The organism is Pseudorhodobacter turbinis (assembly GCF_005234135.1).
Lineage (GTDB): Bacteria > Pseudomonadota > Alphaproteobacteria > Rhodobacterales > Rhodobacteraceae > Pseudorhodobacter > Pseudorhodobacter turbinis.
Genome location: NZ_CP039964.1, coordinates 2,100,001 through 2,157,671, shown reverse-complemented (window position 1 = coordinate 2,157,671; position 57,671 = coordinate 2,100,001). Strand labels below are relative to the sequence as shown.

At 56.9% G+C, this 57,671-nt stretch carries 47 protein-coding genes, 3 tRNA genes, 2 rRNA genes and 7 pseudogenes (1 of these 59 running past the window's edge); 30 read left to right on the top strand and 29 right to left on the bottom strand.

Annotation, left to right across the window (positions count from 1 at the left end):
• The 5 genes from EOK75_RS10390 to EOK75_RS10370 form a co-directional block, all read left to right on the top strand.
• Positions 1 to 1,218: the 3' portion of a M16 family metallopeptidase gene (locus EOK75_RS10390; protein ID WP_137193886.1), read on the top strand. 135 nt of this gene lie to the left of the window's left edge; only the last 1,218 of its 1,353 coding nucleotides appear in the window; its start codon lies off the left edge, out of view; the stop codon is at positions 1,216 to 1,218.
• A complete protein-coding gene (locus tag EOK75_RS10385; protein WP_420821930.1) occupies positions 1,218 to 2,516 on the top strand; it encodes a M16 family metallopeptidase in 1,299 nt (432 codons plus the stop codon). Before EOK75_RS10390 ends, EOK75_RS10385 begins: the two co-directional genes overlap by 1 nt.
• A 63-nt stretch (positions 2,517 to 2,579) precedes the next feature.
• Complete coding sequence (mutL, locus tag EOK75_RS10380; protein WP_137193884.1) at positions 2,580 to 4,409, top strand: DNA mismatch repair endonuclease MutL; 1,830 nt, start codon at positions 2,580 to 2,582, stop codon at positions 4,407 to 4,409.
• Positions 4,406 to 5,572: a DNA recombination protein RmuC gene (locus tag EOK75_RS10375; protein ID WP_137193883.1), complete on the top strand. Its 1,167-nt coding sequence runs from the start codon at positions 4,406 to 4,408 to the stop codon at positions 5,570 to 5,572. The genes mutL and EOK75_RS10375 overlap by 4 nt, the downstream gene beginning before the upstream one ends.
• Before the next feature lie 6 nt (positions 5,573 to 5,578).
• Entirely contained in the window at positions 5,579 to 6,109 is a 531-nt protein-coding gene (locus EOK75_RS10370; protein ID WP_137193882.1) for a HutD/Ves family protein, read from the top strand.
• 2 nt (positions 6,110 to 6,111) lie between these two features.
• On the opposite strand, the gene EOK75_RS10365 is transcribed toward EOK75_RS10370, so the two are convergent.
• Positions 6,112 to 7,041: an ABC transporter permease gene (locus tag EOK75_RS10365; RefSeq protein WP_420821909.1), complete on the bottom strand. Its 930-nt coding sequence runs from the start codon at positions 7,039 to 7,041 to the stop codon at positions 6,112 to 6,114.
• A 29-nt stretch (positions 7,042 to 7,070) separates the two neighbouring features.
• On the opposite strand from EOK75_RS10365, the gene cysQ reads away from it, so the two are divergent.
• From cysQ to EOK75_RS10330, 7 genes are all read left to right on the top strand, one after another.
• The gene (gene cysQ / locus EOK75_RS10360) at positions 7,071 to 7,865 is read left to right on the top strand and encodes a 3'(2'),5'-bisphosphate nucleotidase CysQ (protein ID WP_137193881.1); all 795 of its coding nucleotides are present in this window, start codon (positions 7,071 to 7,073) and stop codon (positions 7,863 to 7,865) included.
• On the top strand, positions 7,862 to 9,067 hold the full coding sequence (locus tag EOK75_RS10355; protein ID WP_137193880.1) for a glycosyltransferase family 2 protein: 1,206 nt from the start codon (positions 7,862 to 7,864) through the stop codon (positions 9,065 to 9,067). Before cysQ ends, EOK75_RS10355 begins: the two co-directional genes overlap by 4 nt.
• 158 nt (positions 9,068 to 9,225) lie before the next feature.
• Positions 9,226 to 10,122, top strand: a complete 897-nt coding sequence (gene galU, locus EOK75_RS10350; protein ID WP_137193879.1) for a UTP--glucose-1-phosphate uridylyltransferase GalU — start codon at positions 9,226 to 9,228, stop codon at positions 10,120 to 10,122.
• Between the two features lie 3 nt (positions 10,123 to 10,125).
• Positions 10,126 to 11,358 carry a glycosyltransferase gene (locus EOK75_RS10345; RefSeq protein WP_137193878.1) on the top strand — a complete coding sequence of 411 codons (1,233 nt, stop codon included), beginning with the start codon at positions 10,126 to 10,128 and terminating at the stop codon, positions 11,356 to 11,358.
• A 63-nt stretch (positions 11,359 to 11,421) separates the two neighbouring features.
• A complete protein-coding gene (locus EOK75_RS10340; RefSeq protein WP_137193877.1) occupies positions 11,422 to 12,432 on the top strand; it encodes a glycosyltransferase family 2 protein in 1,011 nt (336 codons plus the stop codon).
• Positions 12,429 to 14,126, top strand: a complete 1,698-nt coding sequence (locus EOK75_RS10335; RefSeq protein ID WP_137193876.1) for a DUF5927 domain-containing protein — start codon at positions 12,429 to 12,431, stop codon at positions 14,124 to 14,126. Before EOK75_RS10340 ends, EOK75_RS10335 begins: the two co-directional genes overlap by 4 nt.
• A 4-nt stretch (positions 14,127 to 14,130) precedes the next feature.
• On the top strand, positions 14,131 to 15,519 hold the full coding sequence (locus EOK75_RS10330; protein ID WP_137193875.1) for a sulfotransferase: 1,389 nt from the start codon (positions 14,131 to 14,133) through the stop codon (positions 15,517 to 15,519).
• Here EOK75_RS10330 and fzlA read toward each other — a convergent pair.
• The 8 genes from fzlA to EOK75_RS10290 all read right to left on the bottom strand — a co-directional run bounded on the left by fzlA (position 15,516) and on the right by EOK75_RS10290 (position 26,137).
• The gene (gene fzlA, locus EOK75_RS10325) at positions 15,516 to 16,181 is read right to left on the bottom strand and encodes an FtsZ-binding protein FzlA (RefSeq protein ID WP_137193874.1); all 666 of its coding nucleotides are present in this window, start codon (positions 16,179 to 16,181) and stop codon (positions 15,516 to 15,518) included. The genes EOK75_RS10330 and fzlA overlap by 4 nt on opposite strands.
• Positions 16,182 to 16,256: 75 nt before the next feature.
• Positions 16,257 to 16,910: a monofunctional biosynthetic peptidoglycan transglycosylase gene (mtgA, locus tag EOK75_RS10320; protein WP_240794050.1), complete on the bottom strand. Its 654-nt coding sequence runs from the start codon at positions 16,908 to 16,910 to the stop codon at positions 16,257 to 16,259.
• Between the two features lie 140 nt (positions 16,911 to 17,050).
• Positions 17,051 to 21,592 carry a glutamate synthase large subunit gene (gene gltB / locus EOK75_RS10315; RefSeq protein ID WP_137193872.1) on the bottom strand — a complete coding sequence of 1,514 codons (4,542 nt, stop codon included), beginning with the start codon at positions 21,590 to 21,592 and terminating at the stop codon, positions 17,051 to 17,053.
• Positions 21,593 to 21,628: 36 nt separating this feature from the next.
• Complete coding sequence (locus EOK75_RS10310; protein ID WP_137193871.1) at positions 21,629 to 22,003, bottom strand: hypothetical protein; 375 nt, start codon at positions 22,001 to 22,003, stop codon at positions 21,629 to 21,631.
• Complete coding sequence (locus EOK75_RS10305; protein ID WP_137193870.1) at positions 21,993 to 22,691, bottom strand: hypothetical protein; 699 nt, start codon at positions 22,689 to 22,691, stop codon at positions 21,993 to 21,995. Before EOK75_RS10305 ends, EOK75_RS10310 begins: the two co-directional genes overlap by 11 nt.
• 39 nt (positions 22,692 to 22,730) lie before the next feature.
• Positions 22,731 to 24,167: an NAD(P)-dependent oxidoreductase gene (locus EOK75_RS10300; protein ID WP_137193869.1), complete on the bottom strand. Its 1,437-nt coding sequence runs from the start codon at positions 24,165 to 24,167 to the stop codon at positions 22,731 to 22,733.
• 161 nt (positions 24,168 to 24,328) lie between these two features.
• Positions 24,329 to 25,132, bottom strand: coding sequence for an undecaprenyl-diphosphate phosphatase (locus EOK75_RS10295; RefSeq protein ID WP_137193868.1), 804 nt, complete (start codon positions 25,130 to 25,132; stop codon positions 24,329 to 24,331).
• A gap of 18 nt (positions 25,133 to 25,150) precedes the next feature.
• Positions 25,151 to 26,137 (bottom strand): complex I NDUFA9 subunit family protein, encoded by a 987-nt coding sequence (locus tag EOK75_RS10290; RefSeq protein ID WP_137193867.1) that lies wholly within the window; start codon positions 26,135 to 26,137, stop codon positions 25,151 to 25,153.
• A 149-nt stretch (positions 26,138 to 26,286) separates the two neighbouring features.
• On the opposite strand from EOK75_RS10290, the gene EOK75_RS10285 reads away from it, so the two are divergent.
• From EOK75_RS10285 to EOK75_RS10275, 3 genes and pseudogenes are all read left to right on the top strand, one after another.
• Positions 26,287 to 26,371 (top strand) — tRNA-Leu (locus EOK75_RS10285).
• 312 nt (positions 26,372 to 26,683) lie between these two features.
• Positions 26,684 to 27,382, top strand: a pseudogene (locus EOK75_RS10280) (IS3 family transposase); the annotation flags it as partial.
• Positions 27,383 to 27,465: 83 nt separating this feature from the next.
• The gene (locus tag EOK75_RS10275; protein ID WP_137192924.1) at positions 27,466 to 28,491 is read left to right on the top strand and encodes an IS110 family RNA-guided transposase; all 1,026 of its coding nucleotides are present in this window, start codon (positions 27,466 to 27,468) and stop codon (positions 28,489 to 28,491) included.
• A 947-nt stretch (positions 28,492 to 29,438) separates the two neighbouring features.
• On the opposite strand, the gene EOK75_RS10270 is transcribed toward EOK75_RS10275, so the two are convergent.
• Positions 29,439 to 29,969: a DUF4336 domain-containing protein gene (locus tag EOK75_RS10270; protein WP_137193866.1), complete on the bottom strand. Its 531-nt coding sequence runs from the start codon at positions 29,967 to 29,969 to the stop codon at positions 29,439 to 29,441.
• 676 nt (positions 29,970 to 30,645) lie between these two features.
• Positions 30,646 to 30,807: pseudogene (locus tag EOK75_RS10265) on the bottom strand (ATP-binding protein); the annotation flags it as partial.
• A gap of 53 nt (positions 30,808 to 30,860) precedes the next feature.
• Between EOK75_RS10265 and EOK75_RS21400 the strand changes: the two are divergent.
• The 5 genes and pseudogenes from EOK75_RS21400 to EOK75_RS10240 form a co-directional block, all read left to right on the top strand.
• A pseudogene (locus EOK75_RS21400) lies at positions 30,861 to 31,145 on the top strand (UvrD-helicase domain-containing protein); the annotation flags it as partial.
• 73 nt (positions 31,146 to 31,218) lie between these two features.
• Positions 31,219 to 31,503, top strand: a complete 285-nt coding sequence (gene tnpB / locus EOK75_RS10255) for an IS66 family insertion sequence element accessory protein TnpB (protein WP_476705432.1) — start codon at positions 31,219 to 31,221, stop codon at positions 31,501 to 31,503.
• Positions 31,504 to 31,562: 59 nt separating this feature from the next.
• Positions 31,563 to 32,031, top strand: a pseudogene (locus tag EOK75_RS10250) (transposase domain-containing protein); the annotation flags it as partial.
• A 55-nt stretch (positions 32,032 to 32,086) separates the two neighbouring features.
• Positions 32,087 to 32,875 carry a hypothetical protein gene (locus EOK75_RS10245; protein ID WP_168199208.1) on the top strand — a complete coding sequence of 263 codons (789 nt, stop codon included), beginning with the start codon at positions 32,087 to 32,089 and terminating at the stop codon, positions 32,873 to 32,875.
• Positions 32,868 to 33,572 carry a hypothetical protein gene (locus EOK75_RS10240; protein ID WP_137193864.1) on the top strand — a complete coding sequence of 235 codons (705 nt, stop codon included), beginning with the start codon at positions 32,868 to 32,870 and terminating at the stop codon, positions 33,570 to 33,572. The genes EOK75_RS10245 and EOK75_RS10240 overlap by 8 nt, the downstream gene beginning before the upstream one ends.
• Positions 33,573 to 33,778: 206 nt before the next feature.
• On the opposite strand, the gene EOK75_RS10235 is transcribed toward EOK75_RS10240, so the two are convergent.
• The 9 genes and pseudogenes from EOK75_RS10235 to EOK75_RS10195 all read right to left on the bottom strand — a co-directional run bounded on the left by EOK75_RS10235 (position 33,779) and on the right by EOK75_RS10195 (position 41,533).
• A tRNA-Arg gene (locus EOK75_RS10235) sits at positions 33,779 to 33,855 on the bottom strand.
• A 161-nt stretch (positions 33,856 to 34,016) separates the two neighbouring features.
• A complete protein-coding gene (locus tag EOK75_RS21575; protein WP_276612512.1) occupies positions 34,017 to 34,391 on the bottom strand; it encodes a serine O-acetyltransferase in 375 nt (124 codons plus the stop codon).
• Between the two features lie 446 nt (positions 34,392 to 34,837).
• Positions 34,838 to 35,380, bottom strand: a complete 543-nt coding sequence (locus tag EOK75_RS10225) for a peptidoglycan-binding domain-containing protein (protein ID WP_168199207.1) — start codon at positions 35,378 to 35,380, stop codon at positions 34,838 to 34,840.
• A 698-nt stretch (positions 35,381 to 36,078) separates the two neighbouring features.
• A pseudogene (locus EOK75_RS21850) lies at positions 36,079 to 36,855 on the bottom strand (choice-of-anchor L domain-containing protein); the annotation flags it as partial.
• A 351-nt stretch (positions 36,856 to 37,206) separates the two neighbouring features.
• Positions 37,207 to 37,605, bottom strand: a complete 399-nt coding sequence (locus EOK75_RS10215) for a DUF2177 family protein (protein WP_137193860.1) — start codon at positions 37,603 to 37,605, stop codon at positions 37,207 to 37,209.
• A gap of 14 nt (positions 37,606 to 37,619) precedes the next feature.
• Entirely contained in the window at positions 37,620 to 38,351 is a 732-nt protein-coding gene (locus tag EOK75_RS10210; RefSeq protein ID WP_137193859.1) for an SDR family NAD(P)-dependent oxidoreductase, read from the bottom strand.
• Entirely contained in the window at positions 38,344 to 39,501 is a 1,158-nt protein-coding gene (locus tag EOK75_RS10205; protein WP_137193858.1) for an SAM-dependent methyltransferase, read from the bottom strand. Before EOK75_RS10205 ends, EOK75_RS10210 begins: the two co-directional genes overlap by 8 nt.
• Complete coding sequence (locus EOK75_RS10200) at positions 39,501 to 40,256, bottom strand: DUF1365 domain-containing protein (RefSeq protein ID WP_137193857.1); 756 nt, start codon at positions 40,254 to 40,256, stop codon at positions 39,501 to 39,503. Before EOK75_RS10200 ends, EOK75_RS10205 begins: the two co-directional genes overlap by 1 nt.
• Complete coding sequence (locus EOK75_RS10195) at positions 40,253 to 41,533, bottom strand: NAD(P)/FAD-dependent oxidoreductase (RefSeq protein ID WP_137193856.1); 1,281 nt, start codon at positions 41,531 to 41,533, stop codon at positions 40,253 to 40,255. The genes EOK75_RS10200 and EOK75_RS10195 overlap by 4 nt, the downstream gene beginning before the upstream one ends.
• Positions 41,534 to 41,703: 170 nt before the next feature.
• Here EOK75_RS10195 and EOK75_RS10190 point away from each other — a divergent pair, with 170 nt between their 5' ends.
• Positions 41,704 to 42,426, top strand: a complete 723-nt coding sequence (locus EOK75_RS10190) for an SDR family NAD(P)-dependent oxidoreductase (RefSeq protein ID WP_137193855.1) — start codon at positions 41,704 to 41,706, stop codon at positions 42,424 to 42,426.
• Positions 42,427 to 42,453: 27 nt separating this feature from the next.
• On the opposite strand, the gene EOK75_RS10185 is transcribed toward EOK75_RS10190, so the two are convergent.
• A complete protein-coding gene (locus EOK75_RS10185; protein ID WP_137193854.1) occupies positions 42,454 to 43,929 on the bottom strand; it encodes an MFS transporter in 1,476 nt (491 codons plus the stop codon).
• 87 nt (positions 43,930 to 44,016) lie between these two features.
• Here EOK75_RS10185 and EOK75_RS10180 point away from each other — a divergent pair, with 87 nt between their 5' ends.
• A complete protein-coding gene (locus tag EOK75_RS10180; RefSeq protein WP_137193853.1) occupies positions 44,017 to 44,565 on the top strand; it encodes a TetR/AcrR family transcriptional regulator in 549 nt (182 codons plus the stop codon).
• Positions 44,566 to 44,578: 13 nt separating this feature from the next.
• On the opposite strand, the gene EOK75_RS10175 is transcribed toward EOK75_RS10180, so the two are convergent.
• The 4 genes from EOK75_RS10175 to zigA all read right to left on the bottom strand — a co-directional run bounded on the left by EOK75_RS10175 (position 44,579) and on the right by zigA (position 47,688).
• Positions 44,579 to 45,469, bottom strand: coding sequence for a nickel/cobalt transporter (locus EOK75_RS10175; RefSeq protein WP_137193852.1), 891 nt, complete (start codon positions 45,467 to 45,469; stop codon positions 44,579 to 44,581).
• Positions 45,460 to 46,101 (bottom strand): DUF1007 family protein, encoded by a 642-nt coding sequence (locus EOK75_RS10170; protein ID WP_168199206.1) that lies wholly within the window; start codon positions 46,099 to 46,101, stop codon positions 45,460 to 45,462. Before EOK75_RS10170 ends, EOK75_RS10175 begins: the two co-directional genes overlap by 10 nt.
• A 70-nt stretch (positions 46,102 to 46,171) precedes the next feature.
• Positions 46,172 to 46,468 (bottom strand): DUF6525 family protein, encoded by a 297-nt coding sequence (locus EOK75_RS10165; RefSeq protein WP_137193850.1) that lies wholly within the window; start codon positions 46,466 to 46,468, stop codon positions 46,172 to 46,174.
• Positions 46,468 to 47,688: a zinc metallochaperone GTPase ZigA gene (zigA, locus tag EOK75_RS10160; RefSeq protein ID WP_137194366.1), complete on the bottom strand. Its 1,221-nt coding sequence runs from the start codon at positions 47,686 to 47,688 to the stop codon at positions 46,468 to 46,470. Before zigA ends, EOK75_RS10165 begins: the two co-directional genes overlap by 1 nt.
• Before the next feature lie 282 nt (positions 47,689 to 47,970).
• Between zigA and EOK75_RS10155 the strand changes: the two genes are divergently transcribed.
• On the top strand, positions 47,971 to 48,714 hold the full coding sequence (locus tag EOK75_RS10155; protein WP_137193849.1) for a sulfite exporter TauE/SafE family protein: 744 nt from the start codon (positions 47,971 to 47,973) through the stop codon (positions 48,712 to 48,714).
• A 474-nt stretch (positions 48,715 to 49,188) separates the two neighbouring features.
• Positions 49,189 to 50,094 carry an AEC family transporter gene (locus EOK75_RS10150; protein ID WP_137194365.1) on the top strand — a complete coding sequence of 302 codons (906 nt, stop codon included), beginning with the start codon at positions 49,189 to 49,191 and terminating at the stop codon, positions 50,092 to 50,094.
• Between the two features lie 125 nt (positions 50,095 to 50,219).
• Here the strand turns inward: EOK75_RS10150 and EOK75_RS10145 are convergent, their stop codons facing one another.
• Entirely contained in the window at positions 50,220 to 50,477 is a 258-nt protein-coding gene (locus EOK75_RS10145) for a site-specific integrase (protein ID WP_137193848.1), read from the bottom strand.
• On the opposite strand from EOK75_RS10145, the gene EOK75_RS20825 reads away from it, so the two are divergent.
• The 6 genes and pseudogenes from EOK75_RS20825 (at position 50,463) to EOK75_RS10125 (ending at position 54,372) form a co-directional block, all read left to right on the top strand.
• Positions 50,463 to 50,669, top strand: a complete 207-nt coding sequence (locus EOK75_RS20825; protein WP_168199205.1) for a hypothetical protein — start codon at positions 50,463 to 50,465, stop codon at positions 50,667 to 50,669. The two genes, EOK75_RS10145 and EOK75_RS20825, sit on opposite strands and share 15 nt — an antisense overlap.
• A gap of 134 nt (positions 50,670 to 50,803) precedes the next feature.
• Positions 50,804 to 51,415, top strand: a pseudogene (locus tag EOK75_RS21070) (sulfurtransferase); the annotation flags it as partial.
• Positions 51,416 to 51,424: 9 nt separating this feature from the next.
• Positions 51,425 to 51,595 (top strand): annotated as a pseudogene (locus EOK75_RS21065) (transposase); the annotation flags it as partial.
• Positions 51,559 to 52,248 carry a hypothetical protein gene (locus tag EOK75_RS10135; RefSeq protein ID WP_137193847.1) on the top strand — a complete coding sequence of 230 codons (690 nt, stop codon included), beginning with the start codon at positions 51,559 to 51,561 and terminating at the stop codon, positions 52,246 to 52,248. The pseudogene EOK75_RS21065 and the gene EOK75_RS10135, both read left to right, overlap by 37 nt.
• A gap of 88 nt (positions 52,249 to 52,336) precedes the next feature.
• A protein-coding gene (locus EOK75_RS10130; RefSeq protein ID WP_137192138.1) for an IS3 family transposase occupies positions 52,337 to 53,424 on the top strand; the annotation gives its coding sequence in 2 pieces (ribosomal slippage) (positions 52,337 to 52,598 and positions 52,598 to 53,424; 1,089 coding nt in all).
• A 9-nt stretch (positions 53,425 to 53,433) separates the two neighbouring features.
• Complete coding sequence (locus EOK75_RS10125; protein WP_137194364.1) at positions 53,434 to 54,372, top strand: recombinase zinc beta ribbon domain-containing protein; 939 nt, start codon at positions 53,434 to 53,436, stop codon at positions 54,370 to 54,372.
• On the opposite strand, the gene EOK75_RS10120 is transcribed toward EOK75_RS10125, so the two are convergent.
• The 3 genes from EOK75_RS10120 to EOK75_RS10110 all read right to left on the bottom strand — a co-directional run bounded on the left by EOK75_RS10120 (position 54,329) and on the right by EOK75_RS10110 (position 57,620).
• Positions 54,329 to 54,405 (bottom strand) — tRNA-Met (locus EOK75_RS10120). The genes EOK75_RS10125 and EOK75_RS10120 overlap by 44 nt on opposite strands.
• A gap of 91 nt (positions 54,406 to 54,496) precedes the next feature.
• A 5S ribosomal RNA gene (gene rrf, locus EOK75_RS10115) occupies positions 54,497 to 54,611 on the bottom strand.
• A gap of 175 nt (positions 54,612 to 54,786) precedes the next feature.
• Positions 54,787 to 57,620: ribosomal RNA gene (locus EOK75_RS10110) — 23S ribosomal RNA — on the bottom strand.
• Positions 57,621 to 57,671 lie beyond the last annotated feature (51 nt).

Below are 57,671 nucleotides of genomic sequence, written 5' to 3'. Positions count from 1 at the left end.
GTCACCCATATGCTGTGGTACAAAATCGGCTCTGCCGACGAAGCGCCCGGCAAATCCGGCATTGCGCATTTTCTGGAACACCTGATGTTCAAGGGCACCGACACCGTTGCCCCCGGTGAATTTTCCGCCACGGTCGAGGCACAGGGCGGCAATGACAACGCCTTCACCTCTTATGATTATACCGCCTATTATCAACGTGTTGCAGCCGACCGCCTGGACCTGATGATGAAGATGGAGGCCGACCGCATGCGCGGTTTGGTTCTGTCCGAACAGGATGTCAAAACCGAGCGCGCCGTAATCATCGAGGAACGCGCACAGCGCACCGACAGCGACCCCGGATCTCTTTTTGGCGAGCAACGCCGCGCGGCACAATACCTCAACCACCCCTACGGCACGCCGGTTATCGGCTGGAAACATGAGGCAGAGGCCCTGACCCGCGAAGATGCGCTGGCATTTTACCGCACCTATTATGCGCCGAATAACGCCGTTCTGATCGTCGCCGGTGACGTAACCCCCGAAGAGGTCAAGGCGATGGCCGAAACCCATTACGGCCCGTTGCCCCCCACCCCCGATCTTGCACCGCGCCTGCGCCCGACAGAGCCGCCGCAACTGGCGGAACGCAGGCTTGCCATGTCGGACGATCGCGTGGCCCAACCCTATATGATCCGCACCTATCTGGCCCCCGAACGCGACAGCGGCGCACAGCAGGACGCCGCCGCCCTTAGCGTGCTGGCCGAGCTTTTGGGCGGCAGCGGCACCACCTCCGTCATGGCGCAGGCCTTGCAGTTCGGTGAGGCGCCCAAAGCCGTTTACAGCAGTGCGTTTTATTCCGGCCTCTCGCTGGATGTGACCAATTTCGGCGTTGTGGCCGTGCCAACGCCCGGCACTTCGTTGACCGAACTGGAAAGTGCCGTTGACGATGTGATCGCGCAGTTTCTAGAGGACGGCGTGGACCCCGACGCCTTTGCCCGCATCAAACGCCAGCTTCGCGCGGATGAGATTTACGCCCGCGACAACGTCGAAGGCTTGGCGCGCAACTACGGCACCGCCTTGACCAGCGGCCTGACTGTGGCGGATGTGCAGGCTTGGCCCGATATTTTGCAAGCCGTCACGCCAGAGCAGGTGATGGAGGCCGCGCAAAAGGTTTTCGACCGCAAAAACGCGGTGACAGGCTGGCTGGAACGCAGCGATGATCCCCAGACAGAGGTGGCACAATGATGATGCGCTTTTTCTTTGCGGCCTTTCTGGCCCTGTCTTTGCCCGCCCATGCAGAGCTGCCGATCCAAAAAGTCACCTCCCCCGGTGGCATCACTGCATGGCTGATCGAGGATCATGAGATCCCCTTCACCGCGCTGGAGATCAGGATGCGCGGCGGCACCTCGCTTGATCCGGTGGAACAACGCGGCGTGGTCAACCTTATGACAGCCTTGCTTGAGGAAGGTGCCGGCGATCTGGATGCCCAAGGCTTTGCCAATGCCCGCGATTCGCTGGCCGCCTCGTTCAGCTTTCAGGCGTGGGATGATAGCGTCAGCATCTCTGCCCAATTCCTGACCGAGAACCAGGAAAAGGCCATCGACCTGCTGCACCTTGCCCTGACCCAACCCCGTTTTGACGCCGATGCCGTCGAACGGGTGCGCGGGCAGGTGCTTTCCAACATCCGCTCCGACGTGAAGAACCCCGATAGCATCGCCTCAAAACGGTTCAACATGCTTGCTTACGGCGACCATGCCTATGGCCGTTCCGGCGGCGGCACCGAGCAAAGCGTGGCCGGCCTAAGCCGCGCCGATCTCCAAGCTGCATTTGAGGCCGCAATCACCAAAGAGCATCTTTATGTTGCCGCCACGGGCGACATCTCTGCGGCTGATCTTGGTGCGCTTTTGGACAAGCTTTTGGGTGATTTGCCTGCCAAAGGCGCGCCACTGCCCGAACGTGCCGACTGGGCCTTGCAAGGCGGCGAAACCGTCGTGGAATTTCCCGGCCCGCAATCGGTCATCCATTTTGGCCAACAGGGCATCAAACGCGACGATCCTGATTTTTTCGCAGCCTATATCCTGAATGAGGTTCTGGGTGGCGGTCGGTTTAGCGCCCGCCTGATGACAGAGGTGCGCGACAAACGCGGGCTAACCTATGGCATCAGCACCCATCTCGCCGATAAAGACTACGCCGAGGTGCTTGCAGGCCGTTTCTCCAGCGCCAATGCCACAGCGCTTGAGGCGGTCGAGATCGTGCGCGCCGAATGGGCCCGCGCCGCAAATGAAGGTATCACCGCGGAGGAATTGGCGAAAACCAAGACCTATCTGACCGGCTCTTATCCGCTGCGGTTCAGCGGCAATTCCCAGATCGCAGGGATTTTGGTTGGCATGCAAATGGACGGTATGCCCATTGATTATGCCACCACGCGCAACGCCAGGATTGAGGCCGTCACGCTGGAAGATGTCGCAAAGGTCGCAAAGCGGCTTCTGCGCCCCGAGGATCTGCATTTCGTGATCGTCGGGCAGCCGGAAACCACGCCCTAAAAACGGTGGATAACCCATGGCAAGCAGTGGCCTCAACCCTTGGGTCATGCTAAAACTGGTGTCATGAATGAACCATACCGCAACATAAGCGCACCACCGCGCGCCATCATTCGTCAGTTGGACGAATCGGCCATCAACCGTATCGCTGCGGGGGAGGTGGTTGAGCGCCCCGCCTCGGCCGTGAAAGAGCTGGTAGAAAACGCGCTGGATGCGGGCGCACGGCGCATCGCGATCGACTATGCCGATGGCGGCAAAACCCTGATCCGCATCACCGATGATGGCTGCGGTATGACGGGGGCGGACTTGCCTTTGGCCCTGTCACGCCATGCCACATCCAAGATTGACGGCAGTGATCTGCTCAACATCCACTCCTTCGGGTTTCGCGGTGAGGCATTGCCATCTTTGGGGGCTGTCGGGCGGTTGACCATCACCTCACGTACCGCTGACGGCGACGGGATGATGATCGCAGTTTCCGGTGGCCGGATGGAGACGCCCCGCCCTGCCCCCATCACCATCGGCACCGTGGTAGAGCTGCGCGATCTGTTTTACGCCACGCCTGCCCGCCTGAAATTCATGCGCTCGGACCGTGCCGAGGCGATGGCCATTGCCGATGTTATCAAACGGCTGGCCTTGGCTGAACCCGAGGTCGGCTTCACCCTGCGCGATGTGTCAAACGGCGATGCACGGATGATGTTTCGCGCCGATCCTGTCTCGGGCGACTTCTTTGATGCGCTTCACGGGCGGGTTGCATCGGTTCTGGGCCGCGATTTTGCCGATAACGCGATGCGCGTTGATGCCCCGCGTGAGGACTTGCGGCTAATCGGTTATGCCGCACTGCCCACCTATTCACGCGGCTCCTCGGCGGCGCAATATCTGTTTGTGAACGGCCGTCCTGTACAGGATCGCATGCTCTATGGGGCTCTGCGCGCCGCCTATATGGATGTGCTCAGTCGTGATCGTCATCCCGCCGCCGTGCTGAATATCGAATGCGATTCGCATCTGGTTGATGTGAACGTGCATCCCGCAAAATCCGAGGTCCGCTTTCGCGATCCGGCGCTTGCGCGTGGGCTTATCGTGTCGTCGCTTCGTCATGCGCTGGCCGAGGCCGGGCATCGCGCCTCCTCAACCGTGGGGGCCGAAACGCTTGCCGCATTTCAGCCGGAACCGAACGCAACCGCACGGGTTTATCAGATGGAGCGTCCATCGGCTGGGGCGATCCGTCATTCGCTGGCCTATCAGGCCCCCGAACAGGATATGGGCTTTGCCGAAAGCCCCTCTGCCCGTTTTGAGGAGCCCGCACCCCAAGAAATAGCGCGTCCCTTGGGCGCCGCCCGCGCGCAGGTCCATGAAAACTACATCATCGCGCAGACCGAAAATGGTATGGTCATCGTCGACCAGCACGCCGCCCATGAACGGCTGGTTTATGAGCGCCTGAAAGCGCAGCGGGATGATAATGGTATCGCCACCCAAGCGTTGCTTATCCCTGAAATCATTGACCTTTCGGCCAGTGATTGCGCAAGGCTGATGGAGGCCGCACCTGCACTGGCCCAGCTTGGCCTTACGATTGAGGCCTTTGGCGGCAGCGCGATTGCGGTACGCGAAACGCCAGCGATCCTTGGCCGTGTTGATGCCAGCGCCCTGCTGCGCGATATTCTGGATGATCTGGCGGACATCGGAAGCTCTGACCGCTTGCAAGCGCGGATGGATGCGGTTTTGTCCAGCATGGCCTGCCACGGGTCCATCCGCTCTGGCCGTCAGATGCGCGCCGAGGAAATGAATGCGTTGCTGCGGGAAATGGAGGCAACCCCCTTGTCGGGCCAATGCAACCACGGACGCCCCACTTATGTCGAATTGAAGCTGGCCGATATTGAAAAGCTGTTCGGACGCAGATGATTGAAATCGCAGGACAAATATATCACTGGAATGATCCGCTAATCTTGTTGATTGGCGGCGGCCTTGCTGTTGTTCTGGCGTTTTTCCTGCTGATCCTGCGCGCCTTGGGGCAATCGGCCAAAGCAACAGAACCCCTGATGCGGGAAATGGGCTGGCTTGGCCAGCGGGTGCAGCATCTGTCCGAGGGGCAGGAACGGCTGGCCGGCGGGCTGCACCATGTTTCCGAGACCCAGACCCATTCCCAAACGGCAATGCTGCAAATGATGGAAAAGCGGCTGATGGAGGTGCAACGCGGCATGACCGAAAGCCTGCACGGCACATCAACCCGCACGGCGCGCAGTTTGGGCGAGTTGCAGCAACGGCTGGAAACCATCGACAAGGCGCAGGCCAATATCGAAAAGCTCTCTGGCAATGTATTGGGGTTGCAGGATATTTTGTCCAACAAGCAAACCCGCGGCGCATTTGGGGAAATCCAGCTGAATGACATCGTGCGCAAGGCGCTGCCTGCCGATGCCTATTCGATGCAGGCCACGCTCTCAAACGGGAAGCGGGCCGATTGCCTGATCCATCTGCCCAATCCGCCCGGCCCGATTGTCATCGACAGCAAGTTCCCGCTGGAGGCCTATGAGGCCCTGCGCCGCGCTCAGACCCCCGCCGAGCAACTGGACGCCGCGCGACAAATGCGCGTGTCGGTGAAGGCGCATATCAAGGCGATCTCGGAGAAATATATCCTTGATGGGGAAACCGCCGATGGCGCGTTGATGTTCCTGCCCTCCGAGGCGGTCTATGCCGAGTTGCACGCCAATTTCCCCGAACTGGTGCGCGACGGCTTTGATGCAAAGGTTTGGATTGTATCCCCCACCACCTGCATGGCGACCCTGAATACCATGCGCGCCGTGCTGAAAGATGCCCGGATGCGCGAACAGGCCGGTGCGATTCGTGCGACATTGCGCCTGCTGCACCGCGATGTGGAGCTTGTCGTGAACCGCGTCGATAAGTTGAATACCCATTTCAACCAAGCCCGCGCCGACCTTGACGGGATCAGCACCGCCGCTGAGCGTGCTGGAAAACGCGCCGCCAAGCTGGATAATTTCGACTTTGAAGAGCTTTCCCCAGATCCGATACCCGGCCCCGATCTTATCGGTACCCAAAAGACAGAGTAAGCACAGATGACCCGCCACCTGACCCGCGCCGATTATACCGAAATGCCTTGGGCGAATGGCCAGGGAACAACCATTGAGATTTGGCGCGAGGCCGATGAAAGCGGTTTGCGCTGGCGGTTCTCTATGGCGACGGTTGCCAAGGATGGCCCGTTTTCGCAGTTCCCGGATATTGAGCGTAACTTGACCGTGATTGATGGTCCCGGCTTCAATCTTGTCGGAGATAGCCATTTTCGCGCCGGCTTTTTGAAACCGGTCGCCTTTCCCGGTGATGTACCACTCTCGGCACAGGATGTCTCAGAGGCAGCAGTGGATTTCAATGTGATGACCCACCGCAGCTTGCCAAAGCCGGTCGTCGAAGTGTTCGAAAACACCACCCTGACCCCGTGCCCCGATGCCACGCTTTGCCTCTTTGCCTTGGGCGCGGTGCAATATGGGGATATCACACTTGCGCGCCATGACTTTCTAATCGGCGCCCCCGCCGCAATCCTTCACGGGGCACCGGTTCTGGCCATTCAACTGTTTGAACAGCCGCAATAGCGCTACCGCTTTGCTCCCCAACTGATTGAGGCATGCTTGCGCGTGAAGTTTTCCGCCATCAACCCGATCACGAAGACCACCAAAGTCACTTTCAGCGGGTACTCCCAATTGCTGTAGTGGGGGTGGTAATTCAAAAAGGTAAAGCCGCGCCCTTGGTCAATTGTATGAAACAACGGGTTCCAATCAAAAAAAGCAAGTTTTGACGTGGGCATCGTATTTGCAACAAACATCTTGCCACTCGCGATCATATTGGCGCGTTGATAAAGCTGCGTGATAATCCCGACCGCATCGGGTTGCCACGGCTTTAGCGCAAGCAACAACGTCCCGAGCGCTGCCCCACTGCTCCATGATAAAAGCAGCATCCCGAGGACACCGGGCAGATTGTGAAAGCTGATCGGGCTGAAAGCCGCATGATATATATAGAGCACCACAATTGCCGAAAGAAGCTGTGTATAGAGGCTTGCCAGCGCAGCTGATGCAATAGCCACAAAGGTATTCATCGGCGCATGCTTCATCATCGCAGAGGTCGGGCCTTCACATCCCGCAACAGCCCCCAACGCTTTGATATGCGTCATGAACATAAATATGCCCGACATCACGTATAAAAGATAATCCCCGCGGATCGCCATGCCGCGCATGCCCAGCAATTGGAACAACAAAAAGAACACTGCAACCAGCATGACCGTTTGAAAGATATTCAACAGCAACCCGATGATCGGATTGCCGTGGTTCTTGCGAACGGATCGGACAGCGGCATGAAAGATCAACTCCATCATACCAAGGCCCGTAAGCATCGGGCCCTTTCGGGCCTCGCGTTGGAACATTCTTGCTATTACCTCTGCTCTTGGTGGTTCGCTATTAATTATGGTGGGGAAAACTTGCTGATACCTTAAACCCGTATGATAAGGAGGAACAATATTTTTGGCAATCATGCCAGGATCCGTGTGAAATGGAGAGCAGAATGGACTATTCCCCCCTCATATCATTGATGCGCACACTGGCCTTGGATGCCGGTGCCAAGATTATGAAGGTCTATGCCGCCCCGGATTTTGAGGTTAGGTCAAAGTCTGACGAAAGCCCTGTAACCGAGGCGGATGAGGCAGCCGATGCCATTATCTCGGCGGGGTTGCGCGCGGCATATCCGGATGTAGTCCTGATCACCGAAGAGCAGGCCGACAGCCACGCGCTAAAGGCCTCTACCTTTCTGATCGTCGATCCGCTGGATGGCACCAAAGAGTTTGTAAAACGTCGCGGGGATTTCACCGTCAATATCGCCTATGTTGAAAACGGCATTCCCCAACGCGGCGTGGTCTATGCGCCGGCAAAGGGACGGTTGTTCTACACCCGTGCCGATGGCCAAACAGTAGAGGAAACAGGCGACCTCCTAAGGGAAAAACCCGGCCCCTGCCATGAAATCCATGTCTCCTCGCCAGATGACAGCGCGCTGATGGTCGTCGCCTCCAAGTCGCACCGCGATGCGGCCACCGATGCCTATATCGGCAAATATGCGGTGCGTGATATGACAAGCGCAGGCAGCAGCCTCAAGTTTTGTCTCCTCGCAACCGGAGAGGCCGATTTGTACCCCCGGCTTGGTCGCACGATGGAGTGGGACACAGCCGCCGGGGACGCCGTCTTGCGCGGCGCTGGTGGGCAGGTCGTGCACTTTGATACGCATGCACCTTTGGCCTATGGCAAAGCAGGCTGGGAGAACCCCTTCTTCATCGCCTATGCGCCGGGCGTTACCCTCAAGAAATGACCCCCACCAGCCTGATCATCGTAAGCCGCCACCGGGCGTGCGCGTTGATCCGCGCGCTGATGGGGGTGGCGCAAATGGACCATCCGGCGTTTGAGGTGATCGTTGTCGCCGATCCGGATGGTATTCGGGCGGCACAAACATTGGGCCTTCCGCTTAAGCTGGCGGAATATGACCAACCGAATATTTCTGCCGCACGCAATATCGGGCTTGGCTTGGCAGCGGCACCCGTGGTTGCCTTTCTGGATGATGACGCGGTGCCGGAACCATCATGGCTATCGCGGCTGGTGGCGCCCTTTTCTGACGCGCGCGTGACAGCGGCGGGCGGTTTTGTCTTGGGGCGGTCGGGGCTTGCGTGGCAATGGCAAGCCGCATGGGTGGATGGGGATGGCTTTGACCACCCGTTTGATGCGGGGCCTTCTACCAGCCTGCATTCCGGCACGGCATCGCGCGCGATCAAAACCCAAGGCACCAATTGTGCGTTCCGGCGTGAGGCACTGCTTGCCATCGGCGGCTTTGACGAGGGCTACCGTTTTTATCTGGATGAGGCGGATGTAAACTTGCGCCTTGCTGCCACTGGCGGGCTGACGGCGGTTGTGCCCGATGCGGTCGTGCATCACGGGTATGCGCCGTCGGCCCGCCGTCGCGCCGACCGTGTTCCGACCGACCTGACCGAGATCGGCCACAGCCTCGCCCTATTCACCACCCGCCACGGCATGCCTCAAACCGCATTGCCACGCCATATCGCAGAGCAAAAGGCACGCTTGATCCGCCATATGATCCGCGGCGCATTGGAGCCTCGCGATATCACACGGCTGATGGATGGGCTGTCGCGCGGCATCGCATCAGGCCAAAGCGCGGTCACCAAACGGATAGCCGCCGTAGGTGTCGCCCCGCCAGCTTTTTCACCCCTTCCAAACACCGGGCCGCGACCTGGCCGCTTCCTGTTTGGAGCCGCAAAGGACCGTACAGCATTACAAAAGACTGCCCTACGCGCGCGAAAAAAAGGTGAAGTCGTGACACTTATCTTGCTGTCGCGAGGCCTGTCCCCGCATAGGCACCGTTTCACCGAAAACGGGGTATGGGAACAGTCCGGCGGGCGCTTTGGCCGGAGTTTTCGCAATGGTAAACGCTTTGAATGGCGTAATGCCACCGCCCGAAAATTGATCGAATCGAAACGCCTAGCGCTCTATCGGCCCCTATAGGTTGCAAAAGGCCATTTATTGCGCAAAAATATAGGCGGTAATTGGCCAACTGTTTCCATTTTATAGATTTCTTGACAATTCATCCTTCAAATTGGATGCCAAGTTCACGGCGAATGTGTATACGCGACGAAATTTTACGACTTCTGTAAGGTAGGTAAATGAAAATCAAGAAAGTCACAAAAGCCGTTTTTCCTGTTGCTGGAATGGGAACGCGCTTTCTACCGGCGACAAAATCGATCCCTAAAGAGATCATGACCTTGGTTGACCGCCCCCTTATTCAATACGCAATTGATGAGGCGCGCGCGGCCGGCATTAAAGAGTTCATCTTTGTCACCTCACGTGGGAAATCTGCGCTAGAAGACTATTTTGACGTCGCCCCGGAATTGGAGGCGTCACTGCGCAAATCGGGCAAGACCGAACTGTTGGAAGTTCTGAAAGCGACCAATATGGACAGTGGCGCAATCGCCTATGTCCGGCAAAACCGTCCGATGGGGCTGGGGCACGCCGTTTGGTGTGCACGCCGCTTGATCGGGGATGAACCCTTTGCCGTTCTGCTGCCCGACGATGTTATTGCCGCGGAAAAGCCCTGCTTGCAGCAGATGGTTGAGGCCTATGCCGAAACCGGTGGCAACATGGTCGCAACCATGGAAGTGCCCCAAGAAAAGGCAGGCGCTTACGGTGTCTTGGATATTGCCGAGGATATGGGCTCGATTGTGCGGGCAAAAGGCATGGTGGAAAAGCCAAAAGCCGAAGACGCCCCATCCAACCTTGCCGTGATCGGGCGCTATATCCTGTCGCCAAAAGTCTTGAATGATCTTAACACGATGAAACAAGGCGTTGGTGGCGAGATCCAGTTGACGGATGCCATCGCACAGCAGATCCACGATGAAGATAACGTCTACGGTTATCGCTTCCAGGGTCAGCGCTATGATTGCGGCTCCAAAGCCGGGTTCTTGCAGGCGACGGTCGCCTTCGGCCTTGCCCGCCCCGAGTTTCAGGCAGAGTTCGGCGAATACCTTCATGAGTTGGTCGCCCAGCAAAAAGCTGCGCAATAAGCCATGGCCCCCCCGGCCCGGCTGCTTGACCTGACGCGTCTACTTTCACGCATAGGCAAAGGGCAGCCAACCGGGGTGGACAGGGTAGAGGCTGCCTATCTTGGGCAGCTTCTTGGTGCTCCGCTTCCTGTTTTCGGCCTGATTCGCAGCCAGCTTGGTTATTTATTACTGGACCGCGAAGGGATGGGCGCTTTTCAGGATTTGGTCAACGGACGTATACCGCTGCCCCGCGCCGATATCCTCTCTCGTTTGACGCAACGCAAAGATTCCCTACGCGCCAAGGCAGAGACCGCAGCCCGCAGGCTTTCCATCGCACGGGCGCGCCAAGGGCGCTTGCAGCAGATGTTGCAGCTGCACCTTCCGCAGGGGTTCTCTTACCTCAATGTCGGACACGCGAACCTGACAGACAAGGGCCTGACGGCGGTAAAGGCTGCGGGCGGGACTGTCTCGGTTATGCTCCATGACACAATTCCTATGGACCATCCGGCTTTCACACGTGCGGACACTGTCCAAAGCTTTGAACGCAAGCTGGCCGCAACCGCCACCCATGCCGATTTGGTTATCCACACTGCCTGCGTCACGCGCACGCTGACCGAGGGCCACCTGTCGCGCCATGGCCGCACACCTTCGGGCATCGTGGCGCCTTTGGGCATCCTCCCCCCCGATCCTGCGCCGGTTAGCCCGCGTGCCAAGCCTTACTTCGTGACGGTTGGCACGATTGAGCCGCGTAAAAACCATGCATTCCTTCTGGATCTATGGGAGACATTTCACCGCGACCTGCCCGACGAGAGCATTCCCGACCTGCTGATCCTTGGCCGTCGCGGCTGGGCGAATGAGGCGCTTTTTCAACGTCTTGATGCGCTGCCCTTCCTGAACCGCACTGTGTTTGAGATGCCGAACCTGCCCGACAGGCAGGTTATGGGCTTGCTTGCCAATGCGCGGGCGCTCCTGTTCCCCAGCCTCGTTGAGGGTTACGGCCTCCCCCCACTTGAGGCGGCAAGCCTCGGTGTCCCAGTGCTCCTGCCCCCCCTGCCTATCTACCGCGAAACCTTGGGGGAATACCCCGTTTACCTCGCTTTGGAGGATGGCTATTCTTGGCAGGAAGCAATCATCCGCTTCATGGCCAGAAGTGATGCTCAACAGCCTGCAGGATGGACACATGGGGCATCAAAACACCAAACGGGACTAATTCCGCGCTGGGAAGACCATTTCAACACTGTCTTAAGTATCGCTTGATACCGGTTAATGTGTAAGGGATCTCTACCCCATAATAAGGGCCTGCCTTTTGGAAAGTAACGTGTGAGCATTATCTCTCGATATCGGTTACGAATTGCCCGCAAACGCTGGCTGTTTCGTGCTTTTCGCAAGAGGCGCGAATTGATATCTATTGCCAAACGCACAAAAGCAATCAAACCCACCGATATTTTGCTCTTTTCTACACTTCGCAATGAACGTGTGCGCTTGCCATATTTCCTGAAATATTATCGCGGGTTGGGCATTAATCATTTTCTAATCGTCGACAATGATAGCGATGATGGGTCACGCGAATACCTTCAGGCGCAGGCGGATGTTTCTTTGTGGCACACGAAACATAGTTATAAACGGGCGCGTTTCGGCGTGGATTGGCTAAACTGGCTGCAAATGCGTTACGGGCATAATCACTGGACGCTGGTTGTCGATCCGGATGAATTCTTCATCTACCCCTTTTGCGACACCCGCCCATTGCGCGCGCTGACAGATTGGCTTGATGCATCATCGATCAAGTCCTTTTCGGCCATGCTGTTGGATATGTATCCCAAGGGGCCGATCAACACGCGGCCATACAAAGAGGGTCAGGATCCGTTCGAAATTGCCCAATGGTTTGACAGCGGCAATTACACGATCTCTCGCAACGCGAAATATGGCAACCTTTGGATACAGGGCGGGCCGCGTGCACGCGTCTTCTTTCCCGATGCACCAGAGCGTGCGCCTGCGCTAAACAAGACCCCTTTGGTGAAATGGCAATGGCGATACGCCTACGCCTCTTCGACCCATACGCTGCTGCCGCGCGGGTTGAACCTCGTCTATGACGAATGGGGCGGAGAAAAGGCAAGCGGCTGCCTGCTACATGCCAAATTTCTTGATACTTTCGCCTCCAAGGCAGAGGAGGAGATGAAGCGCAGGCAGCATTATGCCAATAGCCACGAATACAAAGCCTATAAGGCCGCGCTACAGGATAACCCCGACTTGTGGTGTAAATGGTCTGAAAAATATATCAACTGGCGCCAGTTGGAGATTTTGGGCCTGATGTCCAAGGGGAATTGGGCATGAGTGTTGGCATCATTATGCTGTGTCACACCGCCCTGGACCGCGCGGCACAGGTTGCGCGCCATTGGGCCAATCATGGCTGCCCTGTCGTGATCCACGTCGATAAACGCGTCCCATGCGCGGAATTCGAAGCACTACAATCCTCATTGGCGGACCTGCCCGATATCCGCTTTTCCGGACGCTATGCCTGCGAATGGGGAACCTGGGGAATTGTAGCCGCCACGCAAGCCGCCGCCATCATCATGTTGCAGGACTTTCCCGGCGCAAGCCATATCTACCTTGCGTCCGGCTCCTGTCTGCCACTGCGGCCAGTGCGCGAGCTTGCTGCATATCTGGACAGCCGTCCCCGTACCGATTTCATCGAATCCGTCACAACCGCAGATGTCGACTGGACGATTGGCGGGTTGGATCTTGAACGCTTCACATTGCGGTTTCCATTCTCATGGCGCAAACACCGCCACCTGTTTGACGGCTACGTCAAACTACAACGCCGTGTGCGCTTCAAACGAAAAATCCCGACAGGCGTTGTCCCGCATCTGGGCAGCCAATGGTGGTGCCTGACGCGCAGAACCCTCTCTGCCATTCTGGAAGACCCGGAGCGGCCGATAATTGACCGCTACTTTCGGCGCGTCTGGATTCCCGATGAATCCTACTTTCAAACACAGGTTAGACGGTTTTCATCGAATATCGAAAGCCGCTCCCTGACCCTGTCGAAATTCGACTTTCAGGGCAAACCGCATATTTTCTATGATGACCATCTGCAACTATTGCGGCGGTCTGACTGCTTTGTCGCGCGCAAAACCTGGCCCCATGCCAAAAAGCTCTACCGTGTTTTTCTGACCAAAGGGACCGAGCAGCAAACAGCAGCAGAACCCAACCCGGGTAAAATTGACCGCCTTTTTTCAAGGGCGATCGCGCGGCGGACAAAAGGGCGATCAGGTCTTTATATGCAAAGCCGGTTTCCCAACGAGGATTGGGAGAATGGCAAAAGCGCATCGCCATATTCAGTGTTTGAGGGGTTTTCCGACCTGTTCGAGAATTTCGAACCCTGGCTGGGAAAGATGACCGGAACGCGCGTACATGGGCATCTCTTCTCGCTGGAGCGGGTGGAATATTCAGGCCGCGAAGCGGTCTATAATGGTGCAATGTCCGATTCTGCCCCGATCCGCGACTACAATCCCAAAAGTTTCCTGTCGAACCTGCTGTGGAATACGCGGGGCGAGCGGCAATGTTTCCAATTCGGCCCGGCTGACAATCAGGCGATCAACTGGCAACTTGCCAAGGATCCCAATGCAACCATCTCCGTGATATCAGGAGCTTGGGCAGTGCCCTTGTTCAAGTCCAACCTGAATTTTTTGGAAATCCGGGAAAAGGCCGCGCGCCTGCAACGGCTGGAACAAGAGCACCTTAATATATTAAGCAGCCCTTGGACCAAGGCCCGATATCGCATTTGGAATCTGGCGGAATTCGTTGAGAACCCTATGGAACCCTTGCAATCCATAGTGGATGAAATCAGCCCCCGTGCGCTGCGCCGTCTGAACGAGGCGCCGCGCATGACCGACCTTTCCGGATTCGGTCAATTCCTGCAAAACCTGCGCAATCAGGGCATGCAGCCGATGCTGATGGGCGACTTTCCGGTTGACGACAATATACACCAAAACGCCGTCCGCAGGGGTCGGCCTTATCTGGTAAGGTAGCGCTTTGAAACGACCATTTGACAGCTTCGTCCTGCTTGCCGAAATGCGTACGGGCAGCAATTTTCTTGAGGCAAACCTCAATGCTATGCCCGGAGTGGCCTGCCATGGTGAAGCGTTCAACCCGCATTTCATCGGCAAGCTGAACCAAGAAGAGGCCTTCGGGGTCACATTGGCCCAGCGAGAGGCCGATCCGCTGTTGTTGTTGCAACACATGCGCAAGCAGACCGAGGGGCTTTCTGGGTTTCGGTATTTTCACGACCACGACCCGCGTGTTCTGCCTGCCGTTCTTACCGATCCTCGTTGCGCAAAAATTATTTTAACCCGCAATCCCGTGGAAAGCTATGTCAGCTGGAAAATCGCGCAGGCCACAGGCCAATGGAAACTGACGCAGGCAAAGCGCTTGAAAACGGCCAAGGCACATTTTGATGCGCCCGAATTTTCTGCTCATCTGGCACAATTGCAAGACTTCCAGCTGCGCCTGATGCACGGGTTGCAAACCAGTGGCCAAACCGCATTCTACATCGACTATGAGGATATCAACGACACCGATGTCCTAAACGGTCTTGCCCGGTTTCTGGGGATTGAAGGAACGCTCGCTGCGCCGGATACGACGCTCAAAAAGCAAAACCCCGAAGAGATCTCCGAAAAGGTAGAAAACTACGACGAAATGGCTGCGGCCCTTGCTGGGCTTGACCGTTTCAACCTGTCACGCACCCCGAATTTTGAGCCGCGTCGCGCCCCCGCGATCCCCTCATTCGTGGCTGCAGGCGGGGCGCTTTACATGCCACTGCGCGGAGGACCGGAAGAGGACGCTATGCAGTGGCTTTCGGGTCTGGGGCCCATGACAGGGAATTTCAGCCAGAAAACCCTGCGTCAATGGCTGCGCAATACGCCCAAACATCGCAGCTTTACCGTATTGCGCCATCCGGTTGCCCGTGCCCATGCCGGGTTTTGTAGCCAAATCCTGACAGGCGCCTTGCCGAAGATCCGGGACGGTTTGATCAAAAGCTACAAGATCGCGCTTCCCGAACCCGGCACAGTGATGCCGCTTAATGCCCACCGGCAAGCGTTCCTCGATTTTCTACGCTTCCTCAAACTTAACGTGGCAGGGCAAACCGGCCTGCGAATCGACCCGCATTTTGCCAGCCAAACCGCCGTGATCCAGGGTTTCGCGCAATTCCAAGGCCCCGACCTTGTATTGAGAGAGGAAAGCCTTGCCATGGGTCTTGGCTTTATCGCGACCGAGCTTGGTGTGGATTGCCCGCCCTTGCCCGCCACGCCCGATCCCTCAATGGGTATTCTGTCCCAAATCTATGACGAAGAGATCGAGGCCGCGACCCGCGACGCCTATAACCGTGATTACATCGGCTATGGCTTTGAGAACTGGGCCTAAAAATCCAAATCTGCGTAATGGGAGGGTGGCGGAAAACCCGGCACCTGATCGGCCAGTAGCGGGCGGAACGAGGGGCGCGATTTGATTTTCGCGTACCAATCCTTCACGTTGGTGGATCGGTTCCAATCAACATCAGAGATGTAATCAAGACAGCTAAGGTGCGCTGCCGCCGTAAAATCGGCGAGGGTCATCACATCGCCGGCAAGCCAACGGCGTTGATCGAGCAGCCATGCCATATAATCCAGATGGTATTTGATCCGCTGCGCCCCAAGCTTTACCGCCTTGCTGTCGGGGTAGCCCAGCTTCATCACCTTCTTGTTCACCCGCTCATAGACCAGGTTGGACGTGACCTCTTTGTGAAACTTGTCATCAAACCAAGCACAAAGCTTGCGCACCTCAAAGCGTTCCTCGGGATCGCGGGGCATCAGCGGAGGCGTCGGATGTGTTTCCTCCAGATATTCGCAGATTGCCTGGCTTTCGGTCAGCATCTTGCTGTCCATCTTCAGGATCGGCACCTTGCCTGCAGGATTGCGCCGTAAAAAATCGGCAGAGGGTTCCCAGTAGCGCTCCTCAACCAGTTCCACCTCCAGCTTTTTTTCCGCAAGAGTTAGCCGAACTTTCCGGCAAAACGGCGACAGGGGGAAGTGGTATAGACGGTTCATCAGATTGTAGCCTTCAACAAAGACGCCCAGTCCTTTTAGCTGGCATTGGGCGTAAAATTCAATCCCGCATCGCGCCTACTGCGCAAAACAAGCGGCCCTGCCATCGCGGCGAATCGTCTCCGCCCCATCCAGGATAGAGGCCGAACGTTTCCGCAACCGCGCGGTGGGGGTCTCGGCATTGCGGCCTTTGGGGTCAGGCAGCACCGCCGCCAATCGCGCCGCTTGTACCGGAGTCAGGCCCGAAGGCTCCACTGCGAAATAATGGGCGGCGGCGGCTTTGATGCCAAAGACGCCTTCATCAAACTCCGCCACGTTCAGATACACCTCAAGGATGCGGCGCTTGGACCAGACCAGCTCCACCATCGGGGTGATCACCGCCTCGGCGGCTTTGCGCGTGTAATTGCGGCCGTGCCACAAAAACACGTTTTTCACGACCTGCTGGCTAAGGGTGGAGGCACCGCGATTGCCCCCCTCATCGATCGCCGCACGGATCGCGCCCATATCAAACCCCCAATGGAGGCAGAAATTCGCATCCTCGGCCGCAACAGCAGAGCGCGCCATGACCGGGGCAATCTCATCCCAGCTGGCCCATTCATGTTTGACACCACCAAGGCGCTGCCCCTCTTTCCACATGTAAAGCGTTGTGGGCGGGTTGATGAGTGAAAACAACAGCACGATAAGGAAAACAACGGCCACAATCAGCAACACAGCCCGCGTGACCCAGCGCATCGGGCGCAGGGTCTTGGGTTTTGCTTTGGATTTTCTGCTGCGTTTTACCATGCCCCGTTAAGACACGAAGCCCGCCTGCGTTCAAGTCAGGACGCCGTAAAAACAAGGCCCGGCGAAGGATTCCGCCGGGCCTGTGCGTATTATTCTGCGGGCACCGCATCCCGCTCATCGCTCAGCGGATGTGGAATATGTACCAGCATCTCTTTGGGGCAGGCTTGCAGGAAATTTGCCCGCTCCTGCACCCAATCATTCAGGATCTCTTGGCCCTTCAAGCTACCGGTTTCCGCCACGTGACGTTCGATCAAGCCACGCAGCTGCGCCTCCCAATAGGGGTTGCTAACGGCACAGGTCACAAGGCTTTCAGGGTTGATGAAATCCTCGGCCACCCCTTCAGGATCATAGAGATAGGCCATGCCGCCTGTCATCCCCGCCCCAAAATTCGCCCCGATAGAGCCGAGAATAACCGCAACACCGCCAGTCATATATTCGCAACCGTTGGTGCCACAGCCTTCAATCACCACCGACGCACCCGAGTTGCGCACAGCAAAGCGTTCGCCGGCACGGCCACAGGCAAACAGGTTTCCATCGGTTGCGCCATAAAGCACGGTGTTCCCGATGATGGTGTTTTGCGACGCATCCAACCTGCTGGACATTTGCGGACGCACCACGATGGTCGCTCCCGAAAGGCCCTTGCCAACATAGTCATTCGCGTCGCCGTAAACCTCCAGCTTCAAACCCCGCGCCGCAAATGCGCCCAGCGATTGCCCACAAGAGCCTGACAGTTTTACCGTCAGGTGATCCTCTTGCAGGGTATTGCGCATGCCAAAGCGTTTCACGATATGGCTGGATGCGCGCGTGCCGATGGTCCGATGCGTGTTGCGCACGGCATAGGAAAGCTGCATCTTTTCGCCATCCTCAAAGAAGCGGGCGCCATCGCGGATGATCTCGGCATCCAGAGTATCCGGCACGGCATTGCGTGGCTTGGAGCGATCATAGGTGATCCGCTGCGCACCATCGACGGTAATCAACAACGGGTTCAGGTCCAGATCATCCAGATGCGCCGAGCCACGGCTGACCTGCGACAGCAAATCCGCGCGGCCGATGATTTCATCCAGCGAACGCACACCGATAGAGGCAAGGATTTCCCGAACCTCTTGCGCATAGAAAGTGATCAGGTTCACCACCTTATCCGCATTGCCGGTGAACTTCTTGCGCAGTTCGTCATTCTGGGTGCAAACGCCGACCGGGCAGGTGTTGCTTTGGCACTGGCGTACCATGATGCAGCCCATCGCGATCAGTGCCGCCGTGCCGATGCCGTATTCCTCGGCCCCCAGCATTGCCGCCATCACGATATCGCGCCCCGTACGCAGGCCGCCATCGGTCCGCAGGGTGACCCGTTCGCGCAGGTTGTTCATGCTCAACACCTGATGCGCCTCTGTCAGGCCCATCTCCCATGGCAGGCCCGCGTATTTGATCGAAGTGCCCGGACTTGCCCCGGTGCCGCCGTTATGCCCCGAGATCAGGATCACATCAGCCTTGGCCTTGGCCACCCCTGCCGCAATCGTACCAACACCAGAGCTCGACACCAGCTTCACCGTCACCTTGGCGCGCGGGTTGATCTGTTTCAGATCATAGATCAGCTGCGCCAGATCTTCGATGGAGTAGATATCATGGTGCGGCGGCGGCGAGATCAGCGTGACTCCCGGCGTCGAGTGGCGCAGCCGTGCGATCAACTCGGTGACCTTCATCCCCGGCAACTGCCCGCCTTCGCCCGGTTTCGCCCCTTGGGCGACCTTGATCTCCAGCTCTTCGCAGGCATTCAGATATTCTGCCGTCACGCCAAAGCGGCCAGAGGCGACCTGCTTGATCTTGGCCGAGGGGTTATCCCCATTGGCCTCAGGCAGGAAGTGCGCCGGATCTTCGCCGCCCTCGCCGCTGTCGGATTTGGCGCCGATGCGGTTCATTGCCACGTTCAGGGTTTTATGTGCCTCGGGCGAGAGCGCGCCCAGCGACATCCCCGGCGTCACAAACCGTTTGCGGATAGAGGTGATGCTTTCCACTTCCTCGATCGGCACAGGCTTGCCCAAGGACTTGATGGCCAGAAGGTCGCGCAGATGGATCGGCGGATTGGCCCGCATCGCGGCGGAATACTGCTTCCACAGATCAAAGCTGGCGCGGTCACAGGCCGATTGCAGCATATGCATCGTCTGCGCTTCCCATGCGTGCTTCTCGCCCGATTTCCGCGATTTATAGATGCCGCCTATAGGCAGAACATCCGCGCCGCCAAGCCAGCCGCGTGCGTGAACCTCTTCCAGCTTGTGCTGAATACCCGACACGCCGATGCCGGAAATCCGGCTGTGCATACCGGGGAAATATTCCGCAACCATCGCACGCGACAGGCCGACGGCCTCAAAGTTCAGCCCGCCACGATAGGACGACAGGACCGAAATCCCCATCTTCGACATGATCTTGAGAAGGCCCGCATCAATCGCCGCACGGTAGCGCGCCATTGCTTCGGTCAAGCTGCCTGCGATCAGATTGCGCGCGATCCGGTCGGCAATGCTGTCTTGTGCCAGATAGGCGTTCACCGTGGTCGCGCCACAGCCAATCAGCACCGCGAAATAATGCGGGTCGATACATTCGGCCGAGCGCAGGTTCATCGAGCAAAACGTCCGCAACCCTTTGCGCGTCAACCAACTGTGCACAGCACTTGTGGCCAAGATCATCGGCATCGCCACGCGGTCCGGCCCTTGGTGTTCATCCGTCAAAACCAGATGCCCGGCACCCGAGCGCACAGCATCCTCGGCCTCGGCGCGGATACGTTCCAAGCCTTGACGCAGCGCATCCGGACCCCTCGGGAAGGTACAATCAATCACCGACACCGTATCGCCGAAATGTGCCATCATCGCATCAAATTCGGCATTGGCGATAAACGGGCTTTCGAGCAGCAGAATTTCGGTCTGGCTGCTGCCCTCATCCAGCACGTTTTTCAAGTTCCCGAAACGCGTCTTCAGGCTCATCACCCTGCTTTCGCGCAAGGAGTCGATGGGCGGGTTGGTGACCTGACTAAAGTTCTGCCGAAAGAAATGCGACAGCGGCCGGTAGATCGACGACAACACGGCGGCAGGCGTATCATCCCCCATCGAGGCGATCATCTCTTTGCCATCCTCGGCCATCGGGGCCAGAACCTGTTCCAATTCCTCTAGCGAATAGCCTGCCGCGATCTGACGCTGGCGCAGATCTGTACCGGTAAAGCCGGCGTGTTCGGGCAGGTTGATCAGGTAGTCATTCAGCTCCACCACTTTTTCGATCCAGTCGCCAAAGGGCTGGGCAGAGGCCAGCTTATCCTTGAGCACCCCATCGTGATAAAGTTTGCCTTCCTGCATATCGACGGCAATCATCTGGCCCGGCCCAAGCGCGCCTTTTTCGCGCACATTGGCCTCATCCACCGGCACCATTCCCGCCTCGGAGCCTGCAATCAACAAGCCGTCGCCGGTGACAACATAGCGCATCGGGCGCAAACCGTTACGGTCAAGCCCACCGCAAACCCAACGGCCGTCGGTCATCGCCAAAGCGGCGGGACCATCCCATGGCTCCATCACGGCGTTGCAATAGGCGTACATATCGGCCCAAGCTTTGGGCATATCGGTCGTGGTTTTGCTCCATGCCTCTGGCACCAACATGGTCTTGGTAAAGGGCGCATTCCGCCCCGAGCGTACCATCACCTCAAACACCGCATCCAGCGCACCACTGTCCGAGGCACCTGCCGGAATGATCGGCTTGATATCCTCGGCCATGTCGCCAAAGGTGACAGAGGCCATGCGGATCTCATGGCTCCGCATCCAGTTCACGTTGCCCTTCAGGGTGTTAATCTCACCGTTATGGGCCAACATGCGGAACGGCTGGGCCAGCCACCACTGCGGGAATGTATTGGTGGAATAGCGCTGGTGATAAATCGCAAAGGCGGATTCAAAACGCTCATCCATCAGGTCGGGATAGAAAACCGCGACCTCCTCGGCCAGCATCATACCCTTATAGATGATCGATCGGCACGAGAGACTGCACAGATACAGCCCGCCGATTTGCGCAGCAGCAGCGGCTTTTTCGATACGGCGGCGGATGATATACAACTCGCGCTCAAACTGTTCTTGTTCAATGTCCTGATTACAACGGATCAGGATTTGCTCGATCTCGGGGCGGGTGGCATTTGCCTTTTCGCCCAGAACAGAGGTTTCAACCGGCACATGCCGCCAGCCATAAATCGCGTGACCCATGCGCAGAACTTCGGTTTCAACGATGGTCCGGCACCGTTCCTGTGCGCCAAAATCAGTGCGCGGCAAGAAGACCTGACCGACGGCAATCATCTTGCTGGTATCAGGTTCATGCCCTGTTCTGCGCACCTGATCATAGAAGAATTCCACCGGAATCTGCACATGGATCCCCGCGCCATCGCCGGTTTTGCCATCAGCATCCACCGCCCCGCGGTGCCAGATCGCCTTAAGCGCGTTGATGCCGTTTTGCACGACCGAACGGCTCGGCTCCCCCGAGATGGAAACGACCAACCCGACCCCGCAAGAGGCGTGCTCATCCTCGGATTTATAAAGGCTGTTCGCGTCCATGTAGGCGCGTTTCGCTTCCTCGGCAGCAACCCAGGCAGCATCGTAAACGGGGGAATTCGTCATTGGTTTTGCTCCGTCAGAAAAATTACAGGTGTCGCTTTACGCGTCTTCATCATCCATTTCGCCCAGCATCCGAGCATAGACCTCATTGGGGGACATCGTCCAAGGGAAGGCCTCGCCCTGGTCATAGGCGTTGCGCCAGATGTGGTAGCTGTCTTCAAACACCGCTTCATCGACATAAAACGGGTCGGCCTCCATAAACTCGGCCGTCATAACGACGCCTTGCCAAAAGGGCGCCATTTCGATCACGGGGCTGCCCTCTTCGGCGGCGCGGACCATCAGGCTTAGCACCGGCTCTGCGGCGACACCTTCAAGGTCTTCGGGCAGGTCTACGCGGCCCAGCCAGATGACCACAGGGTCAAATCCGTCTTGCTCGCTGGTGTAGAATTCGCCGGTTTCCAGCTCAATTTCCATTTGCGGACCCTTTGGAATAATTGCTTAAAATCGCATCACATTCGAACACAGGCTGGTTGGAAAAGAACCCCGGCTCATCGGGAAAGATAAATTCCACAGGGCTGCCATCCATCGGCAAATAACCATCACCACCGTCCCATTCCGACGGGCCGGCAAAGAAAATCCGCCATTCGGGATGGATATATTCAACCCCGCGCGACCGGCGCAGCAAATTGCCCTCGCGATCCGTCTCGCTATATTCAAATTCGGTTTCCTGCAGGGTTATGCCGTCAATCTGAACCGATCTTCCGGTCAAACGGTCAAAACCGCGCACGCTGCTGCGTTCCCCGTTGTCGCGGGTCAGGTTGAACGAAAAGCTGTCCAATCCGCCCAACAGCTCGGTAAACGAGGCCGGATCTTCGGCCCCCGCATCCAGCGTCTGGCGCACCATCGGGTTTATATCGAGGCTTTCAACCCACTGCCCCTCAGCATCCACACGGCTGACGAAAAACAGCCCTTGCTGGTCGAAATCCGCGCGCCATTGGTCGCCCGGCGCATCTTGGGTGCAGGTATAATAGTTTGACACGCGGCACGACCGCGACTGCACCGTCAAATAGCCGCTACAGCCCGCAGGCGGGTTAAACGCACCAGCAGCCGCCCCCGTTGGGGCAGTCAAAACTACAAGCAACGCCACGATCAAACCGCGCATATCCGAACCTTTCCGTTCACTTCAAACCCATCGACGTGGTTACTCTGCCGCGACCGTTTGCTCTTGCGAGATATAAGCCAGCATTGCCGCCGCCGCCTCACGCCCGTCACGGATCGCCCAGACCACAAGGCTGGCGCCACGCACGATATCGCCCACGGCATAGACGCCGGGCAGATTGGTCGCGTGGGTCTCGAAATCAGCCTTGATGGTGCCCCAGCGGGTTACGCCCAGTTCCGGCTGGTCCCAGAGGGTTGGCAGGTCTTCCGGTTCAAACCCCAGTGCCATGATCGCCAGATCGGCAGGTTCGACATAATCGGCACCCTCGATGACTTCGGGGCTTTGGCGGCCCGTCGCATCCGGCGCGCCAAGGCGCATCTTTTGCACCATCACGCCATCCACGGATTCACCGCCGGTGAAACCCTTGGGCGCAGAAAGCCAAACAAATTCAACGCCTTCTTCTTCGGCATTTTGGGTTTCGCGCTGGCTGCCCGGCATGTTCGCCTTGTCGCGACGATACAGGCATTTAACGCTAATCGCCCCTTCGCGGATCGCCGTGCGCACACAGTCCATCGCCGTATCACCACCGCCGATTACCACCACCCGCTTGCCCGCCGCGTTCAGCGTGCCATTGTCATATTCGGGCACATCATCGCCAAAGCTTTTGCGGTTGCTGGCTGTCAGAAACTCCAGCGCGGGAACAATCCCTTTTGCGTCGACGCCGGGCACAGGCAGGTCGCGGGCCTGATAGACGCCCGTGGCGATCAAAACTGCATCATGCCGCCCCCGGATCGCATCAAAAGTCAAATCCTTGCCGACAGTGCAATTCATCACAAATTGCACGCCTGCTGTTTCAAGCTGCTCAACCCGCTGCATCACAATGGGTTTTTCCAGTTTGAAGCCGGGAATGCCATAGGTCATCAACCCGCCTGCCCGGTCATAGCTGTCATATACCGTGACCTGCACACCCGCGCGGCGCAACACATCCGCAGCAGAAAGACCGCCCGGCCCCGCGCCGATGATGCCAACGCTTTCGGTACGTTCTTGCAACGGCTTGATCGGCTTTACCCAGCCGTTTTCCCAAGCGGTATCCGTCAGGTATTTCTCTACCGAGCCGATGGTAACCGTACCGTGGCCCGATTGCTCGATCACACAGTTACCTTCGCAAAGCCGGTCTTGCGGGCAAATGCGGCCGCAAATCTCGGGGAAGGTGTTGGTGGCCTGCGAAAGCTCATAGGCTTCTTGCAGACGGCCTTGGGCGGTCAGGCGCAGCCAGTCGGGGATGTTATTGTGCAAAGGGCAATGCGATTGGCAATATGGCACGCCGCATTGGCTACAGCGCGCGGCCTGCTCTGCCGCTTTGTCGCCCGCATATTCGCGGTAGATTTCATGAAAATCCTGGGCCCGCAAATCAGGTGGGCGCTTTTCCGGCATCTCACGGGCAACCGTAACGAAGCGAAGCATTTGTTCCTTGGCCATAACGGCGCCTCCCTGATTAATTTGGTCAGAGTGACGTGATACTGCGCCGCCCAACAAATTAAAAGTCAGCAACACTTACCTAAATGGCGGTATTTTTCGAAATTCAATCCCGGTTCGGTATTTTTTTACCAATTATAGGTCAGTACGCATTACCTACCGCCTTAATAGCCCAGCGAGAGCGCCACAAAAGCAAGCGCGCCAACGATGATTCGCCACCAGCCGAACAGGGCGTACCCGTGGCGACTGACATACCCCAAAAGCCAGCGAACAACGAAAATGGCTGATATGAACGCGGCCACAAAGCCGATGGCAATCTCGTTGATCGCGCCAGAATCCAGCACGTCGTAATTCTTGTAGAGGTCGTAGGCGAAAGCGCCGCCCATCGTCGGCATCGACAGGAAAAACGAAAACTCGGCAGCGGCACGCTTGTTTGCGCCCAACATCAGGGCACCAACAATCGTCGCCCCAGACCGGGACACGCCCGGAATCATCGCAAGGCACTGGATAAACCCGATCTTGAGCGCGACACCCAGCGGCAGTTTCATCGCATCGTCATAGCGCGGTTCCGGCGCAATGCGGTCCACGAACACCAAAACGATGCCACCAAGGATCAGCATCACCGAAATCAAACGCGGGCTTTCAAAAAGAACTGTTTTGATGAAATCATGCGCCAGCACACCAATGAAAACCGCAGGCAAAAACGCAACCAGCACCGAAAGAATGGTCCGCCGCGCAGCAGGGTCATGCGGGGCAGCGCTGAACAAAGCCCACAGTTTTGCCGCATAGACCGACAAAACAGCAAGCACAGCGCCCAGCTGGATCACCACCTCAAACGACTTGCCAGAGCTTTCAAAGCCAATAAAATGACCGGCCAACAGAATATGACCCGTAGAGGAAACAGGAATAAACTCCGTCAGCCCCTCAAGAACACCCAAGAACAGGGCTGCCAGAGTGGTATCGGCCATCGTCGGCCCTTTCTTATATCAAACTTTGCGAAGGTTTTTCGCGCTATCTTTAATCGCGGCGTACTGACCCGACGGACGGAAGCGCCACAGGTATTCGGGCAGCATCGCATCCATTGACACGGGCTTAATCCCCAGATCGGCAAAACCCTTCGCGCCCTCGGCAACCACGTTATCGGTCGTCAGGCTCTTTACCTGATCGCGGGTCAGGACTTTATTCTTCACCAGACCGCCGGTCAGAATGGACAAAAAGTCAAAAATGGCCGCCATCGCAGAAGCCGCGAAAAACGGGATGTTCATAACAAGACGACGCCGCTGGATCACACCCAGCATCTTTTTCATCAGATCGCGAAAGCTGGCCGCCTCTGGCCCGCCAAGCTCATACACCCCCGGAGCGGCCGCGCCGGTTGCTGCCATTTCAGCGGCCAAGGCCACATCATCGACGAAAACCGGCTGGAACCGCGTGTTCGCGCCAACGACAGGCAGGATAGGCGTCAAGCCCGACATACCGGCAAAACGGTTGAAGAAACCATCCTCGGTCCCGAAAATGACTGAAGGGCGCAGAATTGTAGCACTTGGGAACGCCGCCAAAACGGCTGCCTCACCTTGTGCCTTCGTGCGCGAATATTCGCTTTCCGCATCGGCGTCCGCCCCGATAGAGGAGATTTGCACCAGCCGCTCCACGCCGCCCTCGGCTGCGATACGCGCGATGCGGCCCGCACCCTCAGCCTGAACTGCCGCAAAATTATTCTTGCCACGCGCATCAAAGGTGCCAACGCAGTTGATCACCGCCTCTGCGCCCTGCAATGCCCGCCGAACCGACGCATCATCGCGAATGTTGCACAAAACCGGCTCCACCTGACCAACGACACCGTAGGTCCGCACAAAGATCGCCTCATTCGGTCGGCGCACCGCAACGCGCACCCGCCATCCTGCTTGTGCCATTCGCCGGGCAATGTAGCGCCCTACAAAACCCGAACCGCCATAGATCGTGACCCGTTTGCTCATCCGTCCTGCCTCCATCTGGAAAGCTTTTCATACGGTCATCTGCATATCCCTCCAAGCCTTTTCAAACAAGCAACAAAAGACCGCATGATTTTTGTTTAATCCCCGTTGACAGTACCGCACCCTCGCATTACACCGCCCCCACGACACCTGCCCAGGTGGCGGAACTGGTAGACGCGCACGGTTCAGGTCCGTGTGCCGCAAGGCGTGGAGGTTCGAGTCCTCTCCTGGGCACCAAAGTCAACCCCTTAAAATTAATGTTATATGATTTTAAGGGGGTTTTGGCATCTTTTTCTCTAAATGTGCCACACAACCTGTCCCACATTGAAGAGTAATACTTAGTGTCTTGGTCTTGGCCTGAACTTGACCGAAGCTCAGGCCATCCCTCAAGACATCTTCAAGGCGGACAATGCGCTGGACAGGATTCATCTACGAAGGCCGCGTGGCTGCTGAAAAATGACAAAGACCTTTTCCGCAAGTGATCGCACCCGCAGAATGTATATCCATCGTAGATGACAACTTGCCGATAAAGAGCTCCTCTCGATGATAGCCTGGCGACGTCAAGCTAACCGCCCAGGCAGTCGCAGACAACGGTCTGATATGGTCACCTTGGCACATATCAAAGAACAATCCCGTCTCAGCCTTGGCAGCTATGGCAGGCCGCGCATGACTGAAGAACTGAAAGAGATAGGCTTGGATATTGGCCATCGTCGCGTGGGGCGTTTGATGCGCCAGAACAGTATATCTGTGGTCAGAACGCGCAAACATAAAGCCACGACGGACAGCAATCATAAGTTCAATATTGCGCCGAACTTGCTGGACCGTGAGTTCTCAGCGGACCAACCAAACCAGAAATGGGCTGGTGACATTACCTATATTTGGACGCGTGAGGGATGGCTGTATCTCGCTGTGATACTGGACCTGCATTCAAGGCGCGTGATCGGCTGGGCCATAAGTAACCGCATGAAACGGGATCTGGCGATCCGGGCATTGAACATGGCAATAGCCTTCCTAGCGCCGCCGAAGGGCTGCATTCATCACACGGATCGCGGATCGCAATATTGTTCGCACGACTATCAGAAAATCCTGCGACAGCACGACTTCGAAGTGTCCATGAGTGGCAAAGGAAATTGCTATGACAATGCGGCTGTTGAGACGTTCTTCAAAACCATCAAAGCGGAACTGATCTGGCGCAGATCTTGGGAAACGCGCAGGCAGGCCGAGATGGCGATCTTTGAATACATCAATGATGGGGTGGATGCCCCACCCGGCGGCATCGCAATGTGCCAGAATGATAGCAGCTTAAACTGTCATACAAAGGAAGAGCATCCATGGAGAATGTTAGCATAGTAGGAATTGATTTAGCAAAACGGAGCTTCCAGCTGCACGGGGCTGCCGCTGATGGTTCTGTCGTGTTCCGCAAGAAATTGTCGCGCCCTCAGCTTACCGCGTTCCTGAGTGAGCTTCCAAAGTGCGTTGTTGCGATGGAGGCTTGCGCTACATCCCATTATTGGGGGCGTGAGATTGGCAAGCTTGGCCACGAGGCGCGCCTTATTCCACCTGTTTACGTTAAGCCGTTTGTGAAGCGTCAAAAGAACGACGCAAATGACGCAGAAGCGATCGCTGAGGCGGCATCGCGCCCGACGATGCGCTACGTCTCGGTCAAAAGCGCAGAACAACAGTCGCAGGGCATGGTCTTTCGAACACGCGATTTATTTGTCCGCCAACGCTCCCAGTTGGTAAACGCTTTGCGGGGTCATTTAGCAGAATACGGTGTCGTCGTCGCTCAAGGGATGGTTCAGTTTAGACGAATAATAGCCAGCTTTGATGAAGTCGCGGTTGACCTGCCCGCGCAAATTCTAAGCCTTTGCCAAGCATACATTGATCAGATCGCTCTTTTTGACGAAAGGATTGTGGTGCTGGATCACGAGATCAAAGGCCGAGCAAAAACAGATGAAGCAACATCACGGCTTATGACGATCCCCGGAGTTGGGCCTATGTGTGCTACGACCATTCAGGCCTTCGCGCCACCAATGGAAGAATTTTCTAATGGGCGTGAGTTTGCAGCTTGGTGCGGGCTTGTACCAAGGCAGAAGTCGACCGGTGGGCGACAAATCCTGGGTAGAACCTCAAAAATGGGGCAGCGCGATATAAGGCGATTGCTGATCACAGGCGCAATGGCCGTCATCCGTTGGGCCATCCGGAAAGGTCCACCACCTGGATCATGGCTTGCCAAGATGCTGGCGCGCAAGCCTCGTATGCTGGTGGCGACTGCCCTGGCAAACAAGCTTGCCCGTACCGTTTGGGCGTTAACAACCACAAAAGAGAACTATCGAATTCCACCGCTGGCTACATAAGCTTTGCACCATGCGTTGGAGTAAACCGGCAATGTGAGAAGGGCGAAGGAGAGTAAGGAACAACGGTCATAAGACGGGGTTGGGAAAACCAGATAGAAGCCAGGAGCCTTGTGCTCGCATCAACGATTTGGACCCGATCCACGGACACCATACAGGCCAGCGGCGTGTGAAAGCCGCATTCAAAGGCCGGACACACGACTGCACTGATCACTTGTTCCAAGCAATCTGAAAAACTTCTTGCATTGAAAGGGGCATCCACACACGGCTTCTACAATCCGCGACGACGCCACTCAGCATTGGGTTGGAAAAGTCCGGTCGCTTTTGAACGAAAGGTGGCTTAAACGAGCACTTGGAGCGGCACGAAAGCGCGACAGGTCCACAATGCCTCGGCAAAGCCGTCAGCAAGCAAGCAAAGCTCCTCAACCACTGGGTCCGCGGGATCGATGGCTGCGAAGTAGCCGGATTGCGCTTTGCCAGGATCATCAACGTGCTTCAGAAATAGGATGTCCCCCAAAGCGCTAAGAAGGCCGAATGTTCGACGGGACAACACCATCTCTTCGCTCAGAGCATCAGAAATCATTTCAACGAGGTGTGCTGGGTCGCACGCACGCTACGCCTTAATACAGGCCACATCGATTACGATCGAGGCGCCCAGCCAGAGCCATCCCGGTGAGTTCTACGATATCCACATCCATGCATCTGGCCTACCTCTCGGAGCGGGCGTAGAAATCAGTGGAGATGCCGTTCGGGACCGTCGAGGCATCGAACAGATCACTCGGGGCTGGAACACATACCGCGTCGTGGCCCCTGTCGAGCCCGGCTTCTTCGATCTCACAGCCCACCTATATGCAGTCGATGAAGGTAATCCTGAAGTTTGTGCAATATTGACACCGACCCAGGCTATATGGATGCCCCCATCCGCCATATGCCTGTCTCACGGGCTCAGTTCAGCACGCACCCAGATCGAGATTGTGAGTACTCGCTGAGGCGATGTGCTTGACCAACACGAATTGCGGACACCCCCATGTTTTTGACTTGGAATGAAAAAAGACAACCTCCTTATGAGTTGAACTGCCCTCAACGTAGAGCCATTCAATTTCAGACACCCAAGGCACTTCCGTCTGCGGTCCGAACTCGTGGTCGATACGCAAGGGAACTTTACGGCTTGCTGCCCGTTCGGTCACGCCCGGCGCGGCCCAAGTGACAGCCTTAGGGCAAGCACTCGACCAATCACCAAGCGATACGTAATGTATCCAGTTGGGCGCAACCAGATGCTCTACCGGTCCCAAAGCTTGGACGGCCTCGAGCAAAGGGTGTGACAAGACAATTGGCGAGTGCACCCATAAGCCGCCTGCAGCCAGCCGAATGATAGTCATTCTGGTAGGAAACGGCATCCCGTAGTAACGGACATGCGGTCCGTCAACGATCCAAACATCTGGTGCCACTGACTTCAGCACGTTCAACGGCTCATATCCCATTCGTATCGCTCCAAATCACGGTATCCGTAAGCGCAGATAGCACAATTTGCAAAGTTCGGATCACGGGTCATGTCAGAGGGTACGAATGGCTCATTCCGGACCTTGATGCGTTGCGCGGCTAACGGCAGGTTCGAGCCCACTATACCGGGTGCCGTGCAACGCATGAATATCCGCAATCAGTATCTTACTGGGGCCAAATCACTGGACAATTGAGCAACCTGCCTAAATGATTGAGCAAATAAGAAGATCGAGGTATTCCCGAATGCATTTTACTCCAACATGGGAGCTACTCCGCTCATTTGGTAATTCAAGATTCGCTAAACTTAGCGTCTTCGTCCCAGTTTTTGGATATTTCATTATTTTCAACGACGCCTTTGTGTCACTGATTGGATCGTCGATGGAATGGGCATTTGTTGCATTTCAGAGTGCTGCTTGCAGTGACGCTGGTGATTTGTGGTCTGTGAACTTCAGGAGCTCGTTGCCTGTCATATCAAATTAGGACCGGTCAACCGCTGTGTGTCAATGGCGGTCGCAAATTGGACCATTAGGGCGGCGTAAAAGTAGGCCATTTTGGGGGAGTAACGTGTCTGCTTTTAGATGTGCGCCCGGGGACCTGCGGCTCATCATAAAGCAAGCGGGTTCCCGGGCGCGTTGCCCCGAAAGGGGCAACTCTTGATCATCTGCTTTGAGTTGCTTTTCGACTTTGCGCGAGGCGATAGCTTTCACCATTCATCTCAAGGATTGAGCCGTGGTGTGTGAGACGATCCAACAGCGCGCCAGTAAGCCTTTCGGAGCCGAGTGTCCCCGTCCATTCCTCGAAGGGGAGATTGCTGGTAAGTGCGTCTGGGGTAAAGGGGGAGAACGTCCTACACCCGATTTGTGCAACAAAGCCGGTTCGCGGGGTCCGACGTTCATCTGATGCGGAACTTCGGGAAGGAATTCGGTGGCACATTCGATGGTGAGGTGGGTGTCCATCGAACTGTGGACCTTGGACGCACTTTCAGGTCTGTCGACAAGATTGCGTTTGCAGCGCGCAATTTTGTTTTGAAGAACCCGACACAATTGGTGAAATCCGTCATTCCTGCCGCAACAACGACTGAGCCAGCAATTCATGTAGTGTCCGCGTTCCAGCACAATGGCGAGCAGAAACTTGCTGAAGTATTGTCACGGCTGACGGTGCGGCCATGATCGCGTTTCCGGCGGGCACGAAGGTTTGGATTGCGGGTGGGGTGACGGATATGCGGCGCGGATGAACACCTTGGCGTTGTCTGTCCAACAGGGACTTGGGCGTGACCCGCATGCCGGTGAGATATTCTGCTTTCGTGGGCGTAAAGGCGACTTGGTGAAATTGCTCTGGCATGACGGGGTTGGCATGTCGCTGTATCTGAAACGGCTTGAGGCGGGCAAGTTCATCTGGCCTGTGAGCCAGGACGGGACGGCTGTGGCGATATCATCAGCCCAGCTCGGTTATCTTCTGGAAGGGATCGACTGGCGTAATCCGCGTTGGACGCAAAGGCCCAGAACGGCTGGATAATCTGCGGTGAGGCACCTGTTTTTATTGGCCTTTCGTGGCGTTCATGGTAGACATCTGCCATGTCAGATGCCGCCTTGCAAATCGCCGAATTAAGCGCTGCACTTGCCGCGCAGACCGCCCGTGCGCAGGCTGCGGAAGCCGAATTGGCGCAGGCCCGCGCTTTGGCATCCTGCACGGACGCGATGATCCAGGAATTGAAGCTGGAGATCGCCAAGCTGCGGCGCGACAAATACGGCATCTCCTCCGAGCGCCGCGCGCGACTGATCGATCAGCTGGAATTGCAGCTTGCAAAATTGGAAGCCACCGCCACCTGAGGATGCGTTGGCGACTCAAGCAGCCGCTGCTGCAGACAAGATCAGCACCGTGCGCGCCTTCACACGGCGCAAGCCTGTGCGCAAACCCTTTCCCGACCATCCATTGCCCGGCAGCGGTTTGCCTGCAAACCGTGGGAGGGTGCCGCGCGAACGTGTGGTGGTCGAGGCGCCGACCAGCTGCACCTGCTGTGGTTCGGACCGCATCGTGAAGATGTCCTGCATGCCTACGCGAGGATGCAACGCAGCAAAGCGGCCAATGGGTCGCAAACATGGTCATGCGTGGAAACTGGCAGTTGCGAGATGTCATTACCTGCATCCAGCATCGTCAGCCTCTGGTTCCTCTCTGGAAATCTGACAAGCCTCGGGATCGGCATGACATCCAGGCACGCCTGCGCGAGATTGAGCAGGGCATCCTGTCAGGGAGACTTGATCAGCCGGAAACGCCTATTTCTGACTACGATCTATGGCTGGATGGTCGGCTTCAGAATGATCGTGACGTTACTTGGTTCATGGAACAGACGCTCTCTGCTTCAATAACTGTTTGTCGATTACTTGGAGAAGCCTTCCTGCGGAAGGATCAACTCGAAGATGCGCTTATCGGCGATACGGCGCATGCGGTGGGGTTCGATATTGCGCGGCACGGCGAGAAATCCATCCGACAAGCACTCGACCAGATTGCCGCCTCGTACACTGGACACCTTGATGAACCTAATAAGGCCTTCGGTGCGATGTATCAGGATTTTAACGGCAAAAATCCTGTGGAGGATGAGTTTGTCCCGTTCTTAAACATCTTGCGAGAGTGCATTCGCGATCACTGGCCCATCGCGCCGGGCGAAACGCTACTGGGTGAAGTTGTAACAGAACGTCGCATGCACTCCCTCGTCACAGCGGCACATGAGATTGGCATCGGTGTACAGGTTATCGAACACTTTCTACTCGAAGCTGGCGCTTTGCCCAAACAAGATGACCGCCCTTCGAGTCGCCGCGTGTTTGACGCGCAGGTGCATGCCGAGCTGCTCAGAGATCCCCACCCTTGCAGGACCCAAGGCCATGCGTGAAGCCATGGGGGCGACTTTACGTAAACTTATGGCGCTGGAGGATGAGGGCCTTCTGATCCCGCGCACACGCATCGCCAAGATCAAGAATCCATGGCGCGTTTCTGACGGAACAGCTTTTGTCGCAGAACTCCTTACCGGCGCGGTCCCCGTCGGAGAGGGCGACAACAATTGGGAAACCCTGCTTCTGGCTCGCAAGCGGACAGGGGTAGGACTTTCGGATCTGATCCAAGCGGTCCGGGAGGAACAGATATCTGTTGGGCAACGGATGGGGGGCACGGGTTTTCACGGGATCGTCGTCCAAAATAGCCAAGTCGACCTCCTCGCCCCATTGCGCCCAAAGCCCAGTATCCCCAACGAGGTCCTGTCCCCAGGAGAAATAAGTGCTGCCGAATTCGGTCGCACCGTCGGGCTGCGAGATCATGGAAACTTCATTGCATTGGTCAAGGCTGGCCAGACACCTGCGCTGCAACACATGCACCCCCGCACAAAACGCGTTCAATATCGCCTCAGCGCCGAAGACATCTCATCGTTCCACCGTCGTTTTGTGACGCTGACCACGTTGATCGAGGAAACTGGGTACCATCGCAACACACTGAAAACCCTTCTCGCGGCAGCCCGTGTTAATCGCTTTTCCCCAGACGGCCACGATTTTGGTCCCGTCTATCTAAGGGAAGAGTCAGTCAAAGCGCTCAAGTAGCGGAGAGGGCGTCGATCGGTACAGTAGCATTCGTGACTGTCCCGATTTTCCGAGGAATCCATGCTGGATTTCAAGGGAAATGTATAAATCCATTAAATTCAATGCATTAAGTGAAATCGTGTAATTTTCGAGAGTATTTCTTGACAGGGGTGCGCACGAGAAACGGACTTATTGCGCACACTTATGCCTCATCTACACCAAGGTATTGGTGAGCCGTGCGGGACTCGAACCTGCTACCTCCAAATTAGGAATTTGGCGCTCTATCCAGATGAGCTAACGGCCCTTAATGTTCTCTTTTTAGGGAAGGCACCGGCAATGTCAACGGTACTGCGCACCGGTATGCTGCCTGTGGCAACAGAAGGTGAAGCCACTTAAAGCTGCGTGGTGAAAATTACGGGCCTAACGCGAACTGATGCTCATGTCCGCGTAGGGCGGAGCCTTGTGTTATTCTTGGGGGCGCTTAATAATGCGGGCCGGAACGCCAACTGCCACACAGCCAGCCGCGACATTACTCAGCACGACTGCATTTGCACCAATCTTTGCACCATCGCCAAGCGTGATATCGCCAATAAGCACCGCCCCGGCACCGATATCAACCCCGTTGCCAATAACCGGCCGCCCCGCAATGCTATTGGTATGGACAATGCCAAAGGTGGTATTCTGCCGGATGATAACATCATCCCCGATGCTCTGGGCGACCAGTATCATTCCGCCGAAATGCTCTAGCTTCACGCGGCGCCCGACATAGGTCGTATAGGGCAAATCGATACCGCCGAACCACTGGCAGGACTTATACATCATTTTGTAAAACAGGCTCACAGGCAGCCGCAGAAGTTGCGGCCTTACCGACATGCGCCAATTACCAAAACGATGCCAGAACAATGCCCAAAACCCTTGGGCAAAAAAGTCGCACTCGTGGGTTTTAAAATCCTCCTGAACCAATCCCCAGAACCCGATCCCTCGCGGATTTTCGTTTTGATGACCAGGGTTAAGGGCTTGAGGACTTGTCGTATCTGCGGTCAGAGCTTTCTCAGGCGGATTATCAGACACGGGGTACTCTCAACAAAGGGTTAATGACGACTGTCAGAGTTAGGGGATCTAATTTCCAGCGTAAAGATTAATTAACCAAAACCCAGCCATGCATAGGGGATGCAGCGCGTTATCGCCCAAACGCGCCAAATCAAGGCTCATATCACCGCCGAAAGAGCTTTACCCCGCTACCGCATGGCACCGAAAAGCAATGCCGCCCCTTTATGGGAGTGCGGCTATTTTTTGAAAAACAGCGCATAAAGGGTTGGTTGGTCGGGTAGCCCTGTTGCGACAAGCCCGTTCTTGGTTTGATAATCCATCAGCTGACGGATTGATGCCTGATCGAACGCGCCGGTGTCATCTGCGATCTCATACCCTTCATCGCGAAGCGCCTGCTGAACGCGTTTCAACACCTCAACATATGCAATGGAACGTGCCTCGCCATTGCTGACCCCCACGACGGCGCTTTCCTGTTGCAGTCTTGCGGGAAAGAGTATGCGAAAAACACCCGCAAATGCATCGATGAAGCGCGTGTTCGGCTTGGCCTGATTGCACAGGGATTTCGTCAATTCCAACATGGTGCTGGTCGTCTGCCAAGGCGCGATATCATAGGTGTTTTCGTTGTGCTGGTTTTGTGCCGTTATAAAACCCTCGATCCACCCGCCATAGAGCGCGACATCCGCCGTGCCCTTTTCCATGGCCTCAGTGAAGCTTTCACAAGTTTGAAGCCCGCCCCCCTTGATGCCGAACTTCCCGTTCGCATCTGCGGCATAAGCCATCGGGGCCGCAAGGCCGCATACGAATATGAGGGATACGAATGTACCCCTCATAGTGTTGCGTTCAAAGCGCATGCGCATAGATGCAATCAAGCTGCTTTTTGGCGACGACGCAGCGCACCACCACCAAGCAACATCGCCCCGATATAAAGCAGACCAGAGGCAGGCAAAGGAACGGGCGACACGCCACCGACATCTTCGGTGATCGGCGTGATGACAACCGAGAAATCTCCCATAACCTTATCAAAGGTCATGCCTACCGGAAACGCCAACGGGTTTGTTGGGTCCAGTGACAAAGATGTGTCGATGCCCGAAAGGGTAAGGAAATCAACGCCGCCGCCGCCAAAGGTATATGTTGCACCCGCGGCAAGAACGATGTCGCCCAAACCGAAGTTAATGGTGTAACCGTCGATGTCCGCAACCGTTGCCAATGATGGCGCTGTGATCGAAGTGATCAAAGACCCACCCGTGACATCATAGGTAAAGCCGACAGATACCGGCGGATCAACCCAGATCATGTCGCCGCCCTCTGCGATCTCTGCGGCGATGTCGATGGTGAAACCTCCAGCCTCATCAAAAACCGGCGTGCCATCTGCGGTCATGATCGGCAAAAGCGGGTCAAACTCGGTCGATCCGGTCGCAGGAACAGGCGCACCGGTATCCCCGCCCGAAGTGCTTGCAAGAAAGCTCGACAGGTAGACTGTTGTATCAACGATAGCATCGCCGGCGTCGGCCAGGATGATCGTGAAGTTGTTGACCTGCCCCGGAAGAACATCCACGTCAAAGCGCAAAACAGGGTTTCCACCGGGGGCAAGGATGCCGTCAAGCTCTGTTCCGGAAATGGCTGCCATGTTCGGGTGATCAATATTGACGGGCAAATGCGCGCCGCCGCCTTCCGCCGCAACTCCGGCCTGGTTCGCCCCGTTCACAAAAAGACCGAACCCGTCCGTTACACTTCCACCAACATATTCGGGATATTCTTCGGACCCGAAGGCACCAAAGAATGTAACCTTATTCACGTCAGCAGCTGTTTCGAAATCGATATTCAGTTGAACGACGTCAAAATGACGATCCATCCCCGTGATCGGTTGAAGCAAAGCTTCCTGACTTGCCGTAGCCCAATTTTCCCGCTCGGGGACAATATCGCCGGAATCGACAAGAGGCGGCGCGCCATCGCCACCAATGTCTACATCATCCCAAAGACCGCCGCCAACTTCATAGCTTGTGGTCGTATCCTCAAACCGGTTCGGGCCGGTTTGATAATCCCGCACGTTACCCGAAGAAAACACAATCCCGTCTTGAGGAAGGCCATAGGTGCCGATCACATTTCTATAAAGACCGGCCTGCCCTGCAAAACCAAAAAGCTCAGCGCTTGTGACCGAAACACCGGGCAGGTTGAGAAACAATGTTTCTGCAAGCAAACCGCCGTTTGATTCACTGGTGATTGTAAGTGCGAGCGTTGCGCTTGGCACCAGCATTGCAAATGACAAGATACCTACACGAAGCAGACTGGTCGTGGCAGTAGTCATGATAGGTTCCCCCATGAACCAGATTGCACGATAATTCGGGATTTAAATAAACCCCACATATTACCTTATTAACCAAGATTTAACCTGCCAGTAAACCAAAAATTGCCATACCTGCATCAAAACCGGCTGTGCTGGATAGTGCCGCCCTATTAACTTTTTAGAATTTATCTTACTGACGCGGCATTGGTCTGCTGGTGGAATAGGCGCCGAATAAACCGATGTATCGACCGTGCAAAAACTCCAGATTCCCAAAAGTCAGGGTGGGTATTTACCGAAAGACAGCGGCTGACGCCCCCCCCGCTATCCCAAAGCGCGCGTGATCAACACCCCGGCCCAAGCGGAAACCCCCGTCAGCGCGCCCCCCCACAACATATCGGTGGCGACTTGGTTCATCGACCAGTCGCGCAGGGTGGCGTAATTGGTAAACTCATAGGTGCCATAAGCCATCAGCCCCAAGAGCACACCACCAACCAACGCGGCCATCGGATCGCTCTTTTGTAATGCGGGGACCGACACGAACCACAGCACCCCCGCAACATAGGCAAGATAGAACACCATCGCAGGCACAGCGCGAAAGGGTTCGGCATAAAGATGGGCAATATGCCGATCAAACACCGGTTTGATCAACACGCGCAGTCCGATTGCATCAATCGCAAAAAAGATCACCGCGGTTACAGCATAGAGGATCATGATTTTCATGGCATTGCTCCTTGTTAGCGCACAAGACGGCGCATTAATGGCAGGGCGGCCCAATATGGCAAAGCGCGCAACAGCTTGAGCACGTAGGTCAGCCGCCGCGGGAAATGCACCTCAAACCGGCGGGATTTCAGACCCTTTATGATCGCGCGGGCAGCAGCCTCGGGCGTGACCATCGCGGGCATGTCAAAGTCGTTCGTTTTGGTCATGCGGGTATCGACAAAACCGGGGCAGATCAGGCGGACGTCGACACGCCCCGCCAGCTCGGCGCGCAGGGTTTCGGCAAGGTTGATGACACCGGCCTTGGTTGCCGAATAAACCTGCCCTTGCGGCAACCCGATATAGCCCGCAACAGAGCCGCAAAGCGCCAATTGCCCGCCTGCGCGCAACAAGGGCGGTGCGATCTGTGCGATGTGAAAGCTGCCGGTCAGGTTTACCGTGATGATCTTTGCCGCACGCTCCGGATCGGCATCGGCAATATTTCCCGGATCATAAAGGGCTGCCAAATGCACAATGCGGTCCAGCGGCCCGATCCCGGCCAGCTTTGCCGCCGCCGCCTCGATGCTGTGCCGATCGGCAACATCCAACGGTAGCGCGATGTGTTGGGGACCAAGGCTTGCCGCCAACGCGCCCAGCCGATCCGCCGAGCGTGCAGACAGGATCAGCCGCGCACCGCGCCCTGCCCATTCCTGTGCCAATGCCGCACCGATGCCGTCGCTGGCACCGATGATCCAGATAGTTTCACGCATGGGCCAGTTCCACCTGCACAACATCGGTTTGGCCAACCGCAAAACAGGCCGCGCTGGATTCAAGATAGAACCGCCAGTTGCGCATAAAACCCTCATCATAGCCCAGCTTTCGAATGCGCTGTGACTGGCTTTTCAAACGGTCTGCCCAGATCACGCAGGTTCTGGCATAGTCGCGCCCGAAGGCATGGCTCTCGCGCACCCGAAGGCCGGCTTTGCGGGCCTGCTCGGCGATGATCGAATCCGACAGGAGCATGCCACCCGGAAAGGTATAGTGACGGATATAATCGGAACCGCGGCGATAGGCGTCAAAACCCGCGTCCGGCACAGTTATGGCCTGCACCATCGCCACCCCGTTTTCGGCCAGTCGCGCCTTGAGCGTGGCGAAATAGGTGGGCCAGTAACGTTCCCCGACCGCCTCAACCATCTCGATTGACACAATATTGTCAAACCGCCCGCTGCTTTCGCGGTAATCTTGCAACCGGATATCCGCGCGCCCGTCCAGCAAGGCCGAGGCATATCCCTTTTGGCTGGGGGAAATGCTTAGCCCCGTCACGTGACGCCCGCTGTCGGCCGCACGCGCGGCAAATCCACCCCAACCGCAACCGATTTCCAGAACACGCTCTCCGCCGGAAAGGCGATCCAGAATACGGTCATACTTGCGGTTCTGACCACGGGATAGATCATCGTCGCCAGTTGTGAAAATCGCAGATGAATAGGTCATGCTGTCATCCAGCCAAAGTTGGTAAAACTCATTACCCACATCGTAATGCGCCCGGATATTACGCGCCGATCCCCGCAACGTATTGGCCCGCATCAGCCGGTTTATCAGCCGGAATTTCAAACCGTTCCAGACGTTGGCATTATCGTATTCCTGAAAAAGATCGAGGTTCAGCAGGCCTACCTTTATCAAATCCTCAACCGAGGGCGTATCCCAAAGACCCGCGACATAGGTTTCCCCCATGCCAATATTGCCACGGGCCACAATCGCCTGCACTGCGGCCAGATCGTGTATCTGCATCTCGGCTGCCGGATCGCCCGCACCGAAGTCATGGGTGGACCCGTCCGGCAGGCGCAGCCGCAGGCTTCCCTGACGAATGCGGCCACAGGTTTCCAACAGTTTGTTTTTCAAGCGGTTGTCGAGAAACGACATCAGGTAATCTCCGAATTCGGGGGGGTGGGATGGGCGCGGTATCTGGCACCCTTCAGTTTCAGGCGCAGCGCTTGCCAGTAAATCAAGGTCATGGTCCGCAATGCGCCCAACGGGCGACGGATGCCTGCCCTGAGTAAGCCCGCATTGGTCATCGGTTGGCGCGGCCCTGACAGCACCGCAAGCACGCCCTCGGGGCCATTGCGGTGCAGAATGCGGATGGTGATCTGCGCAGGGGTTATGTCAAAGCCGAACGCATAGGTTCCCGCCACATCCTGAAAGGGGGACACATGCAGCGATTTGGGCGTCGTGATGCGTGTATCTTTGGTGATCGGGCCGAAATCCGGGCTGTGGCACAGGTAGGAATGGCGATCGCCGAAGGGGGTCGAAACCTCGGCAATTGCGGCGATAAGGGTGTCATCCTCCATCACCAGCCAAAAGCTGACGGGGTTAAAGACATAGCCCAGAAAGCGCGGCTGGGTCAGCAAAAGCAAATGCACCTTGCGCGCCCCAAGCCCCCTTGCGGCCAAAACGTCGCGCGCCCAAGTTGGGCCGCGCCCTTGGCCCAATGGCCCGCCATGATCGCAATCATGAACTGCCATCAGATTGAACCTGTTGCGTGAGAACAAGGCTGCCCCAGCGCCCCCTTCTTCGGGATCAATCAGCACATAATCGACACCATAGCGAAAACCGTGGCTGATCTTGCCCAGCCGCTTATGGGTCGTAATGCCCGCGATATGCTCCGCTTGATGCGTCATGCGTGTTGTCGCTGCATCAGCCGGTTGATACGGGCGGCACTGGCAAAGCCGTCTTCGTGGAAGCCGTGCCGCAACCACGCCCCTGCGAACCATGTATTGTTCTGCCCCTGCAGTTGCGCGATTTGCTCTTGTGCCGTCAGCGCGGCGGCATCAAATACCGGGTGACGAAACACGGTTTGATCATAGATCAGATGCTCTGGTATCGCGCGGGCGGGATTGAGCGTGACAAAAAGCGGATCATCCTCGGGGATATTTTGCAGGCGGTTCATCCAGTAGGTCACGCCTATTGCCGTCTCTGGTCCAGTGGTATCGGCATTATAGACCCAGCTGGACCAGACCGCCTTACGCTTTGGCATTTGGGCGGTATCGCGGTGCAAAACCATTACGTTATCTTGAAAGCGAACCGCAGAAAGCGCAGCACGCTCTTCTCCCGTTGGCTGCGCGAGCAGGCGCAAGGCTTGATCCGCATGGCAGGCAAAGATTACATGATCAAAGGTTGCGGCCCCCTGCTCACCACTGGTCACGGTACTTTGCGATCCGTTTCGGCTGACGGATTGCACCGGCGTGCCTGTGTGTATCGTCACGCCCTGCCTGCGCAGATGATCCTCTAGCCGGGTTACATATTGTGTGCTGCCACCATCGACGGTCCACCACTGATGCTGCGCTGTCGCGCTTAGCAAGGCGTGGTTGCGGAAGAACTGGATGATGGCGCGGGCGGGAAAGCTTCGGATTTGCGCAGGCGGCGTTGACCAGATCGCCCCGCAAAGCGGCATCAGGTAATAGTCCTGAAACCAACGGCCCAAGCGCATTTCATCCATCAAGGCGCCGATGGTCATGTCTCTGCCGCGCTCTACTGCTTCGGCGCCGGTGTTGAAGCGGTGGATGTCGCGCAGCATACGCCAAAAACCGGGGCGCAGCATATTGCGCCGCTGCGCCATCAAGGACCGCAGGTTGCGCAACGCATATTCGATCTGCCCGTCATTGACCGAGATGCCAAAGCTCATATCGCTTTTGATAACAGGCACATCAAGCGCCTGAAACATGCGTGTCAGATGCGGATAATTGGCGTAGTTGAAAACGATAAACCCCGTATCAACCGGCTGATCACCGTTCTTTCCGGCCATAACGGTGCGGGCATGTCCGCCAAGGCGGGGGGCGGCCTCATACACCGTGACATTGTGGTTGGGCGCCATCAAATAGGCGGCAGCCAGCCCCGAAATACCACCGCCAATAATGGCAATACGTTGCGGGCAGAAGGGGGCGGCATCAAAAGACATATTCAATCCGGCTGTTGTTTCAGAAAGATTACGGGCGGACAGCGCAACCGGATCAAAAATGATCCAGAAACCCTGCGCTTGCGTAGAATTATCAAGTTTCCAGCGCCGCGTACCGAAAGAAATGCGGTGGGATGTCCAAAGTCACTCACACCACATCAAAGAAGGCCGCCATGTCCGACAGCCCTGAAATCACTGCTAACGGCCCGATAGAAACCGACGGCACCACGATAAGGCATGCGCTTGTACTGGGCAGCTCGGGGGGCATCGGGGCGGCTATGGTCCGCACATTGGAACAGCGCGGGGTTCATGTCACCGGCCTGTCACGGCGCGACGACGGGTTGGATGTGACAGATGAAGCCTCGATCCGTCAGGCATTCGGCCGGTTGCAGGGAAGACGCTTTGATCTGGTGCTTAACGCGACAGGCGGATTGATCCTGAACGGCGTGTCGCCGGAAAAGACAATCAGCGCAATCGATCCGCAAAACATGGCGGCCCATTTTGCCTTGAATGCAACGGCCGTCGCACTGCTTATAAAACATAGCACTGCCCTTATGGCACCGGGGCGCGCGGTTTTTGCCTCTCTCTCGGCCCGGCTGGCCTCTGTCGGGGACAACCGGCTGGGGGGATGGATCAGCTACCGCGCGGCGAAAACGGCACAGAACCAGATCATTCATACCGCCGCGATCGAACTGGCCCGCACCCGTCCGGGGGCAATCGTGGTGGCGCTCCACCCCGGCACGGTTGCGACATCCCTCACCGCGCCATTTCGGGCCGCCGCGCAGACAGACACAACCGCAACGGCCGCCGCCCGTTTGCTCCGCGTGATAGAAGCGCTTGGCCCAGGCGATAGCGGCGGCTTTATAGACCAGCACGGTAAAACCATCCCCTGGTGAGATGGGCTTACCGCCACGGGGCCGCTTTCACCCTAATGGCACCCCGCCCTTCCGCCAGATACCGAAGGCGGCACAGCACGACAAAACCGCGGTTAAGGCGATCACCACGACAAACGCCTCATCAAAGGCCCCTCGCGCCAATGCTGTCAGATGCACGGCGGCTGCGGGTTCCAGCCGCTCAGCAACCAGCAGGGCTTCATCAATGCCGTCGGATACCGTGGCTGACAGGCCATCGGGGATAATCATGGCACGCGTGTAAAGCGCCGACATCAGGCTGCCAAGGACCGCGATGCCAAGCGCGCCCCCAAGCTCAAACGACACTTCCTCGATCGAGGCGGCCATGCCGGTGCGATCCTCGGGTGCGGACATCATAATGGTGCTGGAGGCTGCCGTCATCGTAGCACCAAGCCCGAACCCCATCACCGCCAGAAATGACAGCCAAAGCCATGATGGCCCTTGGTATGTCGAAAGATAGGCCATCAGTGCCACCCCGGTCACCGCCATTGCCGCGGTTAGCACCCGCCTTGCCCCTTGACGCGGCAGCACAAGGCCGGTCAACGGTCCGGCCAGAAAGGCGGCCATTGGAATCGGCAAAATCATCACCCCGGCCTGCAACGGCGACAGCCCCAGCACGAGCTGCAATCGCTGGCTGAACACAAGCTCCACCCCGATAAGGACCGCCGCCGCCACCATCGAGGCAATCACCCCGGATGAGAATTGGGCGTTTTTGAACAGCGAAAAGTCGATCAGCGGGCTTACACTTGCCCTCTGCCTGCGCACAAAAGCCAACATGGCAACCATGCCGATCACAAAAACGATGCCCGCGATTTGCCATGACGGCTCTCGTTTGCTTGCTTCTTTGATGGCGTAAACCATCCCGATTAACCCGACCATCACCTGCGCCGAGCCGATCAAATCAAAGGGATGTGCCTGCGCCGGACGTTTGTTGACCAAAACCAACGCACCCGCCGCCAACGAAAGAAGGACAATCGGCACATTGATCAAAAACACAGATCCCCACCAGAACCATTCAAGCAGTAACCCGCCCACCACAGGGCCAAACGCGGCCCCGCCCGAGGCAACGGCAGCCCAGATCCCGATGGCAAAGGCACGCTCTTTCTCATCCGTGAAGGTCAGACGGATCAACGACAATGTCGCGGGCATCATCATCGCCGCCCCGACCGCCAGCATCACCCGCGCGGCAATAAGCATGGAAGGTGCCGGAGAAAAGGCCGCCGCCAAAGAGGCAATCCCGAACACCACAAGACCCGACAGGAACATGTGCTTGTGCCCGAACCTGTCGCCCAGCCCACCCAAACCCGGCAACAGCCCGGCCACCACCAGCGGATAGGCGTTCACGATCCACAGCTTTTCGGTGGCTGTGGCGGCCAGATCATGCGTAAGCCGTGGCAGCGCGGTGTATAGAACCGTCATGTCAATAACGATCAGGAAAAGCGCGCTCGACACAATTGCCAGAATAAGCCAACGGTTGCGGGGGGACATGGTTATAATCCTTGGAACGTTGAGATACGGTTTGTGTATCCGAGGCCTGGGATATAAATACGTTCGTATTGAAATGAAAGAGGGAAAATGGCGGGACGACCACGCAGCATTGACCGGAACAAAGTGCTCGACGCCGCCGAGGATCTGGTGGTGACGGCGGGTGCGGGTGCGCTTAGCTTTGAGGCTGTCGCAAAAGCTGCCGGAATTACCAAGGGCGGCGTGCAATATGCATTCGGAACGCGCGACAACCTGATCCGCGCGATGATCGCCCGCTGGGGAGGGGGCTTTGACGCCGAAGTTGCGGCGCGAACCGGCCCCGACCCCGCGCCAGCCGCGCTTATCCAAGGGCATCTGGCCACAACACGGGATGCGGATGCAACAGACCACTCGCGCTCTGCCGCTATGATGACCGCCCTGTTGCAGCACCCTGACCAGCTGTCAGACACACGGCAATGGTACAACGCCCGTCTTGCCGGGCTTGATCTGGAAAAGCGCGAAGACCGCCGCCTGGCGCTGGCCTTTTTGGCCGGTGAGGGTGCTTTTCTGCTCAAAGCGCTCGGGCTGATTGACCTTGCGCCGGCGCAGTGGAATGCGCTGTTCGACGACATGCTGACCGAGGCCGCCTCCGAAAGCTAGACCACCCGCCGCGTCACAGATAGGGACGCAGCATGCCGATTGAAACGATTGCGACGAGCAATCCAGCGGTGATCTGGGCAATGGGCAAAAACAGCGCGCCCCCACCCCGTCGTGTGCCAAGCGCCGAGAGAATGACGCGCGCCCCGACCCCCGATCCGACAACCGTCATATTGAATGCGGCCGTCCCCAAGCCCATCGCAAATGTCGCAAGGATACCCGCAGGCAGGATCTGCAAACGCCAAGCAATCACGAGCAAAAACAACGCGCCCGTGCAGGGGCGGATCGCAATACTGGCAATCAGGGCCAGCATCTCTCGCCATGTCATCGCTTGGTCGACCTCTTGCATGGAGGGGCCGTGCTTGTGACCGCAAGAACACCCCTCTGGCCCGTGATCGTGTTCGACGTACGCTACCCCCCAAACCGCTCGCGCCCCGCGCACCGCAAGCAGCGCCCCGATCAGCCCGATGATGCCATAGCTGATCGGGGCCAGCAGACGCTCTGTGATGTCAATGAGGGATGCACTGGTCAACGAGACAAGCTGAATGCCCCCCGTCACAAGCAACACCGCCGCAAGCGATTGAGCAAGGCTGGAAACAAGGGTCAGGAACGCCATCCGCCAAATAGTTGCGCGGCTGGAAACAGCGGCCGCCCCAAGCAAAAACTTGCCATGCCCCGGCCCGATTGCATGCACAAACCCATAGCCAAAAGTCAGCCCGCAAAGCGTGAGCAACGCCGCCGCATCGCCTGCGCGTATGGCACGAAGGCTGACCGCCATCGCGTTCTGAAAATCCCGCTGCATCTGCGCTGCCCAACGCATAACGGCAGTGAAATCAAAGACCTGCATCAACAGGACGGCGAGAACCAACGCGCCTGCAAGCACCAAAGCAAGATGGATCAATCGCATTGCAATAGGATTTCCTCGGAAAACAACGCGCCAACATTCGGATCGTCCGGGATTTCTTCTTGTGACAACGCCGCAAGCTGGTTTTGTAACGCAGAGGATTTTTCATCTGGCGTGAAACCCATGACCTGAACCGCGCACCCTGCCGGTCCACCGGAAAGCGTCCCCGCCTCTGCGATAGAATAGGCATAGTAGTAAATCGGATCGTAAATTTTAAGCGAGGCCGATTTTCCCGACATATTAACAGCGTTTTCAAGCAGCAACTCAAAGCCCACGCCAATCCGGTCGTCATTCATCTGCGCCGAGGCATTTTTCGGGCGTGAGAGTTTTTGTTTCTGACCGTCAATCCAAAGATAGGTGTCGCCCTCATAATCCGGCGCCCAATCCGTCTCACCCTGCTTGATCGTTTCCAGATCACCGCCATCCAGCTTGCCATCGCCATCTTTATCAAGGCTAAGCGTGTCGTAAAGCAGCAAGGTCGTGAAGGCATCATAAAGCCAGTATATCCGCACCCCTACGAGACGCCCATCTTTTGCAAAGATGAACGCCCCTTTGGCATCCACAAAAACATGCGGATGTGCAGCGGCTGAATTGACCGATAGGGCGAGGATCAGGGCAGATATAAAATGGCGCATATCCGTGACGTATCTCGACAATAGGGGTGACACAATCCGCGTCACCCTGCATGTGCTGATTTCAGCCAACTCAATGCTCTGCCGCCGCGGGATGGGCCTCGCCCCAGACACGGCGCACATCCCGGCTCAGGCGTTTGCGTTCGATCCGTGACAGCGCCCGTTGCGCCTCGGCCACATCCCCGCGTGAGGCCCGCAACGACTGTTCCCAGAACCGCAGCGCGGATTGCGCCGACCACGGCAAAACCGCCTGCGCCAGCCAACAGCGCAGCGCAGGCGGGAGCCGGTCATAATCCTGCATCGGATTGGTGTTCCGGGACCGGGGCCGAAGGGTGCTTCGTGTGTTGGTTCCCTTGCCGCGCTGTGACATCAGGCCGCCTGCGGTGCGTGGCGCCAAGCCGGAAAGGGATCGGGCAACTCCGCCCATTGATCCGGCACAAACGCGTCCCCATCGGCGATCAGCGCCCCGTCCAATGCCGCGGTGATCGCCGCCTTATCCATGTCGGCGCCGATAAACACCAACTCCTGCCGCCGGTCGCCATAAGGCTCTTGCCAGTTTTTGTTCAGGTAATCGATCGCCTGCTGATGGTCTGGCCAACGCTCTTTCGGGACGGTCGCCCACCACATGCCCATCGGTTTGATGCTGCTCAACGCACCCGCAAGTGAAAATTCGGCCAGCCAGTCCGGCCGGGTCGCAACCCAGAAGTGGCCCTTGGCGCGGATCACCCCCGGAAGCGCCCCGCACAGCACATCATGGACCTTTTGCGGATGGAACGGACGCCGCGCCCGATAGACAAAAGAGGAAACCCCGTATTCCTCTGTTTCCGGGACGTGATCGGCAAAACCGTAAAGCTCTTTGGCCCACATCGGATGCAGATGCGCCTTGTCAAAATCGAACAACCCCGTGTCAAAGATCCGGTCCTGCGGCACCTGCCCGTAATCGGTTTCGATGATCTGGGCATCGGGGTTGAGCGATGTGATGATTTTACGTGCCGCGTCCAGCCGCTCGGCCCCCGCATCGCTGACCTTGTTCAAGATGACCACATCGGCAAATTCAATCTGATCGACCAAAAGATCAACCAAAGAGCGGTCATCCCCCTCCCCCAGGCTTTCACCCCGATCACGGATGAAATCATGGCTGGCATAATCCGCAAGCAGGTTGACCGTATCGACGACCGTCACCATCGTATCCAGCCGCGCAACGTCAGACAGGCTCTCTCCGAACTCATCCCGAAAATCGAATGTGGCCGCGACGGGCAACGGCTCTGACACACCCGTAGATTCGATCAACAGATAATCAAAGCGCCCTTCATCCGCTAGGCGCCGCACCTCTACCAGCAGATCATCGCGAAGGGTGCAGCAAATGCAACCGTTGGTCATCTCGACCAGCTTTTCTTCGGCATGGCTTAAATTGGCACCGCCGTCGCGGATGATGTCGGCGTCGATGTTCACCTCCGACATGTCATTCACGATGACCGCAACCTTCCGTCCTTCGCGGTTGTTAAGCACATCACTCAGAAGCGTGGTTTTCCCCGCCCCGAGAAACCCTGAAACGACGGTAACGGGCAGGCGCACATCCTTGGCTGGCATCATTCTCTCCACATTATGTTATATCATTACATATATATGGAGGGCGTGGTTTCCGCAAGCCGGTTTTCGAAACCCAACATTGCCCTAGCCCGCGACATCTTTCATGCCGCTTCGCAGTTGCAAAGACACACCTCTTGCTTACAAGTGCGGTTACGGACGCCAACCAATGCGCAACATTGGTTTACAATTCAAATGAGACAAAATGTCGATCAGGATAGCACGGGCCTCATCGCCATTGCCGCCCACGGCAGGTCACCTCAACCTATTCTGGAAGCAGCATAAATGGATCTACACTTTGTTTTGCTTTTGGGCCTCGGCGCAATGGCCGGCGGTTTCATCAACGGGTTGGCCGGCTTTGGGACGGCCCTCCTTACACTAGGCATTTGGTTGCAGATCATGCCCCCGCAACAGGCCGTGGCTATTATCGTCATAGTGGCCGCGATCAGCGGAATTCAGGGCGTCTGGATCGTACGCGAGGATCTAAAGGCCAATCCCAAAAGGTTGATGATTTTCCTGCTGCCGGCGATTTTGGGCGTCCCGCTCGGCATTGAGTTGCTGTCCTCGATCGACGCAGGGGTGTTGAAAATCGGCGTTGCGGCATTCTTGCTGCTCTACGGCAGTTTTTTTATCGTCCGGCGCAATCTGCCAAGCTTTGAACGCCCGACACCGGTGATAGACGCCGCAATCGGCTTTCTCAGCGGCGTCCTTGGCGGGGCAGCCTCCTTGTCGGGGGCATTGCCGACGATGTGGTGCGCCATGCGGCCTTGGACAAAACAGGAAACACGCGCTGTTCTACAGCCCTTTAACGTGGTTATTTTGCTGCTGACGGCCGTTTTTCTGGCGTGGCGCGGGGCGTACACGCGTGAAACATTGCTGATCCTCACCGTTGCATTGCCCATCACAATGGTCGCTGCGCAGATCGGGATTTTTGTGTTCCACAGGCTGACTGACGTGCAATTTCGCAGACTTCTGATCGCCTTGATGTTCTTGTCAGGGATCTTGCTATCACTGCGCGAACTACTGTGACCCCGCATTGAAGAACGAAGCCGAGCTCAGGATCTTGTGTTAATCGTATCGGCCAATGGTCGTATTTGAACGGCATAGGCCTGCGGTCCCGAATGAAGGTCCTGCTTGCTTCCCCCGGCGTCAGTAACTTCGGTCAGTCAATCCCCTCAAAACCCCCTTTTCCTCCAGCGTCCAATCTGTCTGCTGCCGTTTTACAAACAGTAGCCTACCTGCTCGCGATATATCTCGACCATCTGCAGGGGAATTGAGGCGGAGAGAGGGAGCCTTAGCGGGTGTGGTGTTGCGAATACCGAAATCATTGCACACATAAAGACGGCCAGTTGCGACGTTAAATCGGAAGCTCAAATGGAACCGCGAGGTTAGATACCTCAGCAATCTGCTTGTCAGTCCCTGCGCTACGGTCTTTAACGGGCGGTGCAACGACACCCGCGCGGCTCTCTGTCTGCGCAGGCCAGTGCCAAAGAGGATATCACATTGCTTTTTTTCACCATCTGGCCCCTTTTTGCGCTGATATGCCTTGGATACATCCTTGCCCGGCGGGGCTTTCCTGATCCCGGCTTCTGGGCGGCTGCCGAACGGATCAACTATTTCGTGCTCTTCCCGGCCCTTCTGCTTGGCAGTCTGGCCGAGGCCCCCGTCCGCGACCCTTTGATGCTGCGTTTGGGCGGTGCCGCCGTGGCAATCATTCTATTCGCGGCACTCGCCCTGGCCTTGGCCCGCCGCGCCCATCCCATGCCCGCGGCGCGCTTCGGCCCGGTGTTGCAAGGCACTGTGCGCTTCAACACCTATCTGGGGCTGGCGATCCTGGCGACCCTAGCCGGACCCGTGGGGATCGAGCGGGCAGCGCTTTACCTTGCCATCGCCGTTCCCTTGGTCAATGTCTTGTCGATCATGGCGCTGACCGAGGCCGGTCAGGCCCGCACTCTGCTCGTTCTGCTTCGCACCATGGCGCGCAACCCGCTGATCCTGGCTTGTCTGGGGGGCATCGCGCTGGCGCTTACCGGATGGGGGCTGCCCTTCGGAACAGAACGTCTCCTTGATCTTCTGGCGCAAGCGAGCCTGCCGCTTGGCCTGCTCTGCGTGGGGGCGGCCCTGCAACCTGCGGCCCTGCTTCGTGACGGATTGACACTGGCCGCAACCGGCACCCTGCGCCTACTACTGATGCCCCTGCTTGCCGCGCTCATCGCGCGCGCCGTCGGCCTTAGCGGGGTCGAGGCGCTGGTGCTGATCGTCTTCTCGGCTATTCCCACGGCCCCCACTTCCTATGTGTTGACCCAGCAACTGAACGGTGACGGTACGCTAATGGCAGGCATTGTCACCTCCCAGACCATCGCAGCCATCGCTACAATCCCACTGGCCCTTTGGGTCCTCGGTGCTTGACGCCACCCGGCATCTTAGAACTCCCGCTGGTGTGCACTGGTTGCCGCCGGGCATCAAATGATGCGGCACTGACACAGCCTCCGAGGCGATTTGGTCTTGTCACGCTTACGTTCCGGCCTCTCAACTCATTTAGGCAGCCTTTCGTTCGAAGGCCAAGGGGCTTTTGCCAGGCCAAGCTCCACCAGCTGTGGATGCAGGGGCAGGTCGCGCCTGGCCGTAAGCGACTTGAGCCCGCGATTGGCGTTCGGCGCGATGATCAGGGCGGGCAGGCCGTCGATCGCGGTGATCTCGGCGGCTTTCAGCGCCGCGATTTCCTCGCGCCTTGCGCCGGTCAGCGCGGCGGTCAACGGCACCCAATAGAGCCCGTTTTGGACCAGCTGCAATCCCGGCTCCTGCCAGTGGATTTTGTCCTTCCAGCCATGCCAGACCGGATGGGCGAAGAGCTTTTGCACATCATCGGCGGTAAAGGCGGGCCGTTCGTCGCGCTCGCGCAGCGCGCCGAGGTCCAGATTGCCGACGGATGGCAGCCCCTCAGCCCGCGCCTTGGTAAACAGCTGACCCCGCTCGCTGGGTGATCGAGGCGGATGAGGCGCGCAGTCTTTTGGCGGCGGGGGCGCTTCTCCTGGATACGCGGTCCGAGAGGCAGCGCAGAGACCTGCCGTTGGCCGGATCGGTCCCGGTCACATGGCAGCAATTCTCAAACCCCGACATGCCGAACATGGGCCATCTTTTGATGGACGACGCGATGTTGACGCAAATGCTGCGCGAGATTGGTGTTTCAGCAGCACTTCCCGTGGTCGTCGTCGCGGATCCCGCCAAAAGCTGGGGAGAAGACGGGCGCATCGTCTGGACACTGCGCAGCTTGGGGCATGCGCAGGCCTTTCTTGTGAATGGCGGTGTTGCGGCGCTGCTGGCGGACGGAGGACCTTCAATCACCGAGGCCGAGGTGCCTGGTGATTTCACAGTCGCCCGCATCACCGATTTTGAGATTGGAAAGGAAGAATTGGCAGGTTTGATTGGACAGCCCGACGTCATCATTATCGACACGCGCGAGCAGCGCGAATACGAGGGTGCTACACCCTATGGGGAATCCCGCGGGGGACATCTGCCGGGCGCGAAACATGTATACTTTATGGATCTTGTCGGGGCCGACGGCCGAATTGTGGAGGGCGCAACACTGCAAGCCCGCCTTGCCGACCTCGGCATCACCGGCAAGACACAAGTGGTGTCCTATTGCACAGCAGGCATCCGGTCGGGATTTGTGACAGCCGTCTTGAAGACCGCCGGAGTGAACGCGCGCAATTACGCAGGTTCCATGTGGGAATGGGCATCTGAGGATGCCATACAATTCTGCCTGTCGATCAAAGTGTTGTTCAAGCTGCCGCTCAGGCAGACCGCCGGGATGGTGGCGAGCCTACTGCGGCTGGCGGGCCTGGACTGGCCCGTGCCGGACTTTTCCACCCTATGCCGCAGGCAGAAGACCCTGGCCGTTCAGATCCCTTAACCGGACAGATTAAAGCAATTGATGATCGTCTTGCACATATCGAAAGCCGGATCGAGGATCTTCATGATGCCGAGATACAGCGCGATTTTGTCACTCTACGAGCGGTGTGCAAACAAATTGACGACGCTTGGAGTATTGCGAATCCATTGCCAGAATGGTCAGCCGCCGCAGGCGCCCTCTACCAGCTAGAAGCGCGGTTCTTTGATCGCGCGCGGCAAGCACAAAACGCACCCGATTTTGCCGTTGATCGGTTTGAAAGTTTTATTGATGCGGCTTTATTAGCCTCAGCCGCCCTCGTCTCCGTACGAACGGCAATGGATGATTTGAACGCCGCACAGATTGCTGCCGCTGACACTGTAGCCAATCTGAATTCGCTAACCAATCGCATTGGAATTCTAGAGCTTTTAGAGACACGCATGCGCAATGACATGGCACTAACATTGGCTGGAAGGATCGACGCGCTGGCACGACATCGCGTCGAGTCATTTGCGCATGTCGCACTTTTCAGAGCGCGCGAAGACCAGGTTGGCTCGGCGTCACACACAATTTCTTACCTCAATCGCTGTGGTTATTCTGGCCGCGCTTATCTCGAGAAACTGCGCGATAACAAGCAATCACCCATCGCGATCATGGAATACGAACAGACCTGAAACAGTGAGGCGGTTGGGGTAATCCCCCCCGAAAGTAAGGGGCTGCGGAAGTAGAATTTTCTCGGCAAGATGAACGAGGAGATTTTGAATGAAAATGACCAGATATAGCGAACCCCAGATCCTTGCGATCCTGCGCCAAGCCGAAGGTGGTGTGCCGGTGGCCGAGCTTTGCCGTGAACATGGCATGAGCAATGCGTCGTTTTACAAATGGCGTGCGAAGTATGGTGGCATGGATGCATCCATGGTCAGCCAGATGAAAGCCATGGAGGAAGAGAACCGCAGGCTGAAGCGGATGTATGCAGATCTGAGCATGCAGGCGGACTTATTGAAGGAAGCCCTCGGAAAAAAGTAACGGGGCCATCTCAGCGCCGCGAGATGGCCGAAACGGCGGTAGAGCGACGGGGCGTCAGCATCGCGCTGGCGTGCCGGGCCTTCGAGGTCAGCGAGACCTGCTATCGTTACAGCCCGAAGCTGAAAGACGAGAACGAGGTGATCGCCGATCTGCTGACAGGGCTGACGGATGCGCGCAAGACTTGGGGATTTGGCCTGTGTTTCCTGCATTTGCGCAACGTGAAGGGGCATCCGTGGAACCACAAGCGGGTCTACCGGATCTACTGTGAGCTGGAACTGAACCTGCGCATCAAGCCGCGCAAGCGGCTGAAACGGGAGAAGCCTGACGTTCTGGCGGTCCCGAACAGACCGAATGTGACCTGGTCCATGGACTTCATGGCGGATCGCCTCGGCGACGGCAGGGCTTTTCGGCTTTTGAATGTGTTGGACGACTTCAACCGCGAAGGGCTGGGGATCGAGGTTGATTTCTCGCTCCCTGCCGAACGGGTCATCCGCAGCCTTGATCGCATTATCGAATGGCGCGGAAAACCGGGCACGATCAGGGTCGACAATGGGCCGGAATATATCAGCGAAACACTGAGAAAATGGGCTGAGAAACATAGTGTTACGATCCAGCACATCCAACCCGGACAGCCCCAGCAGAACGCCTATGTCGAGCGCTACAACCGGACGGTTCGGCATGAATGGCTGGATCAATACATCATCGAAAGCATCGAGGAGGCTCAGGATCAGGCCACACAATGGCTCTGGACATATAACAACGACCGCCCGAACATGGGCATCGGCGGCATCACACCCGCTATGAAACTGAAAATGGCCGCGTAAGTTCTACAGATGCACCCCGTTAAAAAGGGGGCGATTACCCCACGGCTGAACGTCTCGAAAAACTTAATCAATGAAGCGGTGCCGCATCTTCAAATCATCGATGATGCCCTCTGGCACCGCGTTAAAGCCCGTCAAACCGCCATTCGGGAAGAGATGAACCCGGCTGGGATCAAAGACGGCCACACGCGGCCCGAGAAGGCACGGCGGCCCAACTATCTGTTTTCTGGCCTTCTGACATGTGACTGTTGCGGTGCCAGCTATACGCTGATCAACAAAACCCGCTACGGCTGCGCCGGTGCGCGCAACAAGGGCGAGGCGGTTTGCACGAACCGCGCCACTATCCTGCGCGATGTGGTTGAAGAGCGCGTGCTCAACGGGCTGCGCGACAGCTTGCTGCAGCCAGACCTCATCGCAACCTTCATTGAGGAATATCGTCGGGCCTTCAACGCAGAGGCCGCAAGCGCGAATGCCGACCGAGATAAGGCGCGCCGCGAGCTGAACCAGATCGACAAGAAGATCGCAGGCATTATGGCAGCGATTGAGGATGGCATGTATCAGCCGAGCATGAAGGACCGAATGGCCGCCTTAGACGCCGAGAAGCAGGCACTGACCAAACTTCTTGAGGAAAGCCCCGAGCCCCCTGCCCTGCGGCTGCACCCGAGCCTTTCGGATCTCTACCGCAGCAAGATCCGCAACTTGTCGTCTGCGCTGCAAGATCCAGGCCTGAAGATGGAGGCCACCGAGGCCCTACGCGGGCTGATTTCGGAGGTGCGGATGATGCCTGACGCGGATGCGCTGAACGGGCATCATATTGAACTTGCGGGGGAATTGGCGGGGATTTTGTCTTTAGGGGAGGCAGATACGACAAAGCCCGCAAGGTTTGCGGGCTTTAGGTCGGAAACGATGGTTGCGGGGGTAGGATTTGAACCTACGACCTTCAGGTTATGAGCCTGACGAGCTACCGGGCTGCTCCACCCCGCGACGGTTGGGCGCTTTGTTGGGCCCTATAGTGCCCCTTGTGTAGGATTGGGGTCATTTTTGTCATCGTTATGAGAGATACGTTTCTTACTAGGTTTGGCGGTGACCTACTCTCCCACGTCTTAAGACGCAGTACCATTGGCGCGGCGGCACTTAACTGCCGAGTTCGGGAAGGGATCGGGTGTTTTGCTCGCGCTATGACCACCAAACCGAGAAAGAAACGTTTTCCTGAGGTATTCAGGAAGTAACAACATCAGTGATAAAGCTATGCGGCTTTATCATTGTTCCATGTTCTTACACTGCCGTCACTTTGTGACGTAGTGATGTTTGCTTTTGACTTTATTTCCGAATGCTTGGTTCATATGAACCTTGCTTTTTCTGGATCAAATCAAGCCTATCGAGCAATTAGTACCAGTCAACTGAATGCATTGCTGCACTTACATCTCTGGCCTATCGACGTGGTGGTCTTCCACGGCTCTCAAGGGAGATCTTGTTTTGAAGGGGGCTTCCCGCTTAGATGCCTTCAGCGGTTATCCTGTCCGTTCATAGCTACCCAGCACTACCATTGGCATGATAACTGGTCCACCAGTGGAACGTTCACCCCGGTCCTCTCGTACTAGGGGCAACTCTTCTCAAATCTCCTACACCCACGGCAGATAGGGACCGAACTGTCTCACGACGTTCTAAACCCAGCTCACGTACCTCTTTAAACGGCGAACAGCCGTACCCTTGGGACCTGCTCCAGCCCCAGGATGAGATGAGCCGACATCGAGGTGCCAAACGATGCCGTCGATATGGACTCTTGGGCATCATCAGCCTGTTATCCCCAGCGTACCTTTTATCCGTTGAGCGATGGCCCTTCCACTCGGGACCACCGGATCACTATGACCGACTTTCGTCTCTGCTCGACTTGTCAGTCTTGCAGTCAGGCTGGCTTCTGCCATTGCACTCAACGAGCGATTTCCGACCGCTCTGAGCCAACCTTCGCGCGCCTCCGTTACACTTTAGGAGGCGACCGCCCCAGTCAAACTACCCACCACGCAGGGTCCCGGATCCGGATAACGGACCGCGGTTAGACATCAAGAGTAAGAAGGGTGGTATCTCAAGGGAGGCTCCACGAGAACTAGCGTTCCCGCTTCAATGCCTACCACCTATCCTGCACATCTCAATCCTGATGCCAGTGCGAAGCTATAGTAAAGGTGCATGGGGTCTTTCCGTCTAACCGCGGGAAGTGTGCATCTTGACACACAGTTCAATTTCGCTGAGTCCACATCAGAGACAGCGGGGAGATCGTTACGCCATTCGTGCAGGTCGGAACTTACCCGACAAGGAATTTCGCTACCTTAGGACCGTTATAGTTACGGCCGCCGTTTACTGGGGCTTCAATTCAGAGCTTGCACCCCTCCTTTTAACCTTCCAGCACCGGGCAGGCGTCAGACCCTATACGTCGTCTTACGACTTCGCAGAGCCCTGTGTTTTAAGTAAACAGTCGCCACCCCCTAGTTTGTGCCCCCCACCTCTAGTTGCCTAAAAGTGGGGCCTCCTTCTCGCGAACTTACGGAGGCATTTTGCCGAGTTCCTTTGATGTGGTTCTCTCAAGCGCCTTGGTATTCTCTACCTGTCCACCTGTGTCGGTTTAGGGTACGGTCTTATAGAGGGGCTATTTCCAGGGACCACTCAGCAGCCTACCCAATCCGATAAGGGTAAACTACCTCTGCAATCCGTCACCACCTCACGGCCCAGGAATATTAACCTGGTTCCCATCGACTACGCCTTTCGGCCTCGCCTTAGGGGCCGGCTTACCCTGCTCAGATTAGCTTTAAGCAGGAACCCTTGGACTTTCGGCGAGAGGGTCTCTCACCCTCTTTGTCGCTACTCATGTCAACATTCTCGCTTCTGATCTCTCCACCGGATGCCTTACAGCCCGGCTTCACAGAAAGCACATTGTGTCCGTAATACCCGAAGGTACTAAAGACACAGCGTCCTATATCACAGAACGCTCCGCTACCACGTGTATTGCTACACATCCTGAGCTTCGGCTCGTAGTTTGAGCCCCGTTACATCTTCGCCGCAGGACAGCTTATCTAGACCAGTGAGCTGTTACGCTATCTTTAAAGGATGGCTGCTTCTAAGCCAACCTCCTGGTTGTTTTGGCCGTCCCACATGCTTTCCCACTTAACTACGAATTAGGGGCCTTAGCTGCAGGTCAGGGTTGTTTCCCTCTTCACGACGGACGTTAGCACCCGCCGTGTGTCTCCCGGATAGTACTCATCGGTATTCGGAGTTTACTTAGACTCAGTAAGGCTGTGGGCCCCCATCATCCATGTAGTGCTCTACCCCCAATGGTATTCGTCCGAGGCGCTACCTAAATAGCTTTCGCGGAGAACCAGCTATCTCCAAGTTTGATTGGCCTTTCACCCCTAGCCACACGTCATCCAGACCCTTTTCAACGGGTGTTGGTTCGGACCTCCAGTAAGTGTTACCTTACCTTCATCCTGCACATGGCTAGATCACTTGGTTTCGGGTCTAATCCAACGAACTCATGCGCCCTTTTAAGACTCGCTTTCGCTGCGCCTACACCTATCGGCTTAAGCTTGCTCGTTAGACTAAGTCGTTGACCCATTATACAAAAGGTACGCCGTCAGGACTGATGTCCCTCCGACTGCTTGTAGGCGTCCGGTTTCAGGTACTGTTTCACTCCCCTTGTCGGGGTGCTTTTCACCTTTCCCTCACGGTACTGGTTCGCTATCGGTCAGTAAGGAGTACTTAGCCTTCGGGGGTGGTCCCCCGATCTTCAGACAGGATTTCACGTGTCCCGCCCTACTTAATATGTCCCTTGGAGCTTCGTATACGGGGCTGTCACCCTATATTGCTGGCCTTTCCAGACCATTCTACTCACTCTTCAGGGCTCGGCTGGTCCGCGTTCGCTCGCCACTACTAGCGGAGTCTCTATTGATTTCCTTTCCTCCGGGTACTTAGATGTTTCAGTTCCCCGGGTTTGCTCTAAAACCCCTATGTATTCAGGATTAAAGTACCTGGTTCACCTCATTATAAGCAACCTTGCGGTTATTATAACAAAATGTCAGGTGGGTTCCCCCATTCGGAGATCTATGGGTCAAAGCCTATTCCCGGCTCACCATAGCTTAACGCAGGGTATCACGTCCTTCATCGCCTCTTACTGCCTAGGCATCCACCAAACGCCCTTTTCGCGCTTGATTTGATCCAGAAAGAGCAAGGCTCCGACATAAGTCAAAGCCCAACCAATTCCG

Coding starts and splice junctions, on each gene's coding strand:
- EOK75_RS10245 (WP_168199208.1), top strand. CDS start 32,087: ATGGTCATGCGTGGAAACTGGCAGTTGCGAGATGTCATTACCTGCATC.
- EOK75_RS10180 (WP_137193853.1), top strand. CDS start 44,017: ATGGCGGGACGACCACGCAGCATTGACCGGAACAAAGTGCTCGACGCC.
- EOK75_RS10275 (WP_137192924.1), top strand. CDS start 27,466: ATGGAGAATGTTAGCATAGTAGGAATTGATTTAGCAAAACGGAGCTTC.
- EOK75_RS10385 (WP_420821930.1), top strand. CDS start 1,218: ATGATGCGCTTTTTCTTTGCGGCCTTTCTGGCCCTGTCTTTGCCCGCC.
- tnpB (WP_476705432.1), top strand. CDS start 31,219: ATGAACACCTTGGCGTTGTCTGTCCAACAGGGACTTGGGCGTGACCCG.
- EOK75_RS10370 (WP_137193882.1), top strand. CDS start 5,579: ATGACCCGCCACCTGACCCGCGCCGATTATACCGAAATGCCTTGGGCG.
- EOK75_RS10125 (WP_137194364.1), top strand. CDS start 53,434: ATGCACCCCGTTAAAAAGGGGGCGATTACCCCACGGCTGAACGTCTCG.
- mtgA (WP_240794050.1), bottom strand. CDS start 16,910: ATGCGCTGGGTCACGCGGGCTGTGTTGCTGATTGTGGCCGTTGTTTTC.
- mutL (WP_137193884.1), top strand. CDS start 2,580: ATGAATGAACCATACCGCAACATAAGCGCACCACCGCGCGCCATCATT.
- EOK75_RS10175 (WP_137193852.1), bottom strand. CDS start 45,469: ATGCGATTGATCCATCTTGCTTTGGTGCTTGCAGGCGCGTTGGTTCTC.
- EOK75_RS10270 (WP_137193866.1), bottom strand. CDS start 29,969: ATGGGATATGAGCCGTTGAACGTGCTGAAGTCAGTGGCACCAGATGTT.
- EOK75_RS10295 (WP_137193868.1), bottom strand. CDS start 25,132: ATGGCCGATACCACTCTGGCAGCCCTGTTCTTGGGTGTTCTTGAGGGG.
- EOK75_RS10195 (WP_137193856.1), bottom strand. CDS start 41,533: ATGTCTTTTGATGCCGCCCCCTTCTGCCCGCAACGTATTGCCATTATT.
- EOK75_RS10210 (WP_137193859.1), bottom strand. CDS start 38,351: ATGCGTGAAACTATCTGGATCATCGGTGCCAGCGACGGCATCGGTGCG.
- fzlA (WP_137193874.1), bottom strand. CDS start 16,181: ATGAACCGTCTATACCACTTCCCCCTGTCGCCGTTTTGCCGGAAAGTT.
- EOK75_RS10345 (WP_137193878.1), top strand. CDS start 10,126: ATGGCCCCCCCGGCCCGGCTGCTTGACCTGACGCGTCTACTTTCACGC.
- EOK75_RS10305 (WP_137193870.1), bottom strand. CDS start 22,691: ATGCGCGGTTTGATCGTGGCGTTGCTTGTAGTTTTGACTGCCCCAACG.
- EOK75_RS10300 (WP_137193869.1), bottom strand. CDS start 24,167: ATGGCCAAGGAACAAATGCTTCGCTTCGTTACGGTTGCCCGTGAGATG.
- EOK75_RS10355 (WP_137193880.1), top strand. CDS start 7,862: ATGACCCCCACCAGCCTGATCATCGTAAGCCGCCACCGGGCGTGCGCG.
- galU (WP_137193879.1), top strand. CDS start 9,226: ATGAAAATCAAGAAAGTCACAAAAGCCGTTTTTCCTGTTGCTGGAATG.
- EOK75_RS10170 (WP_168199206.1), bottom strand. CDS start 46,101: ATGCGCCATTTTATATCTGCCCTGATCCTCGCCCTATCGGTCAATTCA.
- EOK75_RS10375 (WP_137193883.1), top strand. CDS start 4,406: ATGATTGAAATCGCAGGACAAATATATCACTGGAATGATCCGCTAATC.
- EOK75_RS10135 (WP_137193847.1), top strand. CDS start 51,559: ATGCCGCAGGCAGAAGACCCTGGCCGTTCAGATCCCTTAACCGGACAG.
- zigA (WP_137194366.1), bottom strand. CDS start 47,688: ATGCCAGCCAAGGATGTGCGCCTGCCCGTTACCGTCGTTTCAGGGTTT.
- EOK75_RS10200 (WP_137193857.1), bottom strand. CDS start 40,256: ATGACGCATCAAGCGGAGCATATCGCGGGCATTACGACCCATAAGCGG.
- EOK75_RS10225 (WP_168199207.1), bottom strand. CDS start 35,380: ATGGCTTATGCCGCAGATGCGAACGGGAAGTTCGGCATCAAGGGGGGC.
- EOK75_RS10365 (WP_420821909.1), bottom strand. CDS start 7,041: ATGATTGCCAAAAATATTGTTCCTCCTTATCATACGGGTTTAAGGTAT.
- EOK75_RS10310 (WP_137193871.1), bottom strand. CDS start 22,003: ATGGAAATTGAGCTGGAAACCGGCGAATTCTACACCAGCGAGCAAGAC.
- EOK75_RS10335 (WP_137193876.1), top strand. CDS start 12,429: ATGAGTGTTGGCATCATTATGCTGTGTCACACCGCCCTGGACCGCGCG.
- EOK75_RS10185 (WP_137193854.1), bottom strand. CDS start 43,929: ATGTCCCCCCGCAACCGTTGGCTTATTCTGGCAATTGTGTCGAGCGCG.
- EOK75_RS10155 (WP_137193849.1), top strand. CDS start 47,971: ATGGATCTACACTTTGTTTTGCTTTTGGGCCTCGGCGCAATGGCCGGC.
- EOK75_RS10205 (WP_137193858.1), bottom strand. CDS start 39,501: ATGTCGTTTCTCGACAACCGCTTGAAAAACAAACTGTTGGAAACCTGT.
- EOK75_RS10290 (WP_137193867.1), bottom strand. CDS start 26,137: ATGAGCAAACGGGTCACGATCTATGGCGGTTCGGGTTTTGTAGGGCGC.
- gltB (WP_137193872.1), bottom strand. CDS start 21,592: ATGACGAATTCCCCCGTTTACGATGCTGCCTGGGTTGCTGCCGAGGAA.
- EOK75_RS10190 (WP_137193855.1), top strand. CDS start 41,704: ATGTCCGACAGCCCTGAAATCACTGCTAACGGCCCGATAGAAACCGAC.
- EOK75_RS10165 (WP_137193850.1), bottom strand. CDS start 46,468: ATGTCACAGCGCGGCAAGGGAACCAACACACGAAGCACCCTTCGGCCC.
- cysQ (WP_137193881.1), top strand. CDS start 7,071: ATGGACTATTCCCCCCTCATATCATTGATGCGCACACTGGCCTTGGAT.
- EOK75_RS10215 (WP_137193860.1), bottom strand. CDS start 37,605: ATGAAAATCATGATCCTCTATGCTGTAACCGCGGTGATCTTTTTTGCG.
- EOK75_RS10240 (WP_137193864.1), top strand. CDS start 32,868: ATGCGTGAAGCCATGGGGGCGACTTTACGTAAACTTATGGCGCTGGAG.